The sequence below is a fragment of the Flavobacterium sp. TAB 87 genome, assembly GCF_001529295.1.
Taxonomy (GTDB): Bacteria; Bacteroidota; Bacteroidia; order Flavobacteriales; family Flavobacteriaceae; genus Flavobacterium.
The window spans coordinates 519,044-576,714 of sequence record NZ_LLWK01000038.1; the positions used below are offsets into that span (position 1 = coordinate 519,044).

At 35.3% G+C, this 57,671-nt stretch carries 47 protein-coding genes, 2 tRNA genes and 1 pseudogene (2 of these 50 running past the window's edge); 21 read left to right on the top strand and 29 right to left on the bottom strand.

Annotated elements, in window-relative coordinates; genetic code table 11:
* The 3 genes from AP058_RS14345 to AP058_RS14355 form a co-directional block, all read left to right on the top strand.
* A protein-coding gene (locus AP058_RS14345) for a hypothetical protein (protein ID WP_066312364.1) crosses the window boundary here: on the top strand, positions 1-849 show its 3' portion. Its footprint begins 756 nt before the window's first position; the window shows 849 of its 1,605 coding nt (coding positions 757-1,605); the start codon falls outside the window, past its left edge; it ends in the stop codon at positions 847-849.
* Between the two features lie 304 nt (positions 850-1,153).
* Entirely contained in the window at positions 1,154-2,776 is a 1,623-nt protein-coding gene (locus AP058_RS14350) for a S8 family peptidase (RefSeq protein ID WP_066312367.1), read from the top strand.
* A gap of 62 nt (positions 2,777-2,838) precedes the next feature.
* Positions 2,839-4,713, top strand: coding sequence for a M1 family metallopeptidase (locus AP058_RS14355; RefSeq protein ID WP_066312370.1), 1,875 nt, complete (start codon positions 2,839-2,841; stop codon positions 4,711-4,713).
* A 326-nt stretch (positions 4,714-5,039) separates the two neighbouring features.
* Here AP058_RS14355 and AP058_RS14360 read toward each other — a convergent pair whose 3' ends face one another.
* The 4 genes from AP058_RS14360 to AP058_RS14375 all read right to left on the bottom strand — a co-directional run bounded on the left by AP058_RS14360 (position 5,040) and on the right by AP058_RS14375 (position 9,232).
* Entirely contained in the window at positions 5,040-6,938 is a 1,899-nt protein-coding gene (locus AP058_RS14360; RefSeq protein WP_066312372.1) for an amidophosphoribosyltransferase, read from the bottom strand.
* A 79-nt stretch (positions 6,939-7,017) separates the two neighbouring features.
* Complete coding sequence (locus tag AP058_RS14365; protein ID WP_066312373.1) at positions 7,018-7,941, bottom strand: PfkB family carbohydrate kinase; 924 nt, start codon at positions 7,939-7,941, stop codon at positions 7,018-7,020.
* A 225-nt stretch (positions 7,942-8,166) separates the two neighbouring features.
* Complete coding sequence (gene rnhA, locus AP058_RS14370; RefSeq protein WP_066312379.1) at positions 8,167-8,649, bottom strand: ribonuclease HI; 483 nt, start codon at positions 8,647-8,649, stop codon at positions 8,167-8,169.
* Positions 8,650-8,668: 19 nt separating this feature from the next.
* Positions 8,669-9,232 (bottom strand): phosphoribosylglycinamide formyltransferase, encoded by a 564-nt coding sequence (locus tag AP058_RS14375; protein ID WP_066312381.1) that lies wholly within the window; start codon positions 9,230-9,232, stop codon positions 8,669-8,671.
* A gap of 175 nt (positions 9,233-9,407) precedes the next feature.
* Here AP058_RS14375 and AP058_RS14380 point away from each other — a divergent pair, with 175 nt between their 5' ends.
* The 5 genes from AP058_RS14380 to pyk all read left to right on the top strand — a co-directional run bounded on the left by AP058_RS14380 (position 9,408) and on the right by pyk (position 13,881).
* Complete coding sequence (locus AP058_RS14380) at positions 9,408-9,644, top strand: acyl carrier protein (RefSeq protein ID WP_007137004.1); 237 nt, start codon at positions 9,408-9,410, stop codon at positions 9,642-9,644.
* A gap of 187 nt (positions 9,645-9,831) precedes the next feature.
* A complete protein-coding gene (gene fabF / locus AP058_RS14385; RefSeq protein ID WP_066312383.1) occupies positions 9,832-11,085 on the top strand; it encodes a beta-ketoacyl-ACP synthase II in 1,254 nt (417 codons plus the stop codon).
* Positions 11,086-11,094: 9 nt separating this feature from the next.
* Positions 11,095-11,835: a ribonuclease III gene (gene rnc / locus AP058_RS14390; RefSeq protein ID WP_066312391.1), complete on the top strand. Its 741-nt coding sequence runs from the start codon at positions 11,095-11,097 to the stop codon at positions 11,833-11,835.
* A 121-nt stretch (positions 11,836-11,956) separates the two neighbouring features.
* The gene (locus AP058_RS14395; RefSeq protein ID WP_066312393.1) at positions 11,957-12,445 is read left to right on the top strand and encodes an IPExxxVDY family protein; all 489 of its coding nucleotides are present in this window, start codon (positions 11,957-11,959) and stop codon (positions 12,443-12,445) included.
* A gap of 5 nt (positions 12,446-12,450) precedes the next feature.
* A complete protein-coding gene (gene pyk, locus AP058_RS14400) occupies positions 12,451-13,881 on the top strand; it encodes a pyruvate kinase (protein ID WP_066312395.1) in 1,431 nt (476 codons plus the stop codon).
* A gap of 269 nt (positions 13,882-14,150) precedes the next feature.
* Here the strand turns inward: pyk and AP058_RS14405 are convergent, their stop codons facing one another.
* From AP058_RS14405 to AP058_RS14465, 16 genes and pseudogenes are all read right to left on the bottom strand, one after another.
* Positions 14,151-14,621 (bottom strand): OsmC family protein, encoded by a 471-nt coding sequence (locus tag AP058_RS14405; RefSeq protein WP_066312397.1) that lies wholly within the window; start codon positions 14,619-14,621, stop codon positions 14,151-14,153.
* Between the two features lie 35 nt (positions 14,622-14,656).
* Positions 14,657-15,655: a GntR family transcriptional regulator gene (locus AP058_RS14410; protein ID WP_066312400.1), complete on the bottom strand. Its 999-nt coding sequence runs from the start codon at positions 15,653-15,655 to the stop codon at positions 14,657-14,659.
* Positions 15,656-15,950: 295 nt separating this feature from the next.
* Complete coding sequence (gene hflX, locus AP058_RS14415; protein WP_066312401.1) at positions 15,951-17,198, bottom strand: GTPase HflX; 1,248 nt, start codon at positions 17,196-17,198, stop codon at positions 15,951-15,953.
* Between the two features lie 142 nt (positions 17,199-17,340).
* Positions 17,341-18,210: a hypothetical protein gene (locus AP058_RS14420; RefSeq protein WP_231739676.1), complete on the bottom strand. Its 870-nt coding sequence runs from the start codon at positions 18,208-18,210 to the stop codon at positions 17,341-17,343.
* A gap of 119 nt (positions 18,211-18,329) precedes the next feature.
* Positions 18,330-19,718: a S9 family peptidase gene (locus AP058_RS14425; protein ID WP_066312403.1), complete on the bottom strand. Its 1,389-nt coding sequence runs from the start codon at positions 19,716-19,718 to the stop codon at positions 18,330-18,332.
* Positions 19,719-19,783: 65 nt separating this feature from the next.
* Positions 19,784-21,139 carry a DUF5689 domain-containing protein gene (locus tag AP058_RS14430; RefSeq protein WP_066312404.1) on the bottom strand — a complete coding sequence of 452 codons (1,356 nt, stop codon included), beginning with the start codon at positions 21,137-21,139 and terminating at the stop codon, positions 19,784-19,786.
* Between the two features lie 13 nt (positions 21,140-21,152).
* Positions 21,153-23,990: a carboxypeptidase-like regulatory domain-containing protein gene (locus AP058_RS14435; RefSeq protein ID WP_082706669.1), complete on the bottom strand. Its 2,838-nt coding sequence runs from the start codon at positions 23,988-23,990 to the stop codon at positions 21,153-21,155.
* Between the two features lie 195 nt (positions 23,991-24,185).
* Positions 24,186-25,397, bottom strand: a complete 1,212-nt coding sequence (locus AP058_RS14440) for an MFS transporter (protein WP_066312406.1) — start codon at positions 25,395-25,397, stop codon at positions 24,186-24,188.
* Positions 25,398-25,492: 95 nt separating this feature from the next.
* On the bottom strand, positions 25,493-26,536 hold the full coding sequence (locus tag AP058_RS14445) for a Gfo/Idh/MocA family oxidoreductase (protein WP_066312407.1): 1,044 nt from the start codon (positions 26,534-26,536) through the stop codon (positions 25,493-25,495).
* Positions 26,537-26,758: 222 nt separating this feature from the next.
* Positions 26,759-27,823, bottom strand: a complete 1,065-nt coding sequence (locus AP058_RS14450) for an NADH:flavin oxidoreductase/NADH oxidase (protein ID WP_066312410.1) — start codon at positions 27,821-27,823, stop codon at positions 26,759-26,761.
* A gap of 139 nt (positions 27,824-27,962) precedes the next feature.
* Positions 27,963-30,116 (bottom strand): annotated as a pseudogene (locus AP058_RS17230) (peptidase domain-containing ABC transporter).
* Positions 30,116-30,760: an HlyD family efflux transporter periplasmic adaptor subunit gene (locus AP058_RS17165; protein WP_231739682.1), complete on the bottom strand. Its 645-nt coding sequence runs from the start codon at positions 30,758-30,760 to the stop codon at positions 30,116-30,118. The pseudogene AP058_RS17230 and the gene AP058_RS17165 overlap by 1 nt, the downstream one beginning before the upstream one ends.
* Positions 30,761-30,833: 73 nt before the next feature.
* Positions 30,834-31,175, bottom strand: a complete 342-nt coding sequence (locus tag AP058_RS17170; RefSeq protein WP_231739685.1) for a biotin/lipoyl-binding protein — start codon at positions 31,173-31,175, stop codon at positions 30,834-30,836.
* Positions 31,176-32,025: 850 nt separating this feature from the next.
* Positions 32,026-32,157, bottom strand: a complete 132-nt coding sequence (locus tag AP058_RS17235) for a hypothetical protein (protein ID WP_255357099.1) — start codon at positions 32,155-32,157, stop codon at positions 32,026-32,028.
* Positions 32,158-32,167: 10 nt separating this feature from the next.
* The gene (locus tag AP058_RS16720) at positions 32,168-32,344 is read right to left on the bottom strand and encodes a class IIb bacteriocin, lactobin A/cerein 7B family (RefSeq protein ID WP_231739688.1); all 177 of its coding nucleotides are present in this window, start codon (positions 32,342-32,344) and stop codon (positions 32,168-32,170) included.
* Between the two features lie 18 nt (positions 32,345-32,362).
* The gene (locus tag AP058_RS14465) at positions 32,363-32,728 is read right to left on the bottom strand and encodes a hypothetical protein (RefSeq protein ID WP_066312411.1); all 366 of its coding nucleotides are present in this window, start codon (positions 32,726-32,728) and stop codon (positions 32,363-32,365) included.
* A gap of 514 nt (positions 32,729-33,242) precedes the next feature.
* Here AP058_RS14465 and rseP point away from each other — a divergent pair.
* The 4 genes from rseP (at position 33,243) to AP058_RS14485 (ending at position 36,043) form a co-directional block, all read left to right on the top strand.
* Positions 33,243-34,586, top strand: coding sequence for an RIP metalloprotease RseP (gene rseP, locus AP058_RS14470; protein ID WP_066312413.1), 1,344 nt, complete (start codon positions 33,243-33,245; stop codon positions 34,584-34,586).
* Between the two features lie 83 nt (positions 34,587-34,669).
* Positions 34,670-34,743: transfer RNA gene (locus tag AP058_RS14475), tRNA-Asn, on the top strand.
* A gap of 35 nt (positions 34,744-34,778) precedes the next feature.
* A tRNA-Asn gene (locus AP058_RS14480) sits at positions 34,779-34,852 on the top strand.
* A gap of 228 nt (positions 34,853-35,080) precedes the next feature.
* On the top strand, positions 35,081-36,043 hold the full coding sequence (locus AP058_RS14485) for a site-specific integrase (protein WP_231739691.1): 963 nt from the start codon (positions 35,081-35,083) through the stop codon (positions 36,041-36,043).
* Positions 36,044-36,173: 130 nt separating this feature from the next.
* Here the strand turns inward: AP058_RS14485 and AP058_RS14490 are convergent, their stop codons facing one another.
* The 3 genes from AP058_RS14490 to rnpA form a co-directional block, all read right to left on the bottom strand.
* A complete protein-coding gene (locus AP058_RS14490) occupies positions 36,174-36,977 on the bottom strand; it encodes an OmpA family protein (protein WP_066312415.1) in 804 nt (267 codons plus the stop codon).
* Between the two features lies 1 nt (position 36,978).
* The gene (locus tag AP058_RS14495; protein WP_066312421.1) at positions 36,979-38,616 is read right to left on the bottom strand and encodes a S41 family peptidase; all 1,638 of its coding nucleotides are present in this window, start codon (positions 38,614-38,616) and stop codon (positions 36,979-36,981) included.
* Positions 38,617-38,727: 111 nt separating this feature from the next.
* Positions 38,728-39,111 (bottom strand): ribonuclease P protein component, encoded by a 384-nt coding sequence (gene rnpA, locus AP058_RS14500; protein ID WP_066312428.1) that lies wholly within the window; start codon positions 39,109-39,111, stop codon positions 38,728-38,730.
* 120 nt (positions 39,112-39,231) lie between these two features.
* Between rnpA and AP058_RS14505 the strand changes: the two genes are divergently transcribed.
* The 3 genes from AP058_RS14505 (at position 39,232) to AP058_RS14515 (ending at position 41,756) form a co-directional block, all read left to right on the top strand.
* On the top strand, positions 39,232-39,966 hold the full coding sequence (locus AP058_RS14505; RefSeq protein ID WP_066312439.1) for a 1-acyl-sn-glycerol-3-phosphate acyltransferase: 735 nt from the start codon (positions 39,232-39,234) through the stop codon (positions 39,964-39,966).
* A 10-nt stretch (positions 39,967-39,976) separates the two neighbouring features.
* Positions 39,977-40,969 carry an acyl-ACP desaturase gene (locus AP058_RS14510; RefSeq protein WP_066313500.1) on the top strand — a complete coding sequence of 331 codons (993 nt, stop codon included), beginning with the start codon at positions 39,977-39,979 and terminating at the stop codon, positions 40,967-40,969.
* Between the two features lie 133 nt (positions 40,970-41,102).
* Entirely contained in the window at positions 41,103-41,756 is a 654-nt protein-coding gene (locus AP058_RS14515; RefSeq protein ID WP_066312442.1) for an HD domain-containing protein, read from the top strand.
* A 93-nt stretch (positions 41,757-41,849) separates the two neighbouring features.
* On the opposite strand, the gene AP058_RS14520 is transcribed toward AP058_RS14515, so the two are convergent.
* Positions 41,850-42,251 (bottom strand): hypothetical protein, encoded by a 402-nt coding sequence (locus tag AP058_RS14520; protein ID WP_066312444.1) that lies wholly within the window; start codon positions 42,249-42,251, stop codon positions 41,850-41,852.
* A gap of 238 nt (positions 42,252-42,489) precedes the next feature.
* Positions 42,490-43,428 carry an L-threonine 3-dehydrogenase gene (locus AP058_RS14525; RefSeq protein ID WP_066312447.1) on the bottom strand — a complete coding sequence of 313 codons (939 nt, stop codon included), beginning with the start codon at positions 43,426-43,428 and terminating at the stop codon, positions 42,490-42,492.
* Positions 43,429-43,634: 206 nt separating this feature from the next.
* Here AP058_RS14525 and AP058_RS14530 point away from each other — a divergent pair, with 206 nt between their 5' ends.
* Positions 43,635-44,243 carry a hypothetical protein gene (locus AP058_RS14530; protein WP_066312449.1) on the top strand — a complete coding sequence of 203 codons (609 nt, stop codon included), beginning with the start codon at positions 43,635-43,637 and terminating at the stop codon, positions 44,241-44,243.
* The gene (gene mfd, locus AP058_RS14535; protein WP_066312450.1) at positions 44,236-47,601 is read left to right on the top strand and encodes a transcription-repair coupling factor; all 3,366 of its coding nucleotides are present in this window, start codon (positions 44,236-44,238) and stop codon (positions 47,599-47,601) included. The genes AP058_RS14530 and mfd overlap by 8 nt, the downstream gene beginning before the upstream one ends.
* Before the next feature lie 66 nt (positions 47,602-47,667).
* On the opposite strand, the gene AP058_RS14540 is transcribed toward mfd, so the two are convergent.
* Entirely contained in the window at positions 47,668-49,221 is a 1,554-nt protein-coding gene (locus tag AP058_RS14540; protein WP_066312451.1) for an aldehyde dehydrogenase family protein, read from the bottom strand.
* Between the two features lie 157 nt (positions 49,222-49,378).
* On the opposite strand from AP058_RS14540, the gene AP058_RS14545 reads away from it, so the two are divergent.
* The gene (locus tag AP058_RS14545; protein WP_066312452.1) at positions 49,379-50,338 is read left to right on the top strand and encodes an MBL fold metallo-hydrolase; all 960 of its coding nucleotides are present in this window, start codon (positions 49,379-49,381) and stop codon (positions 50,336-50,338) included.
* A gap of 114 nt (positions 50,339-50,452) precedes the next feature.
* Here AP058_RS14545 and AP058_RS14550 read toward each other — a convergent pair whose 3' ends face one another.
* Both AP058_RS14550 and AP058_RS14555 read right to left on the bottom strand, forming a co-directional pair.
* Positions 50,453-50,992, bottom strand: coding sequence for a 3-hydroxyanthranilate 3,4-dioxygenase (locus AP058_RS14550; protein WP_066312457.1), 540 nt, complete (start codon positions 50,990-50,992; stop codon positions 50,453-50,455).
* 90 nt (positions 50,993-51,082) lie between these two features.
* Positions 51,083-52,186 carry an endonuclease gene (locus AP058_RS14555; RefSeq protein WP_066312459.1) on the bottom strand — a complete coding sequence of 368 codons (1,104 nt, stop codon included), beginning with the start codon at positions 52,184-52,186 and terminating at the stop codon, positions 51,083-51,085.
* A 241-nt stretch (positions 52,187-52,427) separates the two neighbouring features.
* Here AP058_RS14555 and AP058_RS14560 point away from each other — a divergent pair, with 241 nt between their 5' ends.
* The 3 genes from AP058_RS14560 to AP058_RS14570 all read left to right on the top strand — a co-directional run bounded on the left by AP058_RS14560 (position 52,428) and on the right by AP058_RS14570 (position 54,470).
* The gene (locus AP058_RS14560) at positions 52,428-53,324 is read left to right on the top strand and encodes an LD-carboxypeptidase (RefSeq protein WP_066313505.1); all 897 of its coding nucleotides are present in this window, start codon (positions 52,428-52,430) and stop codon (positions 53,322-53,324) included.
* A gap of 11 nt (positions 53,325-53,335) precedes the next feature.
* Positions 53,336-53,695 carry a YraN family protein gene (locus AP058_RS14565; protein WP_066312462.1) on the top strand — a complete coding sequence of 120 codons (360 nt, stop codon included), beginning with the start codon at positions 53,336-53,338 and terminating at the stop codon, positions 53,693-53,695.
* A 118-nt stretch (positions 53,696-53,813) separates the two neighbouring features.
* Complete coding sequence (locus tag AP058_RS14570; protein ID WP_066312465.1) at positions 53,814-54,470, top strand: aspartate kinase; 657 nt, start codon at positions 53,814-53,816, stop codon at positions 54,468-54,470.
* Positions 54,471-54,642: 172 nt separating this feature from the next.
* On the opposite strand, the gene AP058_RS14575 is transcribed toward AP058_RS14570, so the two are convergent.
* Positions 54,643-57,671: the 3' portion of an efflux RND transporter permease subunit gene (locus AP058_RS14575; RefSeq protein WP_066312473.1), read on the bottom strand. Its footprint extends 148 nt past the window's final position; 3,029 of the gene's 3,177 nt are visible here — the last part of the coding sequence; its start codon lies off the right edge, out of view; the stop codon is at positions 54,643-54,645.

The window sequence follows — 57,671 nt, forward strand, 5'->3', positions numbered from 1 at the left end:
GATTTAGCTAAGAAAGTAAGATTTAGTTCTAACTACAATTTAGCGGCGACCTATATTCTTACAGGTCAAGTAGATCAAGCTTCGAAGTATTTTGAGGGAGTAAAAGAAAACGAGAAAAGCTTTTTAGGTATAAGAACTAACTATCCTTTTTTGAAGCAAGTGGTTACCGATATTGATAATTATAAAAAAGTTACAGAAAAAGCATCTACTATAGAAGCTATTCAAGAAGAACCCGTTTTAGCATCTTATAAAAAAGCGCCTACTGCATTTAGATGGGCAGAATTTGAAGGAGAAGTGTTAGATCAAGATGGTAAAGTGTTCAAAGGTAAAGTTAGAATTTTTAGTGATTATCCTGAAATGATAGATTACAGAACTGTAGAAACAGTATCAGGTTTAAGATCGATGATGGATGGAATTGGTTCAGAGAAAAGTGGCGTTAGAATCTTTATTGAAGGACAGAAAAAACCGGAAAGAACGAACTTGAAAAGAGTAGTTAATATGAAAGACAATGAAGGTAGAATTTACATTGTTGGTAAAACAGGTAAAGGAATTGGTCTTACGAATGGCGTGAGTTCAAAAAGATATTCATTGTTTGAAGAAATTAAGAACGGATCTAAGATTTCCTTGTTTCACGAATTTTTTCCTCAAGATGATTACGTATTGAAGAAACATACTGAAGATAATTTTTTCAGTCCATCAGTGCTAATTGGAAGAAAAAATGATTTGAGAGAATATTTTGCAGACTGTCCTAAAATGATCGAAAATATCAATAAAGGAAATTACGATTTCGAAAACAAAGAAACCTACGTAAAATTGTTTGATGATTATTCAAAACTTTGTGGTAACTAGAATTTTTATTTTTATTAGATTTATAAAAGAGCCGTCACCGCAAGTGGCGGCTCTTTCATATGAACCAATTTCTATTTAAATGTCTGTGTTGCAAACTGCAATTAATCACTATAGTTGTAGTGGCTAAGCAAAAAGCTTTTTTGTCATTGTCGATCTTTAGTGCACCGTAATGAAAGCTTCTTCGGTTCGTAGTGTTACAGTTAAACAACAATTAAAAAATCATAACAGCCTGTTAACTGTTAGTTTTTTGTAACAAAAAATCATAAATTCGTCTAATATTCCAAAATGTTTTAAAATTCTATTTATGTATACTATTAAACCCATTGTTGTATCTGCTTTTGCGATGTTAGTCTTAGCAGGTTGTGGTGCCGGAAAACAGGCGTCAAAAACAAACACACCAATTGCTGAAACAGCTCCAGTAGTACTGGTAAAAAAAGCACCCATTGCAGATAATGATTTAAAGCGATGGAGTCATTTAGATTTGATAAAAGATACCATTCCTGGTATGAGCGTTGATAAAGCGTACGCAGAAGTATTAAAAGATAAAAAAGGAGTCAAGGTAATCGTGGGTATTGTAGATTCGGGGGTAGATATTGAGCACGAAGATCTAAAAGATATGATTTGGATCAACGTAAACGAGATTCCAAATAACGGGATCGATGACGATAATAATGGGTACATCGATGACATGTACGGATGGAACTTTTTAGGTGATGCTGTGGATGAGAATCTAGAAATGACCCGCATTGTTAAAAAAGGGGATGACGGTTCTCAACAATATAAAGATGCCTTGGCTGCGTATAACGCAAAATATGAGAAAACGCTGGAAGACAAACAGCAGGTTGATTTCTTATTAGAAGTACATAAAACAATAAAAGACGCTTTGAAGAAAAAGGTCTATACATTGGAAGATTTAAATACGATTACTTCTGCAGACCCTAAAGTGATGCAAAGTAAAGCGATAATGACTCAGATTTTAACGAATTCAGGACCAACATTCAATCCAGAATCGGAATTAGAAGATTACCGCGAATCAGTTTATAATCAGTTGAACTTTAATCTGAACAAAAATTTTGACGGAAGAAAAATTGTTGGTGATAATCCCGAAGACATTACTGATACCAAATACGGTAATAATATCGTTTTTGGACCAGACAAAGAAAAAGCGTTGCACGGAACGCACGTTGCGGGAATCATTGCGCAAGTACGCAACAATAATTTAGGTGGCGATGGTGTCGCGAATCATGTTGAAATTTTAACAGTTCGTGCTGTGCCAGACGGGGATGAGTATGATAAAGACATTGCGTTAGCTATTCGTTATGCTGTTGACAACGGAGCCAAAGTAATTAACGGAAGTTTTGGAAAAGGATTTTCTCCGCACAAGCAATGGGTGTATGATGCTATAAAATATGCAGCGAAAAAAGACGTATTAATTGTTCATGCCGCTGGAAACGACGGAAATAACATTGATCTTACGGAGAACATTAATTATCCTAATGATGCAGAAGACAACATTAAGGAATTTTCAGATAATGTATTGACAATCGGCGCAATAAACAAAGTATATGGCGAATCGGTAATTGCACCGTTCTCTAATTACGGGACGTTAAATGTAGATGTATATGCCCCAGGACAAGAAATTTATGCAACGGTACCAAACAACAAATACAAGTATTTGCAAGGAACTTCAATGGCATCTCCAAATGCTGCGGGAGTTGCAACTTTAATTCGTTCGTATTATCCAAGTTTAACGGCTTCGCAAGTAAAACACATTTTAATGGATTCTGGAATTTTGCTTCCAGCAATGGTTAAAATTGGTGAAGATTCAAATGCTGAAGCGCAATCGGTTAATATGACATCAAAATCACGTAAAATGGTTAATGCTTACAATGCGTTAATCATGGCAGAAAAAATGTCAAAAAACTAAATTTTATTTATTTTAAATCCGACGGAAGGACGAAAATCCTTCCGTTTTTTATTTATATAACAATGCGAAAAATATTATTACTTACTTTTTTTAGTCTTGGTTTTGGTGCAGTGCAGGCACAAGGTTCAGGCTATTGGCAGCAGCAGGCTGACTACAAAATGGATGTTGCTGTAGATGCTAAAAACTTTCAGTTCAAAGGAACACAACAATTGGTATACACTAATAATTCATCGGATACTTTGAAGAAAGTGTATTATCATTTATTCTTAAATGCATTTCAACCCGGAAGTGAGATGGATGCAAGGCTGCACAGCATTAAAGATCCTGACGGAAGGATGGTAAAAAAAATTAAAGTAGATGGCAAAGAAAGCAAGCAAAGCCGAATTGAAACGTTGAAACCTAATGAGATTGGATTTTTAAAAATAGCTAATTTTAAGCAAGATGGAGCCACAGCTAAAACCAATATTGTTGGAACTATTATGGAGGTTACGTTAGAGAAACCAATTCTTCCAAATTCTAAGTCTACGTTTACTTTAAATTTTGACGGACAAATTCCTGTTCAAATTCGCAGAACTGGACGCAATAGTACCGAGGCGATTGAATTGTCTATGTCGCAATGGTATCCAAAATTAGCAGAATTTGATTTTGAAGGATGGCATGCTGACCCCTATATTGCTAGAGAGTTTCACGGAGTTTGGGGCAATTTTGATGTAAAAATTACTATAGATAAAGAATATACAATTGGCGGGACAGGCTACTTGCAAAATCCAAATGAAATTGGGCACGGGTATCAGGATACTGGTGTAACGGTTTCACACCCTAAAAAAATGAAAACGTTGACTTGGCATTTTATTGCGCCAAACGTACATGATTTTGCATGGGCGGCCGATAAAAATTATGCACACGATATTGTAAAAGGTCCGCACGATGTTGATTTGCATTTTTTATATAAAAATGATCCAAAAACTGCAGAAAAGTGGAAAAAGTTACCAGCTTACATGGTTAAAGTAATGGATTTCTTCAATCAAAAAGTAGGTCTTTATCCGTATAAGCAATATTCTTTTATTCAAGGTGGGGATGGCGGAATGGAATATGCGATGTGTACGTTAATGTTAGGAAGTGGAACTTTAGAAGGGATTTTAGGAACTGCTACGCATGAACTGGGGCATTCTTGGTTTCAGCATGTTTTGGCATCAAACGAATCAAAACATCCATGGATGGACGAGGGTTTTACCACTTACGTGGAAGACATGGCTATGAATGAACTAGTGGTAGAGAAAGCTGCCAATCCTTTCGAAGGAAATTACCGCGCTTATTACAATTTGGTAAATTCAGGTAAGGAGCAACCGCAAAGTACGCATGGAGATCGTTACAATGAAAATCGTCCGTATAGCACCGCATCGTATGTAAAAGGAAGTATCTTTTTGTCTCAATTAGAGTATGTGATCGGAAAGGAAAACGTAAATGCAACCTTAAAGAGATATTACAATGACTTTAAATTCAAGCATCCAACGCCAAACGATATCAAAAGAACGGCTGAACGTGTTTCTGGAGCTGAATTAGACTGGTATTTGACCGACTGGACTCAAACCACGAACACGATTGATTATGGTATTAAATCGGTGGATATGGACGGAAAATCGGTCAACATCAAGTTAGAGCGTATTGGACTAATGCCAATGCCTATAGATATTTTGGTTGAATATGCAGATGGCACTTCTGAAAGTTTTTATATCCCGTTGCGAATGATGCATTTCGTTAAAGAAAATCAGAGTCCTCAAATAAAGAGAACCGTTTTAGGAGATTGGGCTTGGGCAATGTCAAACTATGAGTTCCGTATCGCTAAAGATAAGAACAGCATCAAAAAGATTACAATTGATCCAAGCGGATTAATGGCAGATGTTAAACAGGCTGATAATGTTTACGAGGTAAAGTAAAAGTCTAACTTCAGTTTAAAATACAAAAGGCTCGAATTACTATAATTCGAGCCTTTTGTATTTTGTAAAGATAAAGTTTTCTTGATCCTTGGTTCTTTGTACGTAAATTAAAAATTTATAGGAATGCCTATATTTCCTGTTGATTGCTAACCTTCAGTTTGTTCCAATAAAAAAGGTGGATAAATCCACCCTTTTTGCCCCAAATCTACCATAAACTTAACCTACTAAAATTATGGTTTTATAAAATTAAACAAGATGTGTCTTAGCGCCAAGAAATGTAGATTAAAAGCAGATAAATCCGATTAAATGCATAATTTAACTTTTGTTTAATACGCTCTAGCGTCTTTTCCTTCGTAAAAATTCATGAATGCACGGTTTACCACTCGGTTCCCACCCGGAGTTGGGTAATCTCCTGTAAAGTACCAATCTCCTAGATTTTTAGGACAAGCGATGTGCAAATCATCAACGGTTTGAAATATAATTTTTACTTCAGCATTAATTTCTGGAGAGCTTAGCATTTCAGCAATCTTATCTGAAACTTCTTGCGGCTCAAATTGATCATATATAGCGGTTACATAATTTACGAAATCGGTATCTGCAAAGTTTTCTTGCGCTTTACATTTTGCGTACACTTCATCAACAATATGATAGAGATTGCGTTCTTTTAATAATTCTAATGCTGCTTTAAAAGCAACTAAACCTTCCATCTTGGCCATGTCAATACCGTAGCAATCAGGAAAACGAATTTGAGGAGCAGAAGAGACAATTACAATACGTTTTGGTTTCAAACGATCCATCATCTTAATAATGCTCATTTTAAGAGTTGTTCCTCTTACAATACTATCGTCTATAATAACCAAATTGTCTGTAGGCTTAATTACACCATAGGTAACATCGTAAACGTGCGCTACTAAATCATCTCGGCTACTATCTTCGGTGATAAAAGTGCGCAGCTTGGCGTCTTTTATTGCTATTTTTTCCGTTCTAATTTTTACCTCTAGTAATTCCTTTAACGATTGCTCTGTTAACGTATTTCGATTGGCTATGATGTGCGTGTTTTTACGCTGATTTAAAAAGTCTTGCGCTGCTTCAACCAATCCGTAAAATGAGGTTTCGGCAGTGTTAGGTATGTAAGAGAAAACCGTGTTGTCCGTATCATTATCAATAGCTTCTAAAACGGCAGGTAAAATCAATCTTCCCAAATGCTTGCGTTCTTGGTAAATTTCAGCATCACTTCCTCTCGAAAAATAGATGCGTTCAAATGAACACGATTTCTTAACGGTCGGAGTTAAAATTTCCTCCATTGTAACCGTACCATTTTTTTTAATGATTAGCGCATTACCTGGATCAATTTCTTGAACACTTTCAAAAGGAACATTAAAAACTGTTTGAATAACCGGACGTTCTGATGCAACAACTACAACTTCATCATCTTGATAATAATAGGCTGGGCGAATTCCTGCGGGATCTCTAAAAACAAAGGCATCTCCATGACCTAGTAATCCGGCCATCGCATATCCACCATCTAGATTCTTTGCAGATCGGGTTAAAATTTTACCAATATCCAAACGTTCAGCAATAATGGGTGAAGCATCTTGTTTCGAGTAGCCTTCTGTTTTACAATCTTGGTACAATTGCATCACTTCTTTATCTAAAAAGTGTCCAATTTTTTCCATGACAGTAACCGTATCGGCCATTTCTTTAGGATGCTGTCCTAATTCTATTAAATTAGCAAAGAGCTCTTTTACGTTAGTCATATTAAAGTTTCCTGCCAACATAAGGTTGCGGTGCATCCAATTGCTTTGACGTAAAAATGGATGAACACTTTCGATACTATTTTTTCCAAAAGTACCGTAACGTACATGTCCTAAAAACAATTCTCCTAAATACGGAATGTTTGCTTTTTGTGCGGCTACATCATCTGCATATTCGGGGTGTGCAGTCATTTCGTCATTAATGCGTGCATTAATTTGAGCAAAAACATCTTGAATAGCTTGGCTGTCGTTCGATCGTACTCTACTAATGTATCTTTGCCCTGGCTGAACGTCAAATTTGATGCTTGCAAAACCAGCTCCATCTTGTCCGCGGTTGTGCTGTTTTTCCATCATCAGGTACATTTTTTGTATCCCGTAAAATGCCGTTCCGTACTTTTCTTTATAAAATTCAAGCGGTTTAAGAAGTCTAACCAAAGCTATCCCACATTCGTGTTGTAAAGCGTCACTCATTAGTGTATGTGTTTGTGTGTTGTTGTGATTTTTAGTGGTAACAAATCAAAAAAGCCCCGTTAACCGAGGCTTTTAGGTATTATAATGATATATCAAATTGTGTTAGCGACTTAAATTCTTTCAAGCGCGTTATCACCTCGTCTTTTTCTAAGCTTTCCATTCGTTCTGTGCCAAATTTCTCTACACAGAAAGAAGCTAAATTGGATCCATAGATTACCGCATTCTTCATATTTTCAAACGAAATGTTTTCGCTTTGCGTAAGATATCCTGCAAATCCTCCTGCAAATGTATCTCCAGCTCCCGTTGGATCAAATACGTCTTCTAGAGGAAGCGCTGGTGCGAAGAACACTTCTTTTCCTTGGAACAACAATGCGCCGTGTTCTCCTTTTTTAATTACCACATACTTTGGTCCCATCGTATGTATTTTTGCTGCCGCTTTAACTAATGAATATTCGCCCGAAAGCTGTCTAGCCTCTTCATCATTAATGGTCAAAACATCTACGCGTTTGATCACTTCTAACAATTCAGGTAAAGCGCAATCCATCCAAAAATTCATAGTATCTAAAACTACTAATTTTGGTTTTTCAGTCAATTGATCTAACACACTGCTTTGTACTAAAGGATGTAAATTACCTAAAAGCACTATGTCAGAATTGGTGTAATTAGCCGGAACTTTAGGTTGAAAATCAGCTAAAACGTTTAATTGTGTGTCTAAGGTATCTCTTGAGTTCAAGTCATTATGGTAACGACCGCTCCAAAAAAAGGTTTTACCGCCTTTTACAATTTCTAAACCCGAAAGGTCAATGTTTCTAGACGCTAATAAGTCTAAATGTTCTTGCGGAAAATCATCTCCGACTACAGAAACTATGGCAGATTGCAAGTTGAAATAAGAGGCTGAAAGTCCAATATAAGTTGCAGCACCGCCTAAAATTTTATCTGTTTTTCCGAAAGGAGTTTCAATTGCGTCGAAAGCTACGGTTCCAACGATCAATAATTTATTCATTGTGTGAATTTGGAATTAAAGTGCAAAGATACTTCATAACAATGAAAGTTGCAAAGGTTGAGTCTCTCAAAGTTATCATAAAAAAATAGCGCTGCTGCAGTAAATTACACTATTGATAATCAGTAAATTATAAGTTTTTTATATGGTTAAATAAATTAATTGGTTTTCCAGATTTATTGCTAATTATTGAAGAATTAACAGTCGATTAAATCTACTTTCGTGTAATTATTTAATTTTTCCATTTTCTTTTTCGTAAAAAACGTCAATTGAAAGTTGTTTTTGCGTGGCTGCCATAACGGCTAGTTCGTCACATCGCTCATTTTGTGGGTGATTGTTATGTCCTTTAATCCATTTAAAGTCGACTTGATGCTTTTTATTAATAATTAAAAAACGTTTCCATAAGTCTGGATTTTTTTTACCAACAAAGCCTTTCTTTTCCCAACCAAAAACCCATTTTTTTAATACAGAGTCTACAACATACTTCGAATCAGAAATGACTAAAACTTTCATGTTTGGATTTTTAAGTTTTTCGAGGCCAACAATAACAGCCAGCAATTCCATCCGGTTGTTAGTAGTTAAGCGAAAACCTTCGTAGAATTCTTTTTTATGTGGCGTTCCCACCAATTCCATCACAACACCGTAACCGCCGTTCCCTGGATTTCCTTTAGCAGCGCCATCTGTGTAAATATGCACTTCGTGTTGATTCATTTTTAAAATATTGATCTATTTATCCAATTAAAATTTTCTCTAAAACGTGTGGAAAGTGCAATTGTTCTAAAACATGAATTCTTTCTGCCACTGTTTCTGGCGTGTCAAGTTCGGATAAGGCCATTTTTTCTTGAAATATAACAGCGCCTTCATCGTAGTTTTCGTTTACGTAATGAATGGTGATTCCGGTTTCTTTTTCTTTGTTTTCAATTATAGCTTTGTGAATGTGCATGCCGTACATTCCTTTTCCGCCATAATTTGGTAAAAGTGCCGGGTGAATATTTACAATACTATGGGGATAAACGTCAATTATGTTTTTTGGAAATTGTAATAAAAAACCAGCTAAAACGATCAAGTCTGGACCGATCTTGTTTATGATTTGAAGTACTTTTCCTTCCGTTAGATCAGTTTTGGAGAAAACTTGGGTAGGAATTTGATGATTATGTGCTCTTTCGATAACTTTTGCTAAAGCATTATTTGTTAGCACCAAAACGACTTTTGCATTTTTTGTTTTTTCAAAATATTTAATTATATTTTCGGCATTAGTACCTGATCCTGAAGCAAAAACGATTATTTTTTTCATTGTAAGGGCATATTTTTTTATGCAAAAAACGGAATAAAAAACGTAATTAAATAGCATTATCACTGCTTTGTTAAAATATATTTTATAAATTAGTGTTACATTTATTAACTAAAGTGCGGTTTTAAAATAAAGTTTTTTATTTTTGCCATCAAATTAAATTCTAAAATTAAAGATTATGTCAGACATTGCATCAAGAGTAAAAGCGATTATCGTAGACAAATTAGGCGTTGACGAAAACGAAGTTGTAACAGAAGCAAGCTTCACTAATGATTTAGGAGCTGACTCATTAGACACTGTTGAGCTTATCATGGAATTCGAAAAAGAATTCGACATTCAGATTCCGGACGATCAAGCAGAAAACATTGCTACTGTAGGTCAAGCTATTTCTTATATCGAAGAAGCTAAAAAATAATACATCAAACACCCGAGTTTTTTATGGTAATAGAAAATCGGGTGTTGTTGTTTTTATTCAAAGACTAAATTTTGGGTTGAATTTCAATCAAAAAGATATATTCCTATTGTAATACCCATGGCTCTTAAGTTTTATACTGGTAAGAAAGCGTGGGTTTTATTTGTTTAAGTTAACAAAAGATATTTTTATGACATTAAAGCGAGTGGTTGTAACAGGATTAGGTGCTCTTACTCCTATTGGAAACAATATCCAAGAGTATTGGGACAGTTTGATCAATGGAGTTAGCGGAGCTGCTCCTATAACGTATTACGATACTGAAAAGCATAAAACAAAATTTGCATGTGAAGTTAAAAACTTCAACATCGAAGATTACATGGACCGTAAAGAATCTCGCCGATTAGATAAGTTTGCTCAGTACGCTGTAGCTGCAAGTGACGAGGCGATTAAAGATGCTGGTTTAAACGACAGCAATGTTAACAAAGAACGTGTTGGTGTTATTTGGGGTGCAGGAATTGGTGGTTTACAAACGTTTCAGGATGAAGTAATGTACTACGCAAAAGGCGATGGTACACCAAAATTCAATCCGTTTTTTATTCCTAAAATGATTGCAGATATTGCTCCGGCGCATATTTCTATGCGTAACGGATATATGGGTCCAAATTACACAACTGTTTCAGCCTGTGCATCATCTGCCAATGCTTTAATAGATGCTTTTAACTACATTCGTTTAGGGATGTGTGATGTTATTGTGTCGGGAGGTTCAGAAGCAGCGATTACTATTGCAGGTATGGGAGGTTTTAACTCTATGCATGCTTTATCAACAAGAAACGACAGTCCAGAAACGGCATCAAGACCATTTGATGCAACTCGTGATGGTTTTGTTTTAGGTGAAGGAGCTGGAGCGTTAGTGTTGGAAGAATACGAACATGCTAAAGCAAGAGGTGCAAAAATCTATTGCGAAGTTGGTGGTGGCGGAATGTCTTCGGATGCGTACCATTTGACGGCTCCACATCCAGAAGGAATTGGGGTAATTGCAGTAATGAACAGTACGCTTCGTGATGCTGGACTAAAACCAGAAGACGTTGATCATATCAATACGCACGGTACATCAACTCCATTAGGAGACGTGGCCGAGCTTAAAGCCATCAGTCATGTTTTTGGTGAACATGCCAAAACAATCAACATCAACTCTACAAAATCAATGACTGGTCATCTACTAGGAGCTGCTGGAGCTGTAGAAGCAATTGCTTCTATTTTAGCTATGCAACATAGTATTGTTCCACCAACGATTAACCATACCGTTGCAGACGAAAATATCGATCCTTCACTAAACTTGACATTAAATAAAGCGCAAAAAAGAGAGATTAATGTTGCTATGAGTAACACTTTTGGATTTGGTGGACATAATGCTTGTGTGTTGTTTAAAAAATTAGTTGACTAATTTAAGTATATGAGTATTTTCAAAAAAATATTTTCAAAATCCCGTTCTCAAGAAGGCGGGATTTTTTTTGACTCTATTCAAAAAATTGTTGGTTTTGCGCCAGCATCTATTGAGCCATATAAAAAAGCATTTACCCATCGGTCTTCTAATAAGTTAGATGAGAACGGACATGCTATTAATTATGAAAGACTAGAGTTTTTAGGAGACGCCATGTTAAGCTCTGTTATTGCAGCGCATCTCTTTAATGAAGTTCCTACAGGCGATGAAGGGTATTTGACTAAAATGCGGTCTAAAATCGTAAGTAGAGAGCATTTGAATGAACTAGGAAAAGATCTAAACTTAATTAGATTTATCGAAAGCAAAGTGCCTGTGCAGCATTTTGGAGAAAACATTCACGGTAACATTTTTGAGTCTTTAGTCGGTGCCATTTATTTAGATAAAGGATACCATTTTTGCGAAAAATTTATTCAGCAAAAAGTAATTGCACCGTATGTTAATATTTCGCGATTAGAAGGCAAAGTGATTAGTTATAAAAGTTTAGTTATTGAATGGTGTCAGAAAGAAAAACACAGCTTTCATTATGATATTTTTGAGGATAATGGCATTGGTGGCGAACGTCTCTTTGGTGTCAAATTAAGTATTGATGACAAAGTAATAGCTAAGGCAAGAGCAACATCCAAAAAGAAAGCAGAAGAAAAAGCATCGCAGCGCGCCTATTTTGCTTTTCAGGAAAAAATGGATAAAAAATAAAAAAATCGCAGAAATTATTTAATACTACAACGTTATCGTTTATAAATTAACAAAAACATCCTCTCGGAGATTATTTAACCTCCGTTAGAAATGTTATATTTACAACTTTAATTGACAAGACATGGCAATTCATAAATTGGATCTTGGCGAATTTGATGAAATCGATTACGATCTGATAGCAATTCATACTTCTTTAGAAAGTTATCGGCTGGCTTATTTTATCAATCAGAAACTACCGATCAATTTAAGTAAAAGCAAAAACGAAATTGAAATTAGTCTCAAAGAGGGAGACACCTATTTTTCAAGGTTTTACTTCTACAATGAAGAGAAATCCATTTCTTGGAATTTAATTCAAAATAAGAACGAAATAAATGTGGGTAGTAAACCCGATCAACACGATTTATTTTCAAATACAATGACAGAAGTAAATACCAATGTGTACTTGCTTCCTGATTTTAAAAAGGTTGACTATTTTTTAAAAGTTGAAAAGAGTGAGGAAGCTTTCGATATATTAAAAATACTGCAACTATTAAACACCATTGATACCATATCAGCGGTTTATGAAGTTGATACTAGTAAAATAAAATCAAAAAACAATTTAATTTTTTAATAGAAATGCTTACAAACAAAAAAACAAAAATTGTGGCCACACTTGGGCCTGCAACCAGTACACGAGAAATCATCAAAAAAATGGTTGACGCAGGTGTAAATGTGTTTAGAATTAATTTTTCGCATGCAGATTACGAAGGAGTTAAAGAGAAAATAGATATTATTCGTGGATTAAACGAAGAATTAGGACAGACTACTGCCATTTTAGGAGACTTACAAGGGCCTAAATTACGTGTTGGAGTGATGGAAGAAGGAGTTGTAGTTAATGACGGAGACCTGATTACGTTTACAACTGCAGATGAAATCATAGGAACTGCAGAAAGAGTGTTTATGAAATACAAAAACTTTCCAAATGATGTAAATCAAGGAGAACGTATTTTATTAGACGATGGTAAACTTATTTTCGAAATTATTTCGACAGATAAAAAAACCGAAGTAGTTGCCAAAGTAATTCAAGGTGGTGAATTGAAATCTAAAAAAGGAGTTAATCTTCCGAATACTAAAATTTCATTACCAGCTTTAACAGAGAAAGACATTGCAGATGCTATTTTTGCGATTGAGCAAAAGGTAGACTGGATCGCTCTTTCTTTTGTAAAAACACCAAGAGACTTACAGGATCTTCAGGAATTGATAGACAAGCATTCAGAATTTAAAATTCCGATTATTGCTAAGATAGAAATGCCAGAAGCATTAGAAAACATAGACAAAATTATTGCTTATTGTGATGGATTAATGGTTGCTCGTGGTGATTTAGGAGTTGAACTTCCTGCACACGAAGTGCCGTTGGTGCAAAAAGATTTGATCCGTAGAGCAAAAATTGCTAGAATTCCAGTAATTGTTGCCACTCAAATGATGGAAACGATGATTTCTAGCTTGACTCCAACTCGTGCAGAAGTTAATGACGTTGCCAACTCGGTAATGGATGGAGCTGATGCAGTAATGTTGTCAGCAGAAACAGCTGCAGGAAATTATCCGGTACAAGTGATTCAGAAAATGACTCAAATTTTAGAAGCAGTAGAAGATTCACCTCTTATTCAAGTGCCACAAAATACACCGCAAGTTAAAACAAAACGTTTCATTACTAAAACAATTTGTCAGCAAGCAGCAGTGATGGCTAACACGATTGGTGCTAAAGCAATTTGTACCTTAACGAATAGTGGATATACGGCTTTTCAGGTTTCGGCTTGGAGACCTAATGCACACATTTTAGTGTTTACTTCAAATCGCAGAATCATTACACAATTGAATTTGTTATGGGGAGTAAAATCATATTACTATGACAAAATTGTTAGCACAGATGACACCGTAACTGATGTGAACATCCTAGCAAAAGAAAAAGGATATGTTGTAAAAGGAGATTACCTAATTAACCTTGCAGCAATGCCGATTAAAGAAAAAGGAATGGTAAATACCATGAGAGTTTCTGAAATAGAATAATCTTATTTCGTTTGATATACAAAAAACCGTTGAGAACTTTCTTAACGGTTTTTTTATTTTTAGATGGCTTGAGTGCTAAAAATGGTTTACAATTCTGGGTTTACTTTGCGCTACAATTGTGTGATACGAACATGCCGAAAGTATAGTACCCACAAAAATGGATGATTCGTTATCGTCTTTTGTTTGAAAAACAACCTTAATAAAAGCATGAAAAATTATGGTATTGCTTTACGTGAAGTTTTTTCAGAGTTATCGGTAAAAAAAGTAATTTAAAGCACATCACAACTTGGGAAATGTGCAATCGGAAAATTACACGAATTAGCGATAAAACATAATTTTCTAGCTTCGGTATGTAAAGCAAGAGCCAATTCTTTTTGATGTGGATTGGCAATTTGAACTTTTGGATAAAGCCTTGCTTCTGTAAAGCGACCACTTCCATCTGCAGCTACTTCAAGAGAAGCTTGGGCAGTATCCGAATAATTTAAGACTACAATATTATTCTTTTTGCAAACATATAAGTAAGACATCATATGGCAAGAGATAAGGCTGCTCAGCAATAAATCCTCTGGATTGTATAAATGTGGATTTCCTTTAAAAGCTTTAGCCGCAGAAACGTTTAAAACAGGTTTATCTGCAATCGTGATGGTATGCGATTTAGTATAAAATCTAGCTTGTTCGGATTCTAAATTTTTTTCTAACTTCCAATTTAAAGCGGCTTTGAAGATATGTTTGAAAGTCATTTTTCTATAAATTTTTCAAGTACTGAGAATAGGTATTACAACGAATTTCGTAAAATTAGTGCCGACTTATTTTCAATATTTTCTTTTTGATTTTTTAAAACCATATGCGCTAGAATTTTGCCCATAGCTTGAAAATCAGTAGAAATGGTAGTAATGCCATTTTCAACTACTTTTTTAAGTGGTGATTCGTTGTACGAAATGATTCCGTAATCTTTTCCTAATTTAAACTCTTGCTGCTTTCCTTTTTCAATTACACTTACCAAATCTCTGTCATTGGGAATCACATATACTTCTCCATCTGTGATGGTTCGGTCTTTAAATTCGGTGATCACCTCATTGTCAAAAGAATAGTCATTGCAAAATTTTAGAAATCCATCTCGCATGCCTAGAGGTTCTCTAAAGCCTGGAAAAATTAAAATTAATTTTTTATATTTTTCGATCATCTTTTTACCCTTGACAAGACCCTCATAAATATCCTTTTTGTGATTTTGATAAACTGCTGGGAACATCATAAGGTCTTCGTTGGTCTGGTCTAGAATATAGACTTCATTTGGCGGAAGTGTTGCTATTGTTGCCGTAACATCTTTTAAGTTGGTGGGCATAACAATGTATTTCGTGTAATTTCCGTTGCTGTCGTTAATTAATTTATTAAAAACGGAACTATTAAAGTGATGAAAGAAAATATCGACTTGTACGTCTTCGCCAATACTGTCTAAGAAAGAGTTAAATAGATCTTCCTTAAAAACATTTAGTTCATCAAAAAGTAAGAAAACACGGTTCTTAATAAGGATCTGTGTACTTTTGATATAATAACCTTTGCCAGGAATGGCATAAATAATACCTCTTTTTTTTAGCTCATCGTACGCTTGTAAAACCGTATCACGCGATAGACTGTTTGCTAAACAAACTTTATTTACAGAAGGTAACTTATCTTCTTTAAACAGCAGCTCGTCAACTAAAGCGCGCTCTATTTGGGATATAATTTGCTTATACTTAGGAATTCCACAGTTATTTTGGATTATGCTTATTTTCACTGCTTTTTCTTTGCAATATACATAAAAACTGGTAGGAGGCGGTATGATAAATAATTGTTATTGCTTATTTTTATTTTTTTAACAAAATTATTCAAAAGAGATAAATAATTGATTTACAAAAATAACCTCAAAGTAATTTTCGCTTCAAACTAAATTTTTAGTTGAATGCTCATTTCGGTCAAAAATACAAATAAAGTAAAAGTTTATCCGCTTTTGATAGTGTTCAAAACTAGCCCAAAAAAAAGGGAAAATCATACTAGTTCTCCCTTTTTTTGTTATTAGTTCTATCGAATATTTATTCGATTTCTTCCTCGTCTTTATCTTCCTTTTCGATAGCATCTTTATAATCTGGGTATAAAAATTTATTATACGGAAAACGAGTAATGTGAATGTGGCGAACTGCTTCGTATACACGTTCTCTAAATTCCTCAAAATTTTCCTTGTTGGTTGCAGAAATAAATAAAGCATTTTCTTCACCAACACGACTCATCCAAGTAGATTTCCATTCTTCTAATGTATAATGTCTTGGAGTGCGTTCGGTCATTAAATCATCTTCGTCAATTGTTAAATGCTTGAAGGAATCGATTTTATTAAAGACCATAATAACAGGTTTGTCATTGGCTTTAATGTCCTGCAAAATTTGATTGACAGATGCTATGTGGTCTTCAAAATCAGGATGCGAAATATCTACAATGTGTAGTAATAAATCAGCTTCACGAACCTCATCTAACGTACTTTTAAACGAATCTACCAATTGTGTTGGTAATTTTCGAATGAATCCAACAGTATCAGAAAGTAAAAATGGTAAATTCTTAATAACAACTTTTCGAACCGTTGTGTCAAGAGTAGCAAACAATTTATTTTCGACAAAAACATCACTCTTACCTACGGCATTCATTAGTGTCGATTTTCCAACATTGGTATAACCCACCAAAGCAACACGAACCATAGCGCCTCGATTGCTACGCTGAACGCCCATTTGTCTGTCGATGCTTTTAATTTTTTCTTTCAATAATGAAATTCGATCGCGAACAATACGTCTGTCCGTTTCGATTTCTGTTTCACCAGGTCCACGCATTCCAATACCACCTTTTTGGCGTTCTAAGTGCGTCCATAGACCAGAAAGTCTAGGTAATAAATAGATACATTGAGCCAATTCTACTTGCGTTCTTGCGTATGAAGTTTCTGCTCTTTGCGCAAAAATATCCAAAATCAAATTGGTGCGATCTAAGATTTTACAATCTATAATTTTTGAAATATTTTTTTGTTGGGAAGGCGATAGTTCATCATCAAATATTAAAGTTGAAATCTCATTTTCTTTCACAAAAAGATTTATTTCTTCTATTTTTCCAGTACCCAGAAAAGTTTTAGGATTGGGCTTGTCCATTTTTTGCCAAAATCGTTTAATCACTTCACCACCAGCAGTAAAGGTCAAGAATTCTAGTTCGTCCAGATATTCGTTAAGTTTTTCTTCGCTTTGACTTTGAGTAACAACACCAACAACGGCTGTTCTTTCAAAATTTAATATTTCTTTTTCTAACATATCATATAATAAGCTACAAATTTAAGGAATTTCGACGACTAATGATTATAGAATTACCATTTTAGAAAAGGCAAAAAAAGTTCCAATTGAAAGTTGTTTTATCAACCTCAATTGGAACTCTATATTTAGCGTGACATACCGTCTATTCGTAAAAAAAAGCAGATTCAGTTGCTATTAATCCATCGCCATCTACTCTGGAACTGGAAATAGGATAATTGATTGCGTTGTATTTGAATTTTTCGATCATTGGCTCGAACTTTTCAGAAGTCGCTTTAAACGTTAATCCATTATTTTTTGATATTGATTGGAATTCGAATTCATCATCATAAAAAGAAATTAATGGCGTGATTACTTTGTAATTTATACCAAATAATTTTTCTACAATCAATTGACTTACCGAATTTTTATCATCGTAAGTAAACATTTTGATCGTTTTATCTCCAACTAAACCAGTGTGGCGCGTAACATTGGCATCACCATACGAATACTCTGCTTTACCAATAATTTGCTTGTTGCGATTGCGAGAAACGCGTCTTACAATTAAACCTTCTTCCACAATATACTCAATGTCTTCCACCAATTGTTGGTGGCTATTGCTGCGTTTGGCTTCTGCTTTTATGCGCGCGCCTTCATAACTAAATTTCACTGTCTTGGTTACATATTCGTTACCATCTTGATACTTTTTAGAAAAAAATGTCAGTCTGCTAGTAGCATCATAATTGTACGTTGCAACCTCTTTCCAGTTACTTCCAACACGTTCTTTAGTCGTTTTATTTAAAAGACCTTTCTCATCGTAAAAAAAATTCTGAATAACATCAGACGTTTTTATAGTGAATAATTTGCCATCCGTAAAGGCAATGTCTTTGTTTATGATTTCGCCGTCTTTTGAATTTTTATAGAATTTCTGAACAACTTTAATATTCTTCAATACAGGTTTGTCTTCCATCAATTGTGCAGTCGAAATAAGTGGAAATGCCATCATACATATGGCCATAAAGTAGTTTTTCATCATAATTTTAAATTGATTTGGGGCTGCCAAAGTACAAAATTCAATTTAATAGAAGAATTATAAAAGCTAAAAAGGACTTTTTTAATGAATGAAAATAATCCAATAAAGTGGAGTACAAAACTTTATTTAATTTTTGCTCGCATCCACTGAGTTATATATTCCAAGGCAATAGGAGAAAATGTTTGTTCGATAGTTGCATATTCGCTTGGTAAACCGGTAGTGGATTCTTGAAAAAGATGGTTCATATTTGGAAATTCCTTTGTGATAAAATCTTTGTTTCCACCTTTTTTTAGAGCATTACTTATCGCAATAAGGTTTTCTTTTGCTGGAACCTGTAAATCATTTTCGCCATTAACGGCCAGTACAGAGCATTGTACTTTTTCTAATGTCAAAGCGGGGTTGTACTTTAAAAAATACTTCATCCAAGGATTTAATATCTTATTGGACTGCATAGCGACATATTCTTCTTTCGTTACTCCGTTCGGAATCTCAGTTGTAGCTGCGTCAATAAATTGTCTTACATCAGCTTGCAACTTTTCTTCATTTTTGGATTGAACCACCATCTCAAAGATTTTGCTATTTAGCTCGAAAGTTTTTTTCATATCACTTTCAGAAAACCCAGCTGCTTTTGCAAGAGCTCTTTGCTGCAATAATAATAATTGGTCTCCAGAAATTCCTGGGCACGCCAGCAAAACAATAAAAAGAATGTCTTTGGATTGCGTTGCAACCATTGGAGCAATCAGTCCACCTTCGCTATGACCTATTAAACCAATTGCTTTTTTATCAATTTCCTTTCTAGTTTTCAAATAGGTAAGAGCACTTTCTACATCTGTAGCAAAATCTTGCGAGTTTGCAGATGCAAAGTCACCGGTAGATTGTCCTACGCCACGGTCATCAAAGCGTAAAACCGCAAATCCATTTCTAGTTAAATAATCAGAAATAACTAAAAAAGGTTTGTGCCCAAGTATGTCTTCATCTCTTTTTTGAGGTCCACTTCCCGTGATTAAGATAACAGCAGGATAAATTCCTTCTTGTTTGGGTAAAGACAATGTTCCTGCCAACGAAATAGATGCTTTGCTATTTGGAAAAGTAACTTCTTCTGTATGATAAGGATATGGCTTTTTAGGATCTTGTGTCTTAGCGATCTCTACTTTTTCTACAGCTTTTTTTGATAAATTTAGCGGAAATTCTTGTCCACCTTGTTTAAAAGTTCCGATAATTTCGTTTCCTTTCAATTCACCGGTATATTCAATTCTAGCATTGGTAACTTCAAATTTCACTAGAGAATTTTCAAATGTTGTCTGGGTAACTGGAATTCCATTTGCGCCTTGATCGGGACTGTCCATCGTTGTCGTAAATCCGTCTGCTGTTTTACTTACATTAAAAACGACTTTCAATTGAGTTTTCTGTACCGTTAGCACACCATTCCATTTCCCCTCAATTTCTTGAGCGTAAAGCGAATTTAAGAAGGTCAGCACGGTAACAATGAAAAAAAATAGAAATGATCTCATAAGTTTAATTTTAATATAAAGTTGCTCGCTTTCAGACGATAAATATAGTTTTTTTCTTGGTAAAATTATTTATTTCCGAAAATTTGTATGTCATCCAATTGAAATGTTCCGTCTAACGCTAAATTTTTTCCAGAACCATTGTATTTGAATGCGATATTAATTTTTCCGGTATATGACGACAAATCTATAGCGCCGCTTCCTACAAATTGATACCATGGAGTAGCTTGATTTGGTAGCTTAACTTGTAGCGGAATCCAGGTTGCTTTTGTTACATTTAAACCATCAAAATTGGTGGATATTAAAACTTCTAATGAATTTAACGGAGAGTCGACATCGAGATGATGCTGTGCCGTTCTAAAAGTCAACGTCTCATTTTGGTGTGTATCCATATCAATTTTTGGAGTGATTAACCACGCAGCATTCAGTACGTTTTTGGTTGAAGCGATATTAAACTCAGTACAACCATTGCCCGATTTTATAACGCCTTTCCAAAACTTGGTTCCGGTTTGTGCGATGTTCGCCCAACCTGCTAATTTTAGCGTTACATTGTGTTCTACTGTCTGAAAATCTTCGGTAAAATAGGCAACTCTTCTGCCTTGAGTTAATTTCACATCTTTTTCAGAACGCGCTATTAGCTGGTAATCGGTACCATATTTTGTTAAAACACCGCGTACGCTTCCGCTGCCATCAGGTATTTTATTAGAGGCAAACTTGGCGTAACTACTGGTTCTAAAAATCAAGTGATTTCCGGTCTGATCTAGTAAATACCAATTGGATGCGCCACCAACATCATTAAGTTCTTCATAATATTGTCTGCCCAAAGCCACTTCAGCAAACTGTACATTTTCTAATTCGACCAAAGTATTTAGATTGGCATCAATAGCCACGTCCTCGATTGAAAATTTGCGTACGAGTTCTTCTTCGGAAATAGTAGTGCAGCTCGCATTTAATACTTTTTTAATATCATTTTGAGAAACTCTTCCAACAGTTGCTTCTCCGAAAGTATTGACATATAAACTGCCAATGCGTAAACCTCCGAAGTAAACATCACTAAATTGATTTTGCATTTTTACATATACTTTGTTGCCGACACGGTAATCGATATACGTATTACTGGCATCAACACCAACACTAAAGCCCTCTACGTCACCTCGTTCAGTAAGAGAAGTTTGCAGTGAAATGGTCTTAAAAAAGTTACCCGATTCATCTGTAGAAACAACAAATGCTTCAATCACATCTTCATATAAATATTTCATTGGGTTGGCAGCGCTTACGGCTCGGATGTCGGCGACTGATTTAGTGCTAGTAAAATCAGGTTGAGCGCAAATTAATTCTGGAATTTCTGGCTCTTTCGAATCACAGCCGCTTAGCATAGTAATAAGTAAAAGAGAACATAGTGCGTGTAGATGATGTGTTTTCATAGCGGTAGATTTTTTAAAAACTCAAAGTAAGGTTTGCAAAATAGGTTCTTCCAAAACCGTAATAATATTTGGATCCGAATGAAGGCGTTTCGCTCGATACATCTTGATTTAGTTCTCTAAAATTGGCATTTCGAGATTGTTCAAATCCGCCTGTTTTGTATTTGGAATTCAGAATATTATTGACGCTAGCAAATAAACCAATGTATTTTGACTTTAGTCGCCACGATTTTCCTGCAGAAAAATTAACTAAAGTAACTGCTGGCAGTTTTTCTTGACTAAGCAATTTATGAGCGCGTTCTTGGGTTGCTTCGGGAAAAGTGTAGCCGTTGGCAGGATTTTTAAAGAAAGCGTTCGTTCGAGAAATCGGAGCTATGTCAATGTACATATCATCTAGATAATTAATATTTGCGCCAATCCACCAATAATGTGGGTCACGATATTCGATCCCGAGAGAATATGCTTGCTGCGGAGTTCCCGGAAGTTTATAATTTTTTAAGGCTGAGTTACCGAAATCAAAAACCGGATTTGCATCAGTAATAGTTGCTTGGGCATCATTGGTTAGCTTTACGTTTGGATTACTATCGTAAATGTACTTACCGTAATTTGCCGCAACAGTTGTTTTAAGCGTTGCTGTAAGTTGATAGTCAAAGCTCAGTTCAATTCCTTTATTCGTTTTGTTTAAACCTGTTAGTGCTTGGCCTACAAAAGCATCAGTGTTGTTATATGAGAATCCTTTGTCAAAGATTCCTTCGGCATAAAAAAAGGAAATTTGAGTGGCATTTTTAATTTCAGAATAAAAAGCGGTTAGGCGTGTTTTGAGCTTTGGTGCATGAAAAACATAATTCAATTCGGCACTATTAAGCGTTTCGTTGTTGATCGCTGCAACCACTGAATTATTTAAACGGGAATTCTGAAAGGTGTTTCGTAGAGCCGGTGCCTTTGTTTGATGTGAAGCATTTGCAAAGAGCCATTGCTTGCCCGAAATTTTATAAGTAAAACCACCTTTAAAACCAAAGTTCTCAAAAATTAAGGAATTACTTTTCCCCAATGAATTAGTGGGATATAGCCCATTTTGGTAGAATCCTTCGCGTTGGTATTGCGTCGAAGAAAAAGTTTGAGCCAAATAAAAATCGATATTTTTGTAATCAAAACGAAATTGCGTAAAAGCATCAAAAACGATGGCGTTTAAATTGTAATTGTACCCGTAGCGGTCACCAACTTTAACTTGTAGGTTTGGATTTTGTAAATCAGATTGCGATTGAGTTCCGGTATAAAAAGCATCAATATCTTCAAAATAACTACCGCCCAATAGATCGGTCAAGTACTGAAAATTATGCGATTGCAATTTTCTAAAATTTAGACCTCCGTTAAATGTGCAGTTGTCTGAAAAACGCGAATATAAAGTGCTATTTGCAGTAAACAATTGGTCTTCGACTCGGTCTTCATATAAGACATAATGACTTTTATTGGGGTGATAAGTTGTAATTTGCCCGTTGGAATCAACAGTAGCATTTTGATTGGCACGATACATCGCTGCCCAATCTATTTGAGAATTGGCTAAGTAGGTGTTTTTACTTTTTTCCGCTTCTTCATAATTGGGTAGATAATCGCCAGAATATTCACCCTGATCACTTCCATAAATTGAGGTGTAATAGCTTGGTAATTTGCGATAATACGTAGGATCCGGACTGTTGGCATTTTGATAATCAATATTGCTGTTGGCAATTTTCCCAAATTGATACGCCACTGCCGAATTAAGTTGAGTCTTTTCGTTTATTTTGAAATAGTGGTTCAGCATCAAAACGGGTTCAGCAACGGTTTTTACCCTAGCGTTTCGCTTTTCTCCATTTTGCCATCCCCAGTATGAATTGTATTTCTCCGTCGACAATTCGGTCACTTCATTCGTATTGGGTGAATTCTTTCCACGTTGATTTGGTGTAAAAAAGCCGGTAAAATTAAGTGAGTGCTGGGTCGAGATTTTCTTTTCGATACTCATAAAAAAAGATTCGGCGTCGTAGGTAGTTCCATCAAAATAAGCTTCTTTAGCATAGCGTTTTCCAGCAGCAACGACAAAAGCCCAGCCTGAACTACTCATACCAGATGCATAAGACACCATGCTTCGCGCACTGTAATTTGTATTGCTTGCCGAAAAAGACAAACGTGTTCCTTTGCGATACATTGAGGCCCGTGTAAAAATTGCTTGAGTACCTAAAATACCTCCAAAAGAATAAGGAGAAGGCGCCGTTCCTATCGTGAATTCTTGATTGCGCAACACATCGTTCAATCCTCCCCAATTACTCCACTGCGGTCTGCCGTCGTAAATTTTGTTCATCACTAACCCGTTAATGAGCATGTTGGCGTTTTCGTTATCCAATCCCCGTACGCGAAAGCGGGCTTGACCCCAATTAAATGCTGCGGCTTGTAAAAATGCGTCCCGAGAAGATTGCAGTAAACTCGAGGTATTTTCGGAAGTAGAATTGTCGTCGCTCAGATCACTCTCTTGTAAGCTGATCCAACTGTTTTGAGCTTCAGCAACTAGATTTTCTTCCAGCGATAAAACGCCTAAATTTATGTTTTTGGTTGTAGCTAACGCAAGTGGTATTAATAAATCTTTGAAGCCTTGACTGCGCAGTAGCAATAGTTGATTGCCATTAAAAGGAACTTCTATTTCAAATTTACCATCGGTAGTTGTAAGTTGTGTAAGAGTTGAATTCTGAAGAGTGACCACCACATAAGAAAGGGGCTTTTGTGTCGCATGGTGAATCACTTTCCCAGAAATGAGGTAGTGATTTTGCGACCAAATAGCCGTACATATTAAAAGAGTAAATAATAAAAGTAGTTTTTTAATCATATCGCCTAAAACTGTTTGAGTTGAAAAAAAATAAATGTGTCCTCTTTCTGTACATGAAAAAAGACAATTGTAGTTCAAAAAAAATCAGTTTTGGAAAAATTTTAGATCAGACCTACTTTTTGAGAAGCAGGATTTATGTAACAGAGGCAAATATAATTAAAAAACAATATAAAAGTATTTTTCTTACAAATTAAATTATTGGATTGCTTTTACTCGGGTCACCATAAAAGCAATTAGAAAACCAAAAATACCGATGAAAGCAAACGAAAATTGCAAACCAAAGGCTTCAGCAATGTGACCAATAACGGGTGGACCCATTAAGAAACCCAGAAAACTTACGCTAGAAACAATAGTCAACGCATCGCCAGGAGCGACCGTCGGGCTTTTGCCCGCGACACTGTATAAAGTAGGCACGATCGTAGAAACTCCCAAGCCGACTAACATAAAAGCTAAGACACACGGGATAATATACGGAAAAATTACGGCGGTTAAAAGTCCAGTAGAAACCATTATTCCACTAATTTGAAGCACTTGTTTTCGGCCAAATCTTGTCGTCATTTTATCGCCTAAAAAACGCCCGCCTGCCATCATTATCATAAACGAGGTGTAGCCCAAAATAACTAGAGAATCGGGTGCTTTTACAATTTCTTTAAAATAAACGCCGCTCCAATCGAACATAACGCCTTCGCTGGCCATAGAGCAAAAGCCTATTACGCCCAGCCAAATTAAGGAAGCATCGGGTTTGGAAAAGAACTTTCCTTTTTTGGTCAGCTTTCGATCCTTTGCTTTTATTAAGTAGCTGTAATTAAACCCAACTAATACTAAAACGAAACTAGCTATTAGTGCAAAATGTGTAAATGGATTGAGTTGTAAAACAGCAATTCCTAAACCAATAAGAGCACCAATGAAACCCGCAAAACTCCAGGTTCCATGAAAAACGCCCATGATGTTTTTCTTTAATAACTTCTCGGCATAAATACCTTGGGTGTTAACAGCAATATTTGAAACATTGGCAAAAACACCAAACAAGAATAGGGCAGCTGCGAGCTGAAAAGCAGAGCTGGCTAAACCTATATTAACCAAGCAAATTAAGTAAATTAACACCGAATAGAGTAGGACTTTATGACTGCCATATTTTGTTACAAGTTTGCCTGAGAAAGGCATAATAGCCAATTGGCCAAGTGGAATTGCAAAAAGAATACTACCTAATTGACCTTCGCTTAAGTCCAAATAACTTTTAATGTCTGGAATTCGACTTGCCCAAGAAGCAAAACACAAACCTTTGCTGAAATAAAACATAGAAATTGCCCACCGAATTCGATTTAGATAGGATGTTTTCGAATTTGCATAACTCTTTTTTATTTTCCCTTTGGGAGTAAATCTTCCAACAAAATTCAAATAAAACATGGATTGCTCTTTTAGAATAAGAGCACAAAATTAATCAAATTATAACTTTTGACTGAATTTAATTCCGCTAAAACATAATTTTCTCGGACTCAATTTTACAAGAAGACGATTTTTTTGACTGCATTACTTTCGATAGCTGCTCCAATAATCTTCATAACATCAGCTCCATCTTGAGCTGTGACTGGTTCATCAGTATTTTTTAAAATAGAGTGGTAAAGGGAGTCAAATAAATCATAGTAATTGCCTTGAAGCGTTGGTGTTTTCGCTCGAATGATTTTTCCATTTTTTTCAGTATGCAGTAAACCTTGTAAAGATTCGGGTTCTGTTCCCCAATCGGTTCGGTTTGGTTTTTTACCTAATTTTAAATCATCTTCTTGCACGTCGCCACGTGGTTTTAAAAAGGATCCTTTTTTACCATGAACAGTAAAAGCAGGATGTGCTTCTCTTACAAAAAAGCCAGCTTTTAATCGCATTCTAAAATTCTCGTAATATAAGGTTAAATCAATCCAATCGTCTACCAACGAATTTTCTCGGGTAATTCGAATGTCGCCAGAAACGGCTTTGGGCAATCCAAACAAACACAAGGCTTGGTCAATTAAATGCGGTCCTAAATCTTTTAGAATTCCGGAGCCGTTGTTGGCAGTCTCTTTGTGTTTCTTTGGACTCAACAGCGGATTGTATCGATCAAAATGAAATTCGGCTTCAACCAATTCTCCTAAAAGGCCTTCCTTAATTATTTTCTGAACGGTTTTAAAATCACTATCCCAACGGCGATTCTGAAAAACGCATAATTTCAATCCTTTCGCTTTCGCTAACTCAGCTAATTCTCGCGCTTCTTCAACGGTTGTTGTAAATGCTTTTTCGACCAAAGCATGTTTCCCTGCGTTGAGTACTTTTTTGGCATACTCAAAATGCGTTGCCACAGGAGTATTGACAATTACCAATTCGATTGAATCGTCGTTCAAAATAGATTCTATGGACTCAAAGCTTTTTACATTAGGATAATCATTGTGAATTAATTTTTTAGAGCGTTCCCAAGAACCGACCAAGTCGAAACCAGAATGCAGTTGAAGGAAAGGAGCGTGAAACACTTTTCCGGACATTCCGTATGATAATAAGGCAGTTTTTATTTGTTGCATGAATGCTGTTGTTAAGAATACTGATTATTGTGAATTTATAAATTTATTATTTCAAGCAGATTTACAGATTGTCCAAATTTTTAAAATGCTTTATGATTTGTTTAGATTTCTCCTTTGTTTCAATAAAGAAAATATCAATCTTTACAATTGAGCGGCATCTTTTTATTCCGACGAAGGAGAAATCTCCACAAGAAAATTCATCATAAAAATCAGCTAAAATTATTATATTTTCGCTCTTTCGTATTGCTTTGGCCAAGTCAAATCAACATTTAATTCTTTTGCAAAGTCCAATGCTAAATACGGACTTCTCAATGATTCTCTGGCAAATAAAACTAAATCGGCCTGATTGGTATTTAAAATGGCTTCAGCTTGAGCCGCTTCGGTAATTAATCCAACCGCTCCAGTTAAAATCTTAGCTTCATTTTTGATGCGTTCTGCAAAGGGAACTTGATAATTTGGACCCAACGGAATTTGTTGGTGCGAAACCAAACCTCCCGAAGAAACATCAATTAAATCAACTCCTTTTTCTTTTAAAATTTTAGATAATTGTATTGACTCATCGATATTCCAGCCGCCATCTGCCCAATCGCTTGCGGAAATGCGCACAAATAAAGGTAAGTTTTTTGGCCATTCCGATTGAACTGCTTCTACAATTTCTAATGTAAATCGGATTCTATTTTCGAAACTTCCACCGTATTCGTCGGTTCTACGATTGGATAGTGGTGATAAAAATTGATGCAATAAATAACCGTGAGCTGCATGAATTTCTAAAACTTGATATCCCGCTTCTACTGATCGTTTAGTTGCTTTTTTAAAATCTGAAATTGTTTTCTGAATTCCGTTTTTATCTAAAGCAGTAGTTTTTTCGTCATCATGATAGCCAATGTCGCTTGGTGAAACAGTTTCCCATCCACCTTGAGTGGGGTCTAATTTTTTACTGCCCTTCCAAGACGAAGAAACGCTGGCTTTCCGCCCCGCATGTGCAATTTGTATTCCCGGTATCGAATTTTGAGAAATAATAAACTCGTTGATTTCTTTTAGTTTTTGAATGTGTTCGTCTTTCCAAATTCCTAAGTCGTCTGGAGAAATTCTGGCTTCGGGCGAAACTGCCGTAGCTTCTTGAACAATCAGTCCGGCGCCACCGGTAGCACGGCTACCCAAGTGAACCAAATGCCAGTTGTTTGCAAAACCATCTGCCGATGAATATTGACACATAGGAGAAATGGCAATTCTATTTTTAAAAGTGATACTTTTTATAGTTAATGGAGAGAATAATTGTATGGGCATAGTTGTACTATTTAGCAGTTTTAGGCTACTTATTAAATTCAGTAGCTAAAAGCAAAGTTACAGCATCTGCTCAAAAGGAGAATTTTAAATGTTTATTAATTAACAAACATTTAAAACGTATAAAATACGATATTAGATTTTACTGTAAAATCTGTTTATTCCACAAATCATGATATTGTCCTTTTTGCTCTAATAGCTTTTTATGATTTCGTGATTCTATAATTACACCCTCTTTCATGACTATAATTGTATCTGCATTCGCAATAGTACTTAATCTGTGCGCAATTACAATAACTGTTTTTCCTTATGCCTTAAAATTGTCGATAACCTCTTTTACAATTCTTTCTGAGTTTGTATCTAATGAAGAAGTAGCTTCGTCCATCAATAAAATTTCGGGATTCTTGTATAATGCTCTTGCAATAGCAATTCTCTGTTTTTGACCACCAGAGAGCATGGTTCCGTTTTCTACTATTTGAGATTGAAAACCATTTGGTAGTTTCTCAACAAACTCCGAAATCCCTAATTGTTTCGCTAAATCTATAACGCGTTGTATATTGGGAAACGAATCCCCCAAAGCGATATTCTCAATAATATCTCCCGACAACAGATTAAGTTGTTGCGGAATAACACCTACACAATTTCTTAAACTATGATAATGAACAAATTGAGTGTCATAATTCCCAATATATATATATATCCTTCTTTTATAGGATACAAATTTTGTAGTAAAGAAATCAATGTCGTTTTTCCACTACCACTTTCTCCAACTATTGCAGTAGTTTCATTTTGCTTAAATACGGCATTAAAGTTTTTAAAGACTTCTGCCCTTGAACCATAACGAAAAGATACGTTCTCGAATTTTATATCTCCAAGATTCTCTTTAAGTAAAACGATTTTATTTTCTGTTTCTTCTCGTTCCAAATCCATTATTTCAAAAAGTCTATCAGCTGCAATTAATGCATTTTGAGCCGTTTTGTTCATCCCGATTAAAGATGCAACTGGCGATGTAAAATAACCAATTAAAGCATAAAAAGAAAACAATTCTCCAGGAGTAATAGACCTATTAATCACGTAACCAGATCCGATCCAAATTAAAACAACCGTAAATATAGAGGCTAAAAATTGCGTAGATGTACCCGCAAAAATTCCATTTAATCCTGATTTATAAGTGGTAAACAAAAGCTTTACAAATTTGTTTTCTGTTTTTAGATTTGAAAAATCCTCAATACCAAATTCTTTGACAGTTCGTATATGTGTAACACTCTCTACAAGCTGTGTTTGTAGCTCGGCGGCATTTTCCATGATATTTCGCTCTACTTTCTTGTTGAATTTATTTAGAATAAAATAAATCACCACATATAAAGGAATAACCAGTACTATTACCAAAGCTAGTTTCCAATAATAGGTAAACATTAAGATAAAGGAGAAAATTACGACAAAAACATTAACAATCATTTCTATAGCGACTTCATTTATAAAGGAACGAATTTTAACCGCATCGTTTATACGAGATGTAATTTCGCCAATCTGCATCGTATCAAAAAAACGTTGAGGTAAATGCAAAAGATGTTTGTAATACCCCAGAATTAATTTAGCATCAATTAACTGCCCCCGTCTTCATTACAAATACACTCTTCTTAGAACTTAAATAGGCTTGGAGTAAAATAATCAAAATCATTGATATGCTTAATAAATTCAATAGCTTTTTATTACCATCTACCAGAACATAATCGGTAATTTTCTGTATATAAATTGACATTGCCAATCCTAAGACAGTAAACAATATTGCACCAATTAAGGCTTGAATTAGGATAGTTTTGTGTGGCTGTATAAGGTGCAAAAATCGTTTTACAGGCGAAACTTTTTCATTTCTAATTTTAAAATCATCATTGGGGGCAAAAAGAATTAGCACACCCGACCATATTTTTTGAAAGTCATCAATAGTATAGGTTTCCATTTTACCAAAACCCGGATCCATAACCGTGATTTTAGATTTTTCTACCTTGTAAATTACCACATAATGGTGTAATTGCTCTTTTGTAATAATGTGAGCAATGGCAGGAAGCGGAATCTTATCCAGAGAATCCAGCCCGCCTTTTACTCCCTTTGCAATAAATCCCATCTTTTGGGCTCCCTCAATAATCCCTAATACATTTGTACCTCTTTTATCTGTATTGGCATATTGTCTAATTCTTGCTATGGGCAAGTTAACGTTGAAATGGTTTCCAATAGATGCCAAACAAGCAGCACCACAATCTTGAATATCATGTTGTTTTATTTGTATTGAAGCCATTATGTTGTTATTTGCTTTGGATTTAACCAATCATCTACTTTATCAAACAATAAATCGAACAAACTTCTACGTGCTATGGTATATCTTGTTGTCAATGTCATTCCTTTGGAAACATTTGTTTTGTAACCTGATTTAACCTGTAACTCTTTTGAGTCAAGTGCACAGCGTACTTTAAAGAAAGCCTGCTCTCCCTGAATGGTTATATTATGATCTATATCGATAACTTTTCCTTCTAATAATCCCCATTGATTGTAGTTGAATGCATCCAATTGAAATTTTACTTTTTGACTTTTTTGTATAAGCCCAATATCCTTGGGGGAAACATTATTCTCGACAATAAGATAATCTGCTGCCGAAAGTGTAGCGATTGGTTGCGAAGCATTTATAAAAGAACCTATCTGAACTCCTGAAAAATTTTCGATTGTTCCCGAAATGGGAGCTAGTACTACATAATTAACTGATTCGGCTTTAATTTTAGCTACTGCACCATTCAGACTTTTTAATCGTTCTTCTAAATCTCTTTTTTGATTTTCCCAAGTCGACTTTTGTTGTCTTACATAACTTTGTAAAGCATGTTTTGTAAAGCGACATTCATAATCATATTTCTCATATTCTGCTTTTGCAATAATATCTTTATCGTACAATTTTTTATTTCTGTCGTAATTTAGTTGAGACTGAGTAACTTTACTTTCTAATTCACTCTTATGTGCTTGAAATTTAAAAAAAATCCTCCCGAGCAGTCGAAGTAGCTAAATGAGAGACTCTATTAAGCAATAGATTATTGATGTCTTTTAGCAAAGACGAAACGGAACGAGACAAAGTATCCTGAGTTTTTTTGTCTGCATCAAGGCTCAATTTAGAAATTTTTATGAGCGTATCTCCCTTTTTAACAATAGCATTATTCCTTAAAAAAAGCCAAGTAACCCTGCCGCTAACTATGGAGGTAACAGGAACATTATCGGTTTTACTGCGAATAACACCACGGCTCTGACTGCTGATATCTACTTTAATAATGGGTAATAACGTTAAGAAAATAATAAGCGCAAGAACTATTACCATATATATAGAGAGAGGCTTTTGGTTTTGTTTTTTGCGATAAGATTTTCGAGAGTGTTTATTGGGTCTGAACTAAAATTCATTTTTTTTAAATAAAAATTGAAAAAATACTTACAACCACGCTTAAAACAATGATCTGAAATGAAGTTTTTATATCTTTTAAACTCTTTGCCAAATCCTCATCCCACATAAAATGCAAACTCAATAAAAAAGAAAAACAATTGGAATATGGATTAATATTCCTAAAAACCGCACCTTCTTTGAATCGATAGAAATTTCTTTCATTTTATACTAATCTTTTAGTTTATAATTTCTAATAATTCTTGTGCAATTTTAATTTTATTAATAGTTGTCAATTCTGTTTCAATTTTTAGTTTCTTATGTCTGTTTTATTGTAAGTTAGAATTTCATTTATAAGTGTTTTTATTTAATTCTATTAAGTTTACTTAATGGCTGATATAAAATAAAGTCTTACCTAATATTTCTCCTAAAAGATAAAAGCAAAAGATGAAAAATAATGACGTATATAAGATTGTTAGTGCTTTTTTGTACTTTTTACCTAAAAAAATTTTTTCAAGTATACTTTGTTGTTCCATAATTTTTTTTTAAATGAATTAGCTAATTGTCCTTGTCAAAATAAATCTAGGTGAAAATAATTGAAATTACTTGCTCTAGATTTCAATAACGTTACCTAGCATTAATATACTGATTGCAAGAAAAAAACCTTCTTGCAATCAGTATAAAAGTTTTTTTTAACATGATAAGGAACAATATAGTTCTTATTGTTTTCCTGCACATAAAATAAAAAAACTAATTTTAAATTACTTTAGAAAATAATATCATAAATAGCTTTCTACTTACAAGCATGCCCAGCTTCCGCATCTTTGTACCCAATATAGATTCCGAGAGCTATCGCAAATAACAATAATCCTCCACCATTAGTTTCTTTTTGTTCTTCTAGAGTTAATTCTTTTAAATTTTCCATAATTTTCAAATTAATTAGTTGCATAATATAAGGCTCTTCCTATTTTTTCTCCTGCATAATAACCAGCTCCCACGATAGAAATGCATCCTAAAATTATTGGAAGAATTCCCCCTTCAACTTCTTGTACTTCCTGAGGATTAAGCTCCACTAAATTCAAATCTTCTAAATTCACTAATGATAATTCCATAGTTTATTTTTTTAATTGTTAAATAATAATTTCAACAAAATCTTTTTCTCGAGAACTTTTTTGTTGAAGCAAACATATCATAGTTCTGTCTAGTAAAATTGTACGGAAGTTAAAACCTCCAAAAATTTCTTTTGCTTCGTTGTCTATTATCGTTTTAAGGGAATAATTTAATTCTAAGTCAAATGAAGTTTCGTAAAAAAAACTTTCTCGTTTTTTACAATATTTTATAGGAGCTTCTAGATCTTTAATAACATCAATTATGTTGTACAACTGGCTACGGCTTAGAGACATTTTTCTAGCAAAATTATCGGGTGTGCCTGTTTTTTCGGCGCCAATTAATTGATGCATCTTTTTTATCCGCTCTATTTGTTTGATAAAATTCATAAGACTGTATTATAAAAATTAATAAAAAACGATTCAAGTTTTTTTAGATTCTTGTTCTTCTCCGTAATCATTCGATTCAAGAAATAAAAGGTAATTTGAAACTTGTATTTAAATCTTAAACATTTAAATTTTATCCGTCTTTATCAGCGTTGCTTGCATCCGTTGCATCCGTTGCATCCGTGTATCTTGTAATTCAACATTTTTTCACCAAAGACAACCAATTTATCTAGTACGTATTTTAAAGAAGAAAGAAGAACCTTCACTTTTACAAAATTGGTGTAAAACTAAATAATTTTATCGTAATTTTTTATTTTTAACAAGATAATATTCGCAATTTTAAATCAGTGCAAAGATTCGCAAATTAATTCATACCAGAAAATTAACCGCAAAATCGCTGTAAAAAAGTTCGCTGTATTTATTAACAAACATTTAAAGAGCAATGAATAGTTATTTCGCTTGAGATACGATAGAAAACATTACTTTTGTGCGTCACAAAAAGAACTAAAATTAACAAATGGATATAGTTATTAAGCTTTCTCAATTTTTATTGAGCTTATCATTACTGATTGTTTTACACGAATTAGGACATTTTATCCCTGCAAAATTATTTAAAACTAGAGTCGAAAAATTCTACTTATTTTTTGATGTTAAATATTCTCTTTTAAAGAAAAAAATTGGAGATACGGAGTACGGAATTGGATGGCTGCCGCTTGGTGGTTACGTGAAAATTTCGGGAATGATTGACGAAAGCATGGACAAGGAGCAAATGGCTTTGCCGCCACAACCTTGGGAATTTCGTTCGAAACCAGCTTGGCAACGTTTGATTATTATGTTGGGGGGAGTTACCGTAAACTTTATTTTGGCGTTTATTATTTACATTGGAATGGCGTATGCATATGGCGATACTTTTGTGAAAAATGAAGACATTAAAGATGGTTATTTGATTGAAAACCCAGCGATGGTCAAAGCAGGTTTTAAAACAGGTGACAAAATTATCTCGATTGATGGTAAAAAAGTTCAAAATTTTGACAACGACATGAACATGAATGTGGTAATGGCGAGTACTGTGACTATTGAAAGAAATGGTGTGCAACAGACTTTACAGATGCCTAAAGATTTTGTAGATCAATTGTCTAAACATGAAAAAGGGTTATTGGTAAGTGTGCGTCAGCCGTTTGCTATTGGTGCTGTTGCTGATGATTCTCCAAACAAAGAATTACAAGCAAAAGATCTAGTTTTGAGTTTAAACGGTCAAGCAGTTAAATATTTTGACGAAGCAAAAGTTATTTTGGACCAAAACAAAGGGAAAACAATTCCTGCGAAAGTATTGCGCGACCAAAAAGAAGTAGATGTTAATGTTGTTGTGAGCAAAGACGCTAAACTGGGAGTTAATGTTGGTATCTTAGGTTTGACTTCGCTGCAAAAATTAGGGTATTACAAAATAAGTACTAAAAATTACAGTTTATTAGAATCGATTCCGGTTGGAATTGAGAAAGGTAAAGATCAGTTGTTAGGTTATGGAAAGCAATTGAAGATGATCTTTAATCCAGAAACCAAAGCGTACAAGCAAGTAGGTGGTTTTAAAGCGATCTTCGACATTTTTCCAAGTACATGGAGCTGGGAAGTTTTTTGGAGCATTACAGCTTTGCTATCGATTATGTTGGGAGTTATGAATTTATTGCCAATTCCGGCCCTAGATGGCGGACATGTAATGTTTTTATTATACGAAATTATTAGCGGTAAAAAACCGAGTGATAAGTTCCTAGAAAATGCTCAAATGGTTGGTTTTGTATTGCTTATCACTTTGCTATTGTTTGCAAATGGCAACGATATTTACAAAGCAGTTTTTGGGAAATAAAATATTTTTGTAAAAAGAGCTCAAATACTTTTGAAACATTAAAAATTCTCCTATATTTGCACTCGCTAAAAAGAACAGCAATTTCCTCCTTAGCTCAGTTGGTTAGAGCATCTGACTGTTAATCAGAGGGTCCTTGGTTCGAGCCCAAGAGGGGGAGCAACTTTTTAGCAAAACATAAGACCTTTAGGTCATTCCTTCTTAGCTCAGTTGGTTAGAGCATCTGACTGTTAATCAGAGGGTCCTTGGTTCGAGCCCAAGAGAGGGAGCAAAAAAGACTATCAGCAATGATGGTCTTTTTTTTGTTTACAACAATCCTAGTATTAGCAGTACTTCACGTTATTTTGTATTAATCAGGAATTTGTTGTTTGACAGGTTTGACAAGTTATTTTAGTAAAAAAAGGTACCCATTGCGGTACCCATCTAAAATCTCGAGGTACCCATTTTAAAATTCCGAGTTGTTATGCCAATTGTTTAACTCAAAATCAATTGGAAACATGCACCAAGAAAAAATCACAATTCTGTTTGTTATAAGTGCAGACAAAACTAATCAAAAAGGATTATGTCCTCTTAATTGCAGAATTACTCTTAACAAAGAGCGTAAACAATTCTCTACTGGACTATTCGTAAACTCAAACTACTGGGAAAACAAGCTTCAAAAAGTAAGCGTACAAGATCCCAACCACAAATTCATTAATACTCAAATAGAGCAAATTCAGATCAAGATAAATAACATTGCCTTAGTATTCCAACTTCAAGGAGGAGATTGCACTCTTGATAACATCTATAATAAATACTTAGGCAAAGAGCTAAAGAAAAGTGAATTTGTCCTTTCCTATTACAAACAGTATTTGTGCAAAATTAAAAAACTAGTAGGTCTAGAAATAAAAGACAACGCGTATAAAAAATTCGTTTATGTTGGCAACCATTTGGAAGCGTTCTTGAAATGGAAATTTAAAAAAACAGATTATCCATTAGAAGAATTAACTCTACAGTTTCTCCATGATTTTGACTACTATTTAAAGACCGAGAAGAAGCAAGGACAAATTACCATCAACAAAACCATTCAAAGACTTAGAACACCTATAAAACAAGCAATTTCAGAGGGGTACTTAGACAGAGATCCTTTTATACTTCACAAGTCTAAAACAGTCCGTAAAACCGTAATATTTCTTACTACAGAAGAACTCAAAATCCTTGAGGAAGCAGTGTTACAACAAAAAAGATTGTGCATCATTCAAGACTTGTTTATATTTTGTTGTTACACAGGACTAGCCTACAGTGAAATGGCAAATCTTGAGAAGCAAAATATACAGATAGGTTTTGACGTCATGAACTGGATTCAGATGAAGAGAGAGAAAACACAGCGTCAAATCTCAATTCCAATTCTACCAAAAGCACAAGAAATCATTGAGAAATACTCAATCGACAGTAATCGCATATTTCCTCCGAAAAAGTAGCATTTGTCATTTGACAAGTTTTTTCATAAAAAAACGTATCCTATTCAGTACCCCTAAAAAAAATTGCGGTTTCTATTTTTGAAGACCAGTAAGCACAAAAAAAAGAGCTTCACAATGACATCATTGTTATTTAAATCTTGGTAATCTTAAAATCAACTCTACGATCTCTATCGTCGCCTATTTCTAACGGAAATTGGTTTCCGAATCCTTGATACGTCATACGACTGCGGGATACTTTTTTCGAAATTAAATACAAGTAAACCGATTTGGCCCGGTTCCATGACAAGCGTCTTTCTTTGGTTTCTCGGTCGATCCCGTCCTCATATCGCTCAGGAGTGCAACACACGTGACCTTGTATTTCAAAATTCAGTGTTTTCTTTTCATTTAATATATCAGCAACATTGTCTAAAACCTTGGCAGCTTCTCTCGTCAATCGGCTGCTGCCTATTTTAAATTGTACACTCGCCAAGCTTACATAAGTACCAATTTGTAATTCATCTCTAAAAGAATTTCGAACACCTTGACCGTAATTGTTTTTTTTAACCAGCAGCATGTCAACTCGGCGATTTTTAGATCTCGTTTCTTGCAAATCTTCTACACTGTCCTTTTGTACGATTATGCGGCCTTTGCCTTCTAGTACGATTATTTTGCTTTTGTTGAAGCCATGGGCCTCTAAAGCTTCTTGAACCGTTTGGACACGATAAGTAGACAGCCGATAATTGTATTCATCGTTGCCTCTGTCATCACAATAACCATAAATTTGAATGGATTCGATTTTAGAAGTATCGATGTCTTGAATAAAAGTACTAATTATGGTTGTTTGTTCATGTGATAGCGTGTATTTGTCAAAATCAAAATACACGGTTTCGACAGATTTTTTTTGAGCAGAAAGAGAACTTGCAAACAATATAAAAACCAGTACTTTTCTAACCATGCTACATTTTTAAAATGGACTTATATTGCGATTGGTTGTTTAAAAGTTCAACCGATTTTTTAATTTCAGAATTATCTTTAATGTAAAATTGATACAATCCTTCTTGGTATTGGTACCGCTTAATAAGTTCTTCCTGAATTAAACTGCTAATTTCTTTTTTATTTTTATCCAACAAAGTGGTTTCGCTTTTTTCGATAGCGGTTACTAATTGTTGGTATTCTGCGGTGATGGCACTATCGATCTGATCTTTCTTAGCCGCTTCCAAGGTTTTTTTTAGTGCTAGTTCGGTCTCTGTATCCAGCGTGATTTTATTAGTTTTTAGAAAGTTTTTAAAATCCGAATAGTCACTATCTGAAAGAGTCGGAATCTTCGTTCCTAAACTTGGATTCTTATAATAGTAGGTAGTTGCGTAATCAAAAATACCATCATTTTTTAAAAGTGCCGTCGCAATTGGACTCATTTTAGATTCGTCTAATTCTACATCTGGTAAAACACCACCGCCGTCAAAAACCAGCCTTCCTTTTCGGGTTTTAAACGCATTGTAATTTTTTGCATCTGTTTTACTTGCAACACCATTTTTATCTTTATGCGTATAGTCTAATGACTGAATGCAACGACCAGAAGGCGTATAATATCTAGAAATAGTTACTTTCAGTTGCGTTCCATAGGTCAAATCAACGGAACGTTGCACGAGACCTTTTCCAAAACTACGACTTCCTAAAACTACCGCTCGGTCTAAATCTTGCAAAGCACCCGACACAATTTCAGAAGCCGAAGCACTTCTTCCGTTTACGATAATGGCTAATGGAATTTGAGTATCTACCGGCTCTTGAGTCGTTTTATAGGTAGTATTGTTTTTTTCGATTCGTGACTTAGTCGTTACAATTACTTCGTTTTTAGCAACAAACAAATTGCAAATACTAACCGCTTCATTTAATAAACCACCGGGATTGCCGCGCATGTCCAAAACAATTTGAGTGGCTCCGTCTTTTTTAAGTTTTTCTAATGCTTCTTTGGTTTCGTTGGATGCTTTTCGATTGAAATGTGATAAAACAATGTATCCTGTTTTAGAATCAATCATTCCAAAAAAGGAAACCGATTTAATATCGACTTCATCCAAAACAAGCGTAGTTGCATTTGTTTTTCCTTGTCGTAAATATTTAACTGGAATTTTAGTGTTTTTAGTTCCTTTGAGCAACTGCGAAGCATCTTCTTTAAAATCGGCTACCAGAACGTCTCCAATTTGAATAATTTCATCTCCTGCTTTTAAACCTGCTTTGTCAGCAGGATAATTTTTGTACGGTTCGCGAATTAATAATCGGTCTTTTTTTCTAGTAATTAATGCGCCAATTCCAGTGTATTCGCCCGTGTTGTTAATTTTAAATTGTACAACGTCTTGCTCGTTAAAATAAACGGTATACGGATCTAAACTTCCCAGCATGCTTTTTATGGCCTTGTCCATCAAATCAGCGGGATTGGTTTCGTCTACATAGTTGGTATTAACGGCTTTAAATAAAGTCGTAAAAATTTCTATTTGCTTGGCAATTTCAAAAAAGTCGTCTTTGAAACTTGTTCCAATCAATAAAAATGCTGAAGCAACTACAGGAATAAGAACTTTTTTTGGTAATGAAAATAACATTGGTTTTATTTTTTCTTTTAAAAATCTAGAAAGGACTGATTTAGAGCTAAAACTACGATAATTTTGAGAATGAAGATGCAATAGACTTCACAAAATAAAAGCAGAAACAATTTATTCGGATGGGGGAGCGATCTGAATTCTAAACTTCTCAAATAACTGAATTGTTTTTTTATTGATTTCTTCAAACGACAATCTGTCTTTGGTTTGGTAAAAAATCATAATCGAGTAGGATGAGGTTAAGCCATCGTGCAACATATTTTTATTCAAACGATAGGTTTCTCGCAGTACTCTCTTAAAATAATTGCGATCAACTGCCTTTTTAAAATGTTTTTTAGAGACAGAAACGCCAATTTTTGAGTCCGCAATTTCAGTGTCCGAATTTTGGCGATATACCAAGCGCAACGGGTATTTAGAAACCGATTTTCCGTCGGTAAACAAAAGACCGATGGTGGTTTTACTTTTTAAACGTTCGCTTTTTGGGTATTTAAAATTCATTTTTTAACTGAAGAAATAGAGATTCGTAGGCCGCAAAGGTACACTTTAACCCTAAATCTATTAATGATTTTTTAAATTAGTCAAAAATATATTTATTACTTTTGTGCTTAATTCTTAAGCATGCAAAAAATAATTTCGTATCCCTTATCCGTAATTTACTATTTGTGTTTCGGTCTGTGTTTGGTGATTTTTCATCCCATTCAATGGATTTGTTTCAATATTTTCGGGTATCAGGCCCACAAAAAAAGCGTTGATTACCTTAATTTATTTCTGTTAAGATGTACCAATTTAGTTGGAACCAGCTATACATTTACTAATATGGAGAGCATTCCGAAAGGAGTTCCTATTATTTTTGTGTCCAATCATCAAAGTATGTACGATATTATTACAATGCTTTGGTATTTACGTAGTTTTCATTGTAAATTTGTGAGTAAGAAAGAGTTAGGGTCTGGAATTCCAAGTGTTTCTTATAATTTACGTCATGGAGGCTCTGTTCTCATTGACAGGAAAGACCCTAAACAGGCCATTCCTACTATAAAAGGATTGTCTGAATATATCGAAAAAAACAATCGTTCGGCAGTGATTTTTCCCGAAGGAACGCGAAGTAAAGACGGAAAACCCAAAGAATTTGCACAGAGTGGATTGAAAATTCTCTGCAAATACGCACCGTCAGCATATGTTGTTCCGATAACAATTAATAATTCTTGGAAAATGGTAAAATTTGGATTTTTCCCTGTAGGTTTGGGAAATCATCTTACCTTTACCATTCATAAAGCCCTTGCTGTCAAAGAGCATGATTTTGAAACCATAGCTATAGAAGCTCAAAAAGCAGTTGTAAGTGCAATCAAACTTTAAAACAAATACCATGTCAATAAAAAACATAAGATTAGAAGTAATGCAGTTTTTAGAGAAAAACGTAGATACTTTTGTAGATCAATTTTTAATACCTGTCGAGAAAATCTGGCAGCCAACCGACTTTTTACCTAATTCTCAAGAAGATACTTTTTTTGAAGAAGTAAGAGAATTGCGTGAAATTGCTAAAGATTTACCATACGATTTTTGGGTTACTCTTGTAGGTGATACTATTACTGAAGAAGCGTTGCCAACTTACGAATCGTGGTTGATGGATGTCGAAGGAATTAATCAGATAGAAAACGGAGGCAATGGATGGTCAAAATGGATCAGACAATGGACCGGAGAAGAAAATCGCCACGGAGATTTGTTGAACAAATATTTGTATTTGTCAGGTCGTGTAAACATGCGTGAAGTTGAAATTACTACCCAACATTTAATTAATGATGGTTTTGATATCGGAACGGGATCAGACCCGTACAAAAACTTTGTATACACTAGTTTTCAAGAATTAGCTACTTATGTTTCTCACAACCGTGTGTCGCAAATTGCCAAAAATTATGGCGATAAAAAATTAGCGAAAATGTGTAAAATGATTGCTGGAGACGAAATGCGTCATCATCATGCTTACAGTGAATTTGTAACTCGTATTTTTCAAGTAGATCCTAGCGAAATGATGTTGGCTTTTCAATACATGATGAAACAAAAAATCGTTATGCCTGCTCACTTTTTAAGAGAATCGGGTCAAAAAATAAGCACGGCTTTCGAGCAATTTTCTGATTCAGCACAGCGAATTGGTGTGTATACTGCTGCAGATTATGTGGATATTATGCAGAAATTAATTGACAAATGGCAAATTGATAAAATAACAGGTTTAACTGATGAAGCCGAAAAAGCACGTGATTACTTGATGAAGTTGCCAGCTAGAATGACGAGAATTTCAGAAAGAATTGTTATTCCGCAAGAAGGACATATTTTTAAATGGGTGGAGCCAGCACGACTGTAAATCTTTGAGTTTATAAGATGCGCTAGTGCAACTCATTGCAGATTAAATTCCACTTAAAATAATATAAAAGCATTCGTTGATTGTCGAAGTTCGAAACACTTTGACAATCAACTTTTTTTTAAAATGAAAACCAATGGATACAACAAGATTAATTACCAAAACGATCGCTTTTGTAAAAGAACAATTAAAAGGAGCTGAAGGCGGACACGATTGGTTTCACATACAACGAGTGTATAAAAACGCACTAGTAATCGCTTCCAGTGAAGATTGTAATAAAATGATTGTACAATTGGGCGCTTTGTTGCACGATATTGCGGATAGTAAATTTCATGACGGAGACGAAACGATTGGGCCCAAAAAGGCACGTTTGTTTTTAGAATCGGAAGGTGTAAACGAGGAAACAATTACTCACGTCATTCAAATCATTGAAAACATCTCGTTTAAAGGCGGGAATTTCGAAAGAAAATTTAATTCTATCGAATTGGCCGTAGTACAAGATGCCGATCGCTTAGACGCCATTGGAGCCATCGGAATTGCAAGAGCATTCAATTATGGTGGATTTAAAAATAGAGTGCTACACGATCCCGAAATCGCACCAAATACTGCGATGAGTAAAGAAGAATATAAAAAAGCAAGTTCACCAACAATTAATCATTTTTATGAAAAGTTACTGCTATTGAAAGACCAAATGAATACCGAAAAAGGTAAAGAAATCGCTGCCGAAAGACATCGTTTCATGGAAAGCTTTCTTTCGCAATTTTATGCGGAGTGGGATGGAGCGAAATAAGATCAATTTAAGTGTTTGGATCTACTACATGAAGTAATCACTAAAGGAAGGCCTATTTGTGGAGTACTTACAAAGTGAATGGAACACTATTATCTAAACTATTCCTTTCTCAATCATTTCCAGCATTACGGGAGAAGCGTTTTTAAAAGTAGGTGCTTGGTCAATAATGCTTCCGGCGTTTTTCTTATTTACCTTAAAGGTCAAATCGTTTTGGGTCGTAAATAATAAAGCGGTTAAAAACGGGTTTTTGACATACGAGCTTAAGATGATAAAAGCTTCATCAATCGTATGAAAGCTCTCGATTTCTTCCATTTTATATTTAGATGTAAAAGCCAAATTATAAGTCTTATCGTCTACAATATTCAGTCGAACGTAAATGTTTTTTAAGTCAGTATCGCCAATAGTTTTGGCAAATGTTAGTTTAGCAAAAGTTCCTGCTAGAATACTTTCTTTTACTTTTTCGTAGAATTCAACAAATATCGGTTGGTATAACATAGTGAGTAAGATTTTAAAGGGGTAAAATTACGGTTTGTAAATTAAAAATGTGGAGCATTACTTCAATTTGATCGCATATTTTTCAAAATAAAATAATTTGTTTCTCGTAAAATCACTTTTCGAAATATTTCAGAAATATATAAAATTAAAAAGTCCGTCAGAATTATTTTCTCGACGGACTTTTTATTTGGACAGCTACTAAAATTTCGAAAAAGAAATTTAGAGCGCGTCTCTAATTTTATTTTAAATGATCAAGCATGTCTTTGGTCATTGCTGCTAAATCGTATTTGTGTTCCCAGTTCCAGTCTGCTCTCGCTTCGCGATCGTCAATGCTCGCTGGCCAACTATCTGCAATTTTCTGACGGAAATCAGGCTCATAAGTAATGGTAAATTCTGGAATGTGTTTTTTAATTTCATTTGCAATTTCGGTCGGCGTAAAACTCATTGCGGCCAAATTGTAGGATGAATGAATTTTAATCTGATCTTTAGGCGCTTTCATAATGTTAATGGTTGCATTGATCGCATCTTCCATATACATCATTGGCATTTTTGTTTCTGAAGAAAGAAAACATTCGTAGGTTTTGTCTTCGATCGCTTTATGAAAAATGTCTACTGCATAATCGGTTGTTCCTCCTCCAGGAGGACTAGACCAGCTAATTAATCCAGGATAGCGAATGCTTCTCACATCGACACCATAAATGTTATGGTAGTATTCGCACCATCTTTCGCCAGCCTGTTTGCTGATTCCGTAAACGGTGGATGGCTCCATAATAGTATATTGCGGGGTGTTTTCTTTTGGAGTTGTCGGACCAAAAACAGCGATACTCGAAGGCCAAAATACTTTTTTTATTTTTCCTGCTTTGGCTAAATTCAAAACATGAAAAAGCGAATTCATATTTAAATCCCATGCAAATGCTGGATTTTTTTCAGCGGTTGCAGACAATAAAGCGGCCATTAAATACACATCAGTAATTTGATGCTCTTCCACTAAATGTTCAATTTGGTTAAAATCTAAGGCATTAACAACTTCAAATGGTCCAGAATTTACTACATCAACATTCAGTTTCCGCATATCAGATGCAATTACATTGTCCGTTCCGTAAATTTTACGTAATTTTTGAGTAAGCTCAGTGCCAATTTGGCCGCAGGCGCCTATGATTAATATCTTCGGATTCATTTGAATGAAATTTAAGCAGCAAATATAACGATTACGTAAACATATTGGTTTTTTATGACACATAATTTATTTATCACCTAAAAAAAGTAAGTGTTTTTGTGAATTTTGTATTTTAAAAGTAAATATTTTCTGCAAAAAGACAATTTAGAACAGCTTATTAAAAATGTAAAATTACTTCGTAACTTTGTGGCTTAATGTCGAAACCTATGAATTATAGAGGAGTCTGTCTGCTTGCTTTACTTTTGGTGCTAAATTCTTGTCAAAATCAAGATGAAAAGCGTGCAGCCGAAAATAAAAAAGAAGCCAAGCGCAAAGAAGTTATTTTTGATAATATCAATAAAAGCTGGACTTTTTATAACGAGCCAATCAATGAAGTTGCAGAAGAAAATGCTTCGTCTTGGTCCGAATGGCGTTTGTTTTTGAATGAATTGGGCGGAAAACCTCAAAAGACAATTGGAGCTTTTCAAAAAAAATCAACAGCAATTGCAAAAAAAGCAGATGCGTTGACCGAAAACATTCCAGAGCAATTTAATATTCCCGCCATAAAAAGCCGTATTTCTGTTTTGGTAACCAAAATAAAAATGATGGATTTATTCATCCATTTAGATAAAATTCCAGATGAAAAAGTAACATTCTTAATTGGTGACATCAATAAAGAATTGGTTTCGCTGCAACGACAAATGGATAAAATTGTAATAGTCAATACAATTCCGCAAGAAGAAGGAGAATCCGAGTTAATGAAAATGCTAAAAGACACTGTTCGTGCCATTCCAAATGATCCACTAATAGACCAAAATAGACCGAGAATTGAGTAAATCTGCCTTATATACCACCTACGATAAAGCCCCGAAAACGGCGCAAATAGCTACTTTGTTAAAAGAGCAGCCGGAACTAAAATTGCATTTGAATGGCTTGCTGGGTTCTGCATTGTCTTTACAGATTCGATCGTTGTTTCTTAAAACGGAACTGCCTTTTCTAATTGTTCTTCAAAATAAAGAAGAAGCAGCTTATTACTTAAATGATCTCGAGCAAATTATAGGCGAAGATAATGTGTTGTTTTATCCCGCATCGTATCGACGTCCGTACCAAATTGAAGAAACAGACAATGCCAATGTATTACTACGAGCTGAAGTTTTAAACCGAATCAATTCGCGTAAAAAACCAGCTGTAATTGTAACCTATCCCGAAGCGCTTTCTGAAAAAGTAGTGACCCGCAAGGAATTGGATAAAAACACACTGAAAGTTTCGGTGGGTGATAAAATTTCGATCGACTTTATTAATGAAGTGTTGTTTGAATACGAATTTAAAAGGGTTGATTTTATAACCGAACCTGGAGAATTTTCAGTACGAGGTGGAATTGTCGATGTTTTTTCTTTTTCGAATGATAATCCGTACCGAATCGAATTTTTCGGAAATGAGGTAGAGTCGATCCGTGCTTTTGATGTAGAAACGCAATTGTCGGTTGAAACAAAAAAGAAGATTGCGATTATTCCGAATGTTGAGAATAAATTACTGCAAGAAAGCAGAGAAAGTTTTTTGAATTACATTTCGGCTCAAACGGTTATTTTTATTCAAAATACGGATGATTTTTTATCGCAACTGGACCGATTGTTTGTTCGTGCCGAAGAAGCTTTTTCGAAATTAAATGGCGAAATCAAGCAAGCAAGTCCAGAGCAATTGTTTATCAATCAATCTGCGTTTATTAAAAAAGCATTGGATTTTTCGGTAGTCGAGTTGGCCGTGAAACCAATTTTCAGAACGACCAAAACGTTCGAATTTCATTTTCAACCACAACCTTCGTTTAATAAGCAATTTGATTTGTTACTCAATAATTTGAGCGACAATCATTTTAATGGATACAAAAATTATTTGTTGTGTTCCAATGAAAATCAGGCCAAGCGCTTTCATGATATTTTTGCCACTTTGGATGAAGCCAATTCTGAAAACATCAGAAAACAGTACCACACCGTCGTTTTGCCTTTGTATCAAGGATTTATTGACGAAGAAAATCAGATTACGTGTTATACGGACCATCAAATTTTTGAGCGATATCATAAATTCAACATTAAAAACGGCTATTCAAAAAAGCAAAATATTACTTTAAAGGAACTGACTTCGTTAGCTGTTGGTGATTATGTAACGCACATTGATCACGGAATTGGGCGATTTGGTGGTTTGCAAAAAATACAAGTCGAAGGCAAAACACAAGAAGCGATCAAATTGGTTTATGCCGATAATGATATCGTTTATGTAAGTATTCATTCCCTTCATAAAATATCCAAATACAACGGAAAAGACGGAACGCCACCTAAAATTTATAAACTAGGTTCAAATGCTTGGAAGGTTTTAAAACAAAAAACCAAGGCGAGAGTCAAACATATTGCGTTCAATTTAATACAATTGTACGCCAAACGCAGATTAGACAAAGGATTTCAATTTGCACCAGACAGTTACTTGCAAAATGAGTTAGAAAGTTCCTTTATTTATGAAGATACGCCCGACCAGACCAAATCGACTGCCGAAGTAAAAGCCGATATGGAAAGCGATCGACCAATGGACCGTTTGGTTTGTGGTGACGTTGGTTTTGGTAAAACCGAAGTGGCGATTCGTGCTGCCTTTAAAGCAGTGGATAACAGCAAACAAGTAGCAGTTTTGGTACCAACTACGATTTTGGCGTACCAACATTTTAGAACATTTTCAGAACGGTTGAAAGATATGCCAGTGACTATTGGTTATTTGAATCGTTTTAGAACTGCCAAACAAAAAGCTGAAACGCTGAAAGATTTAGCTGATGGTAAATTAGATATTTTGATAGGAACCCATCAATTAGTGAGTAAGAATGTAGTCTTTAAAGATTTAGGACTGTTGATTGTCGATGAAGAACAAAAATTTGGAGTCAACGTTAAAGACAAACTGAAAACGATAGCTGCCAATGTGGATACGTTAACGTTAACGGCAACTCCAATTCCGAGAACATTGCAATTTTCATTGATGGCCGCGCGCGATTTATCGGTAATTACAACGCCGCCACCCAATCGTTATCCGATAGAGACGAATGTGGTTGGTTTTAGTGAAGAAGTAATTCGCGATGCGATTTCGTATGAAATACAAAGAAACGGTCAAGTGTATTTCATTAATAATCGAATCGAAAATATTAAAGAGGTGGCTGGAATGATTCAGCGTTTGGTTCCCGATGCCAAAGTCGGAATTGGTCACGGACAGATGGACGGTAAAAAACTCGAAGAATTAATGTTGGCTTTTATGAATGGTGAATTTGATGTTCTGGTAGCTACAACTATTATCGAAAGTGGTTTAGATGTACCAAATGCGAATACGATTTTCATTAACAATGCCAATAATTTCGGATTGTCTGACTTGCACCAAATGCGTGGTCGAGTAGGAAGAAGTAATAAAAAAGCATTTTGTTATTTTATTTGTCCGCCGTATTCGGTTATGACCGAAGAAGCACGAAAACGTATTCAGGCATTAGAGCAATTTAGCGAATTGGGAAGCGGATTTAATATTGCCATGAAAGATTTAGAAATTCGTGGTGCGGGTGATTTGTTGGGTGGTGAACAAAGTGGCTTTATTAATGAAATTGGTTTTGATACCTACCAAAAAATCATGAATGAAGCTTTAGACGAATTAAAAGAAAACGAGTTTAAAGATTTGTATCCGGAAGAGAATAATATTGACACCAAAAAATACGTCAAAGACCTGCAATTTGATACTGATTTTGAACTGCTTTTTCCAGATGAATATATCAATAGTGTGACTGAGCGTTTGATGTTGTACAATGAATTAGGTGCTATTAAAGACGAAGTAGGACTGAAAGCATATGAACAAAAACTAATAGACCGTTTTGGTCCGCTACCCAAAGAAGCGGTTTCTTTACTGAATAGTATTCGCATCAAATGGATTGCCATCCGAATGGGAATCGAAAAAGTAGTGATGAAGCAAGGCAAATTGATTTGCTATTTTGTCTCCGATCAGCAATCGGCTTATTATCAATCGGCTCGATTTAAAGAGGTCCTTGCTTTTATTCAAAAACATGCCAATATTTGTAAAATGAAAGAAAAACAAACGGTAAATGGTTTGCGCTTGTTATTGACTTTTGATCATGTAAAATCGATTAATAAAGCGTTGCAGCAAATGCAGTTGTTTGAAGAATAATACAACTGAGAAAAGCCCAACTTTAGAGTTAAAGTTGGGCTTTTTTTATGATGTGGAATTCAGCTTTTACAAATCAAATTTAATTCCTTGTGCCAAAGGCAAACTCGTGGTGTAATTAATTGTATTGGTTTGACGACGCATGTATACTTTCCAGGCATCAGAACCGGATTCTCTACCACCGCCGGTTTCTTTTTCGCCTCCAAAAGCACCACCAATTTCTGCGCCCGACGTTCCGATGTTTACATTCGCAATTCCACAATCTGAACCAACTACTGAAAGGAAATGCTCTGCGTCACGTAAATTGTTGGTCATGATTGCCGAAGATAAACCTTGACCGACTCCATTTTGAATTGCAATCGCATTGTCAATCTCTCCAGTATATTTTAAAAGGTATAAGATAGGAGCAAATGTTTCGTGTTGCACAATAGCAAAAGAGTTGTCAGCTTCTGCAATCGCTGGCTTTACATAACAACCGCTTTCAAAACCTTTACCGGTAAGTAAACCGCCTTCCACGACTAACTTTCCGCCTTCTGCTACTACTTTTGAAAGTGCTATGGCATACATTTCTACGGCATGTTTGTCGATAACGGGTCCAACGTGATTGTTTTCGTCTAAAGGATTTCCGATGCGGAGTTGTTTGTAAGCGGTAACCAAAGCTTCTTTTACTTTGTCATACATGCTTTCGTGAATGATTAAGCGGCGTGTTGAGGTACAACGTTGTCCTGCAGTTCCCACAGCGCCGAAAACAGCACCAATTACAGTCATTTTAATATCGGCATCGGGTGTTACAATTATGGCATTGTTTCCGCCTAATTCTAATAAAGATCTTCCCAAACGTCCCGCAACAGCTTGCGCTACAATTTTACCCATTCGAGTAGATCCTGTAGCCGAAATTAACGGAATTCGGGTGTCGTTGGTCAGTAATTCTCCAATTTTGTGGTCGCCCGTAAGTAATCCTGAAATTCCTTCGGGTAAATTATTTTCTTTTAAAACTTGGGCAATAATATTTTGACAGGCGATGCCGCACAACGGTGTTTTTTCAGAGGGTTTCCAGACACATACGTCACCACAGATCCAAGCCAATGTTGTGTTCCATGCCCAAACTGCAACGGGGAAGTTAAAAGCTGAAATAATACCAACAATGCCTAGCGAATGGTATTGTTCGTACATGCGGTGACCCGGACGTTCTGAGTGCATGGTCAGACCGTGCAACTGTCGCGACAATCCAACGGCAAAATCGCAAATGTCGATCATCTCTTGAACTTCGCCATAGCCTTCTTGCAACGATTTTCCCATTTCATACGAAACGAGTTTGCCTAATGCTTGTTTGTTTTGACGTAATTTTTCGCCAAACTGACGTACAATTTCGCCACGCTGTGGTGCGGGCATCAATCGGAACGTTTGAAAAGCGTCGGTCGCTGCCGCTAACACTTTTTGATAATCGGCCTCGGTGCTGGTTTTTACCGAAGCAATAAGCTGCCCATCTACAGGAGAATAACTAGGAAGAATTGCTCCGGAAGAGAAATGGTGGTTTCCTGTTGAAGTTCCTTCGTTTATAGGTTGAATGCCCAATTGATCGAGCGCTTCTTTAATTCCGAATTGTTCTGAGATTGTTGTCATTGTAACTTTTTTTGGTTAAAATGTTATATTTTATGTAAATATACAATTCCAAGTTGAATTGCAAAAGGTGCTTATTTGAGGATTGTTTTGTAAAGTTAGTGCAATTCAAACGAAGACGTTATTTTTGTACTCTCGAATTATTTTAAAAGAAGTTCTTATGAAAAATATACTACGTTTGGTTTTGGTGTTTTGTGTAACGACTACTTTTTGTTGGTCGCAAGAAAGTCAAAAACCCGCATTTCAATTGGTTCCGTTGGGCGTACGAGGAGGTATTGACGAATCTAATTTGTCGTCGTATTTACTGGCGCCAATTAATAGTAGTGATTTTATTTGTTTGGATGCCGGAACGGTTTATGCCGGAATTGAAAAAGCGATAGCCAACAAAGTTTTTGATGTTCCTGCTTTTGAAGTATTGCAAAATTACATTAAAGGCTATTTGATTTCGCACGCGCATTTGGATCATGTTTCGGGATTAATTATTACGTCTCCCGCAGATGCTTCCAAAACAGTATATGCTACAAAAGACTGTATGCAAATGATGCAAAAGCATTATTTTAATGGAGAAACGTGGGCTAATTTTGGCGATGAAGGGCCGGGGTTTCAGCTAAAGAAATACCATTTTCAAACTTTACCTTTGCAGAAGGAAATAGAATTGACTAATACCACGATGACCGTACAAGCGTTTAAACTGAGTCACGTAAATCCGTTTGAAAGTAGCGCCTTTTTAGTGCGAAATGATCAGGATTATGTGTTGTATTTGGGCGATACAGGACCAGATTTAGTTGAGAAAAGTACCGATCTGAAGGAATTGTGGCAAGCGGTTGCACCTTTGATAAAAACTAAGCAACTGCGAGCGATTTGTATCGAAACGTCTTTTCCGAATGAGCAATCAGATCAATCGTTGTTTGGGCATTTAACCCCAAAATGGCTGATGTACGAAATGAATGAATTGCGCAAACTAACAAGCAAAAAAGACATGAAAGGACTCAAGTTAATTATCACGCACTTGAAGCCACCAACAGAATCTATGGAAAAGATAAAAGAACAATTGAAAGCGGAAAATGTGTTGGAGCTTGATTTGATTTTTCCGGAGCAAGGAAAGAGAATGGAGTTATAAAAAAAACATCAGATTGCAACCGAATCCCTAGCCCTGATAGCAGCGGCATCCTTTTGTCCCGATTTTTTTCGGGACAAAAGATATAGCGGATAGCAGGAACAGCTTCTAATTAAACTATTTTTTGGCTACGAATCTTGGATCAGTTTCCATAACTGTTCCGCATTTATCGCACGTTCGCAGCTGTTCTGAATTGTAAAAATGTTCAAAATGAGGCAAGAAATCTTTTTCGATGTCTTTGGGTTCAAAAAACACTTCGTATAATTTATGATTGCAATGGTCGCAGTGCCAAAGTAAACCGTCGGTATGTCCTTTTCCGGCACGTTTGCGCTCGATTACTAAACCGATGGAACCTGCGGAACGAACGGGAGAATGCGGAATTTTGGCGGGATGCAAATACATGTCGCCAGCATTCAGTTGCATTTCTTTGCGCTCCCCATTTTCTTGAATAATTACCGTAATACTACCTTCAAGCTGGTAAAATAATTCTTCGGTTTCATTGTAGTGGTAGTCTTTGCGGGCATTTGGACCGGCAACAACCATGACAATAAAATCATCCGATTCGGTATATAAGTTTTTATTGCCAACGGGTGGTTTTAATAGATCACGATTTTCATCTAACCAGTTGTTGAGGTTGAAGGGTTTTGCAATTGCCATTTTTGTAGTAGTTAGTTAATGTGGCTAATTTAGCGAAAAGTTTTTGTTTGGGTTGTGGTTTGTCGCGTTAACTGAAAAGGAAAAATAGGACTATTTTATTTCTTTAATCAAATAAATATATACGGCAAAGTGATCGCTAAAACCAACTTCAGTGGCCGAATGCCGCAGCGGATATCCTTTGTACGCACCATTTTGTTGAATCAAATAAGTGGGGCTGTAAATGCCAGCTTTCCAGAATTGGTACGAAGAGAATTCTTTTTGTAACAAGGATTCCGTAAATATAATTTGATCAAAAATATCCCATGAATCCCGAAAAGCGATGGTTCCTAAACCTTTATTGGCTTTATTTTCGAAAGGATTGAAGAGCCCAAATTCGGGAACTTCTTGTTTGTTTGCTTTGGCTTGCAGCGCATTTTTGATGCTTTTGTTAAATGGAGAATCGTTCATGTCACCCATGGTTATTATTTTGGCTTTGGGATTAATACCTTGTAAGGAATCGATTATTTTTCGGTTTAAAAGACCTGCGGCTTCGCGATACGGACTGGATCTTTTTTCGCCGCCAGAGCGCGAAGGCCAATGATTGACGATGAGGTGAATTTCTTCGTTTTCTAAAAAACCACTAATTAGCAATTGATCTCGTGTGAAAACTCGGTTTGCTTTTTCAGTTATAACTTCAGTTAGATCTTCGTCTGATTCTTTATCTTTTTCTATTGCTTTTAGAGGTTGCTCTTTTTTATAGAGAAGCAATGGAATTGCGCTAAAAGTAATAGGACGAAAGGATTTTTTTTGATACAACAGCGCAACATCAATACCACGGTTATCAGGAGAATCAAAGTGGATGATGCCGTAATCGAATTTTTTTAATTTGGGTTGTCGAATGAGATCTTCCAGAACCATTCTGTTTTCTATTTCTGCTCCGCCAATAAATGTGGGCGCATTGGGATTGTCGGAATTCCCGATTTCGGATAGTACGCGAGCTAGATTGATCAATTTTTGATTGTACTTTTCAGAGGTCCAATTTTGCGCTCCTTTTGGAGTCCATTCGTCATCAAATTTTGTGGGATCATTAATGGTGTCAAAAAGGTTTTCGAAATTGTAAAACGCAACGGTGTGAATGTTGAATTTTTTTTCTTGTGCCTGCAAACAAGAGGAAAGCAAAAGCAGTACTATTTTAATTCTTATTGGGATACGCATAACTTTAAATTAAGAAACTTCTTATAAAATCAAAAGTAGTAAAATCTGTTTTGGCAACAGCGTTTATTTTTGAAATTGCTATCTTTGTTACCATTACGTACTCAAACTATTTATATAGAATTTTAATTCAGTGAAAAACTCTCTTAATTTATCGGCATTTACTTTAAATCAAAACAAACTATTTTTTGGTTTTTGTCTGTTTATAATAGGTGCTGCCATTCAAGCTCAAACCCAACATATTATGATTACACCTGCTTATTTACAAAAAGGCGATACAGTTGCTTTGGTTGCAACCGCGAGGAAAAATATAGATAATAATTTGCAACCCACTCGCGATTTATTACACAGTTGGGGATTGGAAGTTGTGATTGGTTCGACCATTGGTTTAGATAAAAATCAGTTGGCAGGAACCGATGAGCAACGCGCTGATGATTTTCAGAAGCAAATGGACAATCCAAATATTAAAGCTATTTGGTGCGTCCGTGGAGGTTACGGAACAGTTAAGATGTTAGAATTATTAGATTTCAGCAAATTCAAGCAATCGCCAAAATGGGTCGTTGGATTTAGTGATGTGACGGTTTTGCACAATCATTTGAATACCATGGGCTATAAATCGATTCATGGTATTATGCCAGTTACTATTCCGAGAGCTACTCCAGATGCGGTGAGTTCAATGCACAAGGCACTTTTTGGTGAGCCGTTGTCATACAAAATTGGACCAGATCCTAAAAATCGTATGGGTAAAGGTAGTGGTGAAATTGTAGGTGGTAATTTGTCTATTCTATATAGTTTATTAGGCTCTCCGTCTGCAATTGACTGTCACGATAAAATTTTGTTTATCGAAGATCTAGATGAGTATTTGTATCACATTGATCGAATGATGATGAATTTGAAGCGAAACGGTTGCCTCGAAAATTTGAAAGGAATTGTAGTAGGATCAATGACGCGTATGAATGACAATGACATTCCGTGGGGCAAAGATGCTTTGCAGATTGTCGAAGAAATAACAAAGCCTTATAATATTCCGATTATTTTTAATTTTCCAGCGGGACATATCCGCGATAATCGTGCATTAATTATGGGAAATAAAGCAACTATCGAGGTAACACCGCAAGGAAGTACGTTGATTTTTGAATAATTGAGTTACTGATGGCTGATCATAACGAATTAGGAAAACTAGGAGAGCAAATTGCGGTCGATTTTCTGCTTGAAAATGACTATACCATTTTAGAACGCAATTGGCGTTTTCAGAAAGCGGAGATTGATGTTTTGGCAGTCAAAGAAAATATTTTGGCGGTTGTAGAAGTAAAGACGCGCTCGACGCTTGATTATGGTTTGCCTCAAGATTTTGTCAATTCTAAAAAGATACAGTTGCTTGTTCGAGCTGTAAATTCCTACATATCCGATAGGGAAATAGATTATGAAATTCGTTTTGATATTATTGCGATTCATAAAACCCTTGAATCTACTGTGATTGAACACCTTGAAGACGCCTTCTTTTACTTTTAACAATTTTTCTCATTGTTATATTTGTAACAAATTGTTTTTTATTTTATATTTGTAAAGATTTATAACAAATCAATGCTGCTTAGCCAAGCCATTACACAACCTAAAAAAGTAAAAAATCATGAAAACTGTTTCTTCAATTGTAGAAAACTACATTAAAACTAAACCCTTTTTATTGAATGCCTTATCACTTGGAATTATTAATTTGACTTCGTTGTCACGGAATATTATGACCGAGTTAGAAAGTGAATTTGGTAAAGAAGTAAAGCAAGGTGCTGTCGTAATGTCTTTGAAAAGATTAACAGAAGAATTGGATTTTAAACTGAATCACAAGATTAATAAAGTGATTAAAAATATTGGCGAAATCACCGTTCGATCTGAACTGACCGATTATACTTTTGCAGCATCAGAAACAGTATTAAACAAACAAGCCGATTTGATTTCAGACATCAATGTATTATCTGATATTTTTTATACGTCCTCTCGCGGGGTAAACGAAACCAATATTGTAGTCAGTAGCAGTATCAACAATTTGGTAGAGAAACATTTTTCGAGTGAAAAACTAATTCAGAAATTGGATAATTTGGCGTCGATTACGGTTAAGTTGCCAAAAGAAAATATCGTAGTGCCTGGAATTTATTATTTCATTTTTCAGCGTTTGGCTTGGGAAGGAATAATCATTAACGAGGTAATTTCGACTTCAAATGAATTTACTATTTTAGTGAGCGAAGGGCAAGTAGATGTTGCTTTTAAAGTGATCAAAGACTTAAAAAACTAAAAGAAGATTATTTTTTGATTTGAAGAATAATAAAAATCTCAAGTATGTAAATTAAAGTAATAAATATTTATTTGCGAAGTCTAAATTTGAAAGCAATAAAGACTTTTAAGATCATAAAAAAGCCTGTTCAAACTAATGAACAGGCTTTTTTTATATCAGATTAAGAACCGTCTTAAACCGTATGCTTCGGATTGAAACCATCTTCGCTTAATTCGGTGTGCTCATAATCGGCAACCATTTCAGCTTCGTAATCAACTTTTTCTCCTTTAGAGAATTTGTGAATGATCTTCTCCATAATTTCATAAATTACAGGAACGATGATTAACGTTAAGAACAATGACGAAATTAATCCACCAATAATTACCCAAGCCAAACCATTTTTCCATTCTGCTCCAGCTCCAGAGGCTAAGGCAATTGGTAACATACCAAATACCATGGCAATTGTAGTCATTAAAATTGGACGCAAACGAGCGTGATTCGCTTGAATTAGCGCTGTTCTAATAGATTCTCCTTCTGCTCTTCGTTGGTTGGTGTAATCGACCAGCATGATCGCATTCTTACACACCAGACCAATTAACATGATGATACCAAGAATTGTAAATATATTTAATGTATTGTTAGTCAAAGCTAAGGCCAATAATGCGCCAATAAATGAAAGCGGAATAGCAAACAATACTACAAACGGGTGTACAAAACTATCGTATAAACCAACCATTACTAGATAAACCAAGATAATTGCAGCCAACAAAGCAATTCCTAAAGTACCAAAACCTTCACTTTGGTTTTCTTGATCACCACCCCAGATGTAATTTACTCCAACTGGTTTGTCTAGTTTGTCTATTTTTTCTTGCCATTGAGAAACAACGGTACCAGTAGCAACCCCTACGTTTTGCCCTTTTACAGTTACCGAAGCCGATTTGTCTCTACGCTCTAATTGGCTAGGACCTGAACCTTCAGTAATTGTCGCGAATTGAGATAATTTGATTTGTTGTCCAGCATTATTAATGAAAACTAAATTATTTACATCGTCGATACTTTTTCTATCAAAAGCGTTGTACTTGATGTTGATGTCATACTCGTATTCACCTGCTCTAAACTTTCCATCAGTGTTACCACTATAGGCCGTTTGCATAGTCATACCTACTGTTTGGAGACTCAAACCTAACGCAGCCATTTTATCTCGGTCTACTTGTACGTTTACTTCTGGGTTTCCATCTTCTACCGTAAGTTTAATTTCTGTTGTACCTGGAATAGAACGCAACTCAGCTTCTGCTAGTTTAGCAAATTTCATGGCTTCTGCAGTAGAAGGTCCCGTTACAATTAACCCAAGAGTAGCATCTTCGGCCGTTCCTAAAATACCAACAGGAACCGTTTTTACTTTGGCACCTACCAACTCTTTTTCTAGTTCACGCTTTATTTTTGCAGCATAAACCGAAGCATCGTCCGTACGTTCAGATTGGTCAATCATTTTTACATTGATTTCTGCTTTGTAGGCAGTCGCTTGTGCAGCTCCCATACCTTCAGAAGTTTGACCTACAATTGTAATTTGACTTTGCACGTATTCTTGTGCTTTCAAAAAGGCTTCTGCTTTTTGAGTCATAAAGTTGGTTTGTTCTAGAGAAGCATCTTTGGGTAGTTCTATTTGAACTAAAAACTCTCCACTATCTGATTTTGCAAAAAACTCTCCACCAATAAAGCCACCACCTAACAAACTAAAAATTGTTCCGAAGAATAATACAAGGACAACTAATATCGTTTTGATGTAGTGATCTAAACACCAAGTTAACAAGTTAGAAACCCAGTTGGTAAAACGAGTTAATTGCTTTTCAAAACCAAGAATTATTCTTCCAAAAAGATTTTTACCTTCAATATGTTCTAGTTTTCCAAAACGAGAAGACAACCAAGGGATAATGGTAAAAGACACTAATAAAGAAAGTAATGTAGAGATAATTACTACGACGCAAAACTGTGTAATAATGTTGGATACCAAACCAGAGCTCATTGCAATTGGTAAAAATACCACGACAATTACTAAGGTAATAGACGTTACTGTTCCTCCAATTTCTGCAGCACCATCATAGGCGGCACGAACACGGCTTTTACCCATTTCCATGTGCCTGTAAATGTTTTCTAAAACCACAATCGCATCATCGACCAAAATACCTACCACTAATGACAATCCTAATAAACTCATTAAGTTTAAGGTGTACCCTAAAAGATAAATTCCGATAAAAGTAGCTACAAGAGAAGCGGGAATCGAAACCATTACAATCAACGAGTTACGAATACTGTGCAAGAAAAATAGCATCACAAAAGCAACTAAGATTACAGCGATTAGTAAATCGTGAATTACAGAGTCAGCGGCTTCTAACGTATATATTGTACTGTCTTTTGCAATTTTTAAGTGCAAGCCACTAGTCGCATAATCGGTCTCTAAACTTTTGATACTTTTAATCAATTCTTCACTTACGGCTACCGCATTGGCATCCGATTGTTTAATGACTTGCAAGATAATCGCACTTTTTTGATCTACTCTCGAAATTTTCTCGGCAATTTTTTCCGAGTCTTGCACGTCTGCAATGTCGCCCAAACGAATTTGTACGCCTCCTTTTGAAGAAACTACTAAATTTCTTAATTCAGCTACATTTTTGTATTTTCCAGCCAAACGAATCAAGATTTTTTGATCACGAGTTTGAATGTTTCCTGTTGGAAAATCTAAGTTTGAGCTTAAAATATTTTGTTGTACTTCTGGAATAGAGAGTCCGTATCCTTGCATTTTTACGGCATCAAGATTAACCTGAATTTCACGTTCTTGACCACCAATAATATCAATTTGTGCCACACCAGAAACACGCGATAAAACGGGAGCTACTTTTTTGTCGATCAAATCGTAAAAAGTCGCTTCGTCCATTTTTGCATTTGCTCCAATAGTCATAATTGGTAAATCACTCAGCGAGAATTTACTCAATGAAGGCGTTTTGGCATCATCGGGTAAGTCGCTAATAATGGCATTTATTTTACGCTGCGCATCGTTCATCGACACATCAACGTTGGCATTAGAAGTTAAAGAAATGGACACAACCGATAAACTTTCGTACGATTTAGAATCAATTTTTTTAATGTTCTCTAGAGATGCAATCGCATCTTCCATTTTTTTGGTAATTGTATTTTCAACCTCACTTGGAGAAGCTCCAGGATAAA

What these genes read in the sequence shown, in the direction of transcription:
- AP058_RS14350 (WP_066312367.1), top strand. Translation starts at nt 1,154, where the DNA reads ATGTATACTATTAAACCCATTGTTGTATCTGCTTTTGCGATGTTAGTC.
- AP058_RS14355 (WP_066312370.1), top strand. Translation starts at nt 2,839, where the DNA reads ATGCGAAAAATATTATTACTTACTTTTTTTAGTCTTGGTTTTGGTGCA.
- AP058_RS14360 (WP_066312372.1), bottom strand. Translation starts at nt 6,938, where the DNA reads ATGAGTGACGCTTTACAACACGAATGTGGGATAGCTTTGGTTAGACTT.
- AP058_RS14365 (WP_066312373.1), bottom strand. Translation starts at nt 7,941, where the DNA reads ATGAATAAATTATTGATCGTTGGAACCGTAGCTTTCGACGCAATTGAA.
- rnhA (WP_066312379.1), bottom strand. Translation starts at nt 8,649, where the DNA reads ATGAATCAACACGAAGTGCATATTTACACAGATGGCGCTGCTAAAGGA.
- AP058_RS14375 (WP_066312381.1), bottom strand. Translation starts at nt 9,232, where the DNA reads ATGAAAAAAATAATCGTTTTTGCTTCAGGATCAGGTACTAATGCCGAA.
- AP058_RS14380 (WP_007137004.1), top strand. Translation starts at nt 9,408, where the DNA reads ATGTCAGACATTGCATCAAGAGTAAAAGCGATTATCGTAGACAAATTA.
- fabF (WP_066312383.1), top strand. Translation starts at nt 9,832, where the DNA reads ATGACATTAAAGCGAGTGGTTGTAACAGGATTAGGTGCTCTTACTCCT.
- rnc (WP_066312391.1), top strand. Translation starts at nt 11,095, where the DNA reads ATGAGTATTTTCAAAAAAATATTTTCAAAATCCCGTTCTCAAGAAGGC.
- AP058_RS14395 (WP_066312393.1), top strand. Translation starts at nt 11,957, where the DNA reads ATGGCAATTCATAAATTGGATCTTGGCGAATTTGATGAAATCGATTAC.
- pyk (WP_066312395.1), top strand. Translation starts at nt 12,451, where the DNA reads ATGCTTACAAACAAAAAAACAAAAATTGTGGCCACACTTGGGCCTGCA.
- AP058_RS14405 (WP_066312397.1), bottom strand. Translation starts at nt 14,621, where the DNA reads ATGACTTTCAAACATATCTTCAAAGCCGCTTTAAATTGGAAGTTAGAA.
- hflX (WP_066312401.1), bottom strand. Translation starts at nt 17,198, where the DNA reads ATGTTAGAAAAAGAAATATTAAATTTTGAAAGAACAGCCGTTGTTGGT.
- AP058_RS14420 (WP_231739676.1), bottom strand. Translation starts at nt 18,210, where the DNA reads ATGATGAAAAACTACTTTATGGCCATATGTATGATGGCATTTCCACTT.
- AP058_RS14425 (WP_066312403.1), bottom strand. Translation starts at nt 19,718, where the DNA reads ATGAGATCATTTCTATTTTTTTTCATTGTTACCGTGCTGACCTTCTTA.
- AP058_RS14430 (WP_066312404.1), bottom strand. Translation starts at nt 21,139, where the DNA reads ATGAAAACACATCATCTACACGCACTATGTTCTCTTTTACTTATTACT.
- AP058_RS14435 (WP_082706669.1), bottom strand. Translation starts at nt 23,990, where the DNA reads ATGATTAAAAAACTACTTTTATTATTTACTCTTTTAATATGTACGGCT.
- AP058_RS14440 (WP_066312406.1), bottom strand. Translation starts at nt 25,397, where the DNA reads ATGTTTTATTTGAATTTTGTTGGAAGATTTACTCCCAAAGGGAAAATA.
- AP058_RS14445 (WP_066312407.1), bottom strand. Translation starts at nt 26,536, where the DNA reads ATGCAACAAATAAAAACTGCCTTATTATCATACGGAATGTCCGGAAAA.
- AP058_RS14450 (WP_066312410.1), bottom strand. Translation starts at nt 27,823, where the DNA reads ATGCCCATACAATTATTCTCTCCATTAACTATAAAAAGTATCACTTTT.
- AP058_RS17170 (WP_231739685.1), bottom strand. Translation starts at nt 31,175, where the DNA reads ATGGTAATAGTTCTTGCGCTTATTATTTTCTTAACGTTATTACCCATT.
- AP058_RS17235 (WP_255357099.1), bottom strand. Translation starts at nt 32,157, where the DNA reads ATGGAAAATTTAAAAGAATTAACTCTAGAAGAACAAAAAGAAACTAAT.
- AP058_RS16720 (WP_231739688.1), bottom strand. Translation starts at nt 32,344, where the DNA reads ATGGAATTATCATTAGTGAATTTAGAAGATTTGAATTTAGTGGAGCTT.
- AP058_RS14465 (WP_066312411.1), bottom strand. Translation starts at nt 32,728, where the DNA reads ATGAATTTTATCAAACAAATAGAGCGGATAAAAAAGATGCATCAATTA.
- rseP (WP_066312413.1), top strand. Translation starts at nt 33,243, where the DNA reads ATGGATATAGTTATTAAGCTTTCTCAATTTTTATTGAGCTTATCATTA.
- AP058_RS14485 (WP_231739691.1), top strand. Translation starts at nt 35,081, where the DNA reads ATGCACCAAGAAAAAATCACAATTCTGTTTGTTATAAGTGCAGACAAA.
- AP058_RS14490 (WP_066312415.1), bottom strand. Translation starts at nt 36,977, where the DNA reads ATGGTTAGAAAAGTACTGGTTTTTATATTGTTTGCAAGTTCTCTTTCT.
- AP058_RS14495 (WP_066312421.1), bottom strand. Translation starts at nt 38,616, where the DNA reads ATGTTATTTTCATTACCAAAAAAAGTTCTTATTCCTGTAGTTGCTTCA.
- rnpA (WP_066312428.1), bottom strand. Translation starts at nt 39,111, where the DNA reads ATGAATTTTAAATACCCAAAAAGCGAACGTTTAAAAAGTAAAACCACC.
- AP058_RS14505 (WP_066312439.1), top strand. Translation starts at nt 39,232, where the DNA reads ATGCAAAAAATAATTTCGTATCCCTTATCCGTAATTTACTATTTGTGT.
- AP058_RS14510 (WP_066313500.1), top strand. Translation starts at nt 39,977, where the DNA reads ATGTCAATAAAAAACATAAGATTAGAAGTAATGCAGTTTTTAGAGAAA.
- AP058_RS14515 (WP_066312442.1), top strand. Translation starts at nt 41,103, where the DNA reads ATGGATACAACAAGATTAATTACCAAAACGATCGCTTTTGTAAAAGAA.
- AP058_RS14520 (WP_066312444.1), bottom strand. Translation starts at nt 42,251, where the DNA reads ATGTTATACCAACCGATATTTGTTGAATTCTACGAAAAAGTAAAAGAA.
- AP058_RS14525 (WP_066312447.1), bottom strand. Translation starts at nt 43,428, where the DNA reads ATGAATCCGAAGATATTAATCATAGGCGCCTGCGGCCAAATTGGCACT.
- AP058_RS14530 (WP_066312449.1), top strand. Translation starts at nt 43,635, where the DNA reads ATGAATTATAGAGGAGTCTGTCTGCTTGCTTTACTTTTGGTGCTAAAT.
- AP058_RS14540 (WP_066312451.1), bottom strand. Translation starts at nt 49,221, where the DNA reads ATGACAACAATCTCAGAACAATTCGGAATTAAAGAAGCGCTCGATCAA.
- AP058_RS14545 (WP_066312452.1), top strand. Translation starts at nt 49,379, where the DNA reads ATGAAAAATATACTACGTTTGGTTTTGGTGTTTTGTGTAACGACTACT.
- AP058_RS14550 (WP_066312457.1), bottom strand. Translation starts at nt 50,992, where the DNA reads ATGGCAATTGCAAAACCCTTCAACCTCAACAACTGGTTAGATGAAAAT.
- AP058_RS14555 (WP_066312459.1), bottom strand. Translation starts at nt 52,186, where the DNA reads ATGCGTATCCCAATAAGAATTAAAATAGTACTGCTTTTGCTTTCCTCT.
- AP058_RS14560 (WP_066313505.1), top strand. Translation starts at nt 52,428, where the DNA reads ATGATTACACCTGCTTATTTACAAAAAGGCGATACAGTTGCTTTGGTT.
- AP058_RS14565 (WP_066312462.1), top strand. Translation starts at nt 53,336, where the DNA reads ATGGCTGATCATAACGAATTAGGAAAACTAGGAGAGCAAATTGCGGTC.
- AP058_RS14570 (WP_066312465.1), top strand. Translation starts at nt 53,814, where the DNA reads ATGAAAACTGTTTCTTCAATTGTAGAAAACTACATTAAAACTAAACCC.